51 protein-coding genes and 1 other RNA gene (1 of these 52 only partly in view) are annotated in these 56,010 nt (G+C 62.0%); 20 read left to right on the top strand and 32 right to left on the bottom strand.

Annotated elements, in window-relative coordinates; genetic code table 11:
• Positions 1-667: the 5' portion of a hypothetical protein gene (locus ACB031_RS10935; protein WP_322111602.1), read on the bottom strand. The gene continues 113 nt to the left of window position 1, outside the view; the window shows 667 of its 780 coding nt (coding positions 1-667); it begins with the start codon at positions 665-667; its stop codon lies off the left edge, out of view.
• Between the two features lie 358 nt (positions 668-1,025).
• Positions 1,026-2,912 carry a PTS fructose transporter subunit EIIC gene (locus tag ACB031_RS10930; protein WP_019839592.1) on the bottom strand — a complete coding sequence of 629 codons (1,887 nt, stop codon included), beginning with the start codon at positions 2,910-2,912 and terminating at the stop codon, positions 1,026-1,028.
• Positions 2,913-3,647: 735 nt separating this feature from the next.
• Here ACB031_RS10930 and ACB031_RS10925 point away from each other — a divergent pair.
• Positions 3,648-3,797 carry a hypothetical protein gene (locus ACB031_RS10925; protein ID WP_005298930.1) on the top strand — a complete coding sequence of 50 codons (150 nt, stop codon included), beginning with the start codon at positions 3,648-3,650 and terminating at the stop codon, positions 3,795-3,797.
• A gap of 74 nt (positions 3,798-3,871) precedes the next feature.
• Here the strand turns inward: ACB031_RS10925 and ACB031_RS10920 are convergent, their stop codons facing one another.
• Positions 3,872-4,378, bottom strand: coding sequence for a hypothetical protein (locus ACB031_RS10920; protein WP_017786496.1), 507 nt, complete (start codon positions 4,376-4,378; stop codon positions 3,872-3,874).
• A gap of 235 nt (positions 4,379-4,613) precedes the next feature.
• Positions 4,614-5,813 (bottom strand): mannose-6-phosphate isomerase, class I, encoded by a 1,200-nt coding sequence (gene manA, locus ACB031_RS10915; RefSeq protein ID WP_324038982.1) that lies wholly within the window; start codon positions 5,811-5,813, stop codon positions 4,614-4,616.
• A gap of 129 nt (positions 5,814-5,942) precedes the next feature.
• Between manA and ACB031_RS10910 the strand changes: the two genes are divergently transcribed.
• Positions 5,943-6,818: an AraC family transcriptional regulator gene (locus ACB031_RS10910; protein ID WP_324038983.1), complete on the top strand. Its 876-nt coding sequence runs from the start codon at positions 5,943-5,945 to the stop codon at positions 6,816-6,818.
• Between the two features lie 202 nt (positions 6,819-7,020).
• Entirely contained in the window at positions 7,021-8,274 is a 1,254-nt protein-coding gene (icd, locus tag ACB031_RS10905; RefSeq protein ID WP_005298939.1) for an NADP-dependent isocitrate dehydrogenase, read from the top strand.
• 77 nt (positions 8,275-8,351) lie between these two features.
• On the opposite strand, the gene ACB031_RS10900 is transcribed toward icd, so the two are convergent.
• The 3 genes from ACB031_RS10900 to ACB031_RS10890 form a co-directional block, all read right to left on the bottom strand.
• Entirely contained in the window at positions 8,352-9,806 is a 1,455-nt protein-coding gene (locus ACB031_RS10900; RefSeq protein ID WP_371139541.1) for a SulP family inorganic anion transporter, read from the bottom strand.
• 305 nt (positions 9,807-10,111) lie between these two features.
• Positions 10,112-10,288 carry a hypothetical protein gene (locus tag ACB031_RS10895; RefSeq protein ID WP_005298942.1) on the bottom strand — a complete coding sequence of 59 codons (177 nt, stop codon included), beginning with the start codon at positions 10,286-10,288 and terminating at the stop codon, positions 10,112-10,114.
• 334 nt (positions 10,289-10,622) lie between these two features.
• On the bottom strand, positions 10,623-11,954 hold the full coding sequence (locus ACB031_RS10890) for a D-serine ammonia-lyase (RefSeq protein ID WP_371139682.1): 1,332 nt from the start codon (positions 11,952-11,954) through the stop codon (positions 10,623-10,625).
• A 356-nt stretch (positions 11,955-12,310) separates the two neighbouring features.
• On the opposite strand from ACB031_RS10890, the gene dsdC reads away from it, so the two are divergent.
• A complete protein-coding gene (dsdC, locus tag ACB031_RS10885; protein ID WP_371139540.1) occupies positions 12,311-13,264 on the top strand; it encodes a DNA-binding transcriptional regulator DsdC in 954 nt (317 codons plus the stop codon).
• Positions 13,265-13,285: 21 nt separating this feature from the next.
• Here dsdC and ACB031_RS10880 read toward each other — a convergent pair whose 3' ends face one another.
• Both ACB031_RS10880 and ACB031_RS10875 read right to left on the bottom strand, forming a co-directional pair.
• Positions 13,286-13,762 (bottom strand): hypothetical protein, encoded by a 477-nt coding sequence (locus ACB031_RS10880; RefSeq protein WP_371139539.1) that lies wholly within the window; start codon positions 13,760-13,762, stop codon positions 13,286-13,288.
• Between the two features lie 87 nt (positions 13,763-13,849).
• A complete protein-coding gene (locus tag ACB031_RS10875) occupies positions 13,850-19,054 on the bottom strand; it encodes a RecQ family ATP-dependent DNA helicase (RefSeq protein ID WP_371139538.1) in 5,205 nt (1,734 codons plus the stop codon).
• 219 nt (positions 19,055-19,273) lie between these two features.
• Here ACB031_RS10875 and ACB031_RS10870 point away from each other — a divergent pair, with 219 nt between their 5' ends.
• Positions 19,274-19,939, top strand: coding sequence for a bifunctional 2-polyprenyl-6-hydroxyphenol methylase/3-demethylubiquinol 3-O-methyltransferase UbiG (locus ACB031_RS10870; RefSeq protein WP_043170116.1), 666 nt, complete (start codon positions 19,274-19,276; stop codon positions 19,937-19,939).
• Positions 19,923-20,984 (top strand): HNH endonuclease, encoded by a 1,062-nt coding sequence (locus ACB031_RS10865; protein WP_226014371.1) that lies wholly within the window; start codon positions 19,923-19,925, stop codon positions 20,982-20,984. The genes ACB031_RS10870 and ACB031_RS10865 overlap by 17 nt, the downstream gene beginning before the upstream one ends.
• A 77-nt stretch (positions 20,985-21,061) precedes the next feature.
• Here the strand turns inward: ACB031_RS10865 and ssrA are convergent.
• Positions 21,062-21,421, bottom strand: a transfer-messenger RNA (tmRNA) gene (gene ssrA / locus ACB031_RS10860).
• 179 nt (positions 21,422-21,600) lie between these two features.
• Complete coding sequence (smpB, locus tag ACB031_RS10855) at positions 21,601-22,089, bottom strand: SsrA-binding protein SmpB (RefSeq protein WP_017766150.1); 489 nt, start codon at positions 22,087-22,089, stop codon at positions 21,601-21,603.
• A 169-nt stretch (positions 22,090-22,258) separates the two neighbouring features.
• Here smpB and ACB031_RS10850 point away from each other — a divergent pair, with 169 nt between their 5' ends.
• On the top strand, positions 22,259-22,693 hold the full coding sequence (locus ACB031_RS10850) for an SRPBCC family protein (protein WP_005298951.1): 435 nt from the start codon (positions 22,259-22,261) through the stop codon (positions 22,691-22,693).
• Positions 22,686-23,033, top strand: a complete 348-nt coding sequence (locus ACB031_RS10845) for an RnfH family protein (RefSeq protein ID WP_010634537.1) — start codon at positions 22,686-22,688, stop codon at positions 23,031-23,033. The genes ACB031_RS10850 and ACB031_RS10845 overlap by 8 nt, the downstream gene beginning before the upstream one ends.
• An 83-nt stretch (positions 23,034-23,116) precedes the next feature.
• On the opposite strand, the gene ACB031_RS10840 is transcribed toward ACB031_RS10845, so the two are convergent.
• From ACB031_RS10840 to yiaY, 3 genes are all read right to left on the bottom strand, one after another.
• Complete coding sequence (locus tag ACB031_RS10840) at positions 23,117-23,752, bottom strand: NAD(P)H-binding protein (RefSeq protein ID WP_371139537.1); 636 nt, start codon at positions 23,750-23,752, stop codon at positions 23,117-23,119.
• Between the two features lie 124 nt (positions 23,753-23,876).
• Entirely contained in the window at positions 23,877-24,215 is a 339-nt protein-coding gene (locus ACB031_RS10835; protein ID WP_011705347.1) for an outer membrane protein assembly factor BamE, read from the bottom strand.
• 135 nt (positions 24,216-24,350) lie between these two features.
• Positions 24,351-25,502 carry an L-threonine dehydrogenase gene (gene yiaY / locus ACB031_RS10830; RefSeq protein ID WP_019838594.1) on the bottom strand — a complete coding sequence of 384 codons (1,152 nt, stop codon included), beginning with the start codon at positions 25,500-25,502 and terminating at the stop codon, positions 24,351-24,353.
• Between the two features lie 391 nt (positions 25,503-25,893).
• Here yiaY and udp point away from each other — a divergent pair, with 391 nt between their 5' ends.
• Complete coding sequence (gene udp, locus ACB031_RS10825; RefSeq protein ID WP_005298967.1) at positions 25,894-26,649, top strand: uridine phosphorylase; 756 nt, start codon at positions 25,894-25,896, stop codon at positions 26,647-26,649.
• 124 nt (positions 26,650-26,773) lie between these two features.
• On the opposite strand, the gene ACB031_RS10820 is transcribed toward udp, so the two are convergent.
• Positions 26,774-27,538, bottom strand: coding sequence for an RluA family pseudouridine synthase (locus tag ACB031_RS10820; RefSeq protein WP_371139536.1), 765 nt, complete (start codon positions 27,536-27,538; stop codon positions 26,774-26,776).
• A 164-nt stretch (positions 27,539-27,702) separates the two neighbouring features.
• Here ACB031_RS10820 and rihA point away from each other — a divergent pair, with 164 nt between their 5' ends.
• Positions 27,703-28,638 carry a pyrimidine-specific ribonucleoside hydrolase RihA gene (rihA, locus tag ACB031_RS10815; protein ID WP_371139535.1) on the top strand — a complete coding sequence of 312 codons (936 nt, stop codon included), beginning with the start codon at positions 27,703-27,705 and terminating at the stop codon, positions 28,636-28,638.
• A gap of 34 nt (positions 28,639-28,672) precedes the next feature.
• The gene (locus ACB031_RS10810; protein ID WP_005298971.1) at positions 28,673-29,143 is read left to right on the top strand and encodes a hypothetical protein; all 471 of its coding nucleotides are present in this window, start codon (positions 28,673-28,675) and stop codon (positions 29,141-29,143) included.
• Between the two features lie 101 nt (positions 29,144-29,244).
• Here the strand turns inward: ACB031_RS10810 and ACB031_RS10805 are convergent, their stop codons facing one another.
• From ACB031_RS10805 to ACB031_RS10795, 3 genes are all read right to left on the bottom strand, one after another.
• Positions 29,245-29,541 (bottom strand): helix-turn-helix domain-containing protein, encoded by a 297-nt coding sequence (locus ACB031_RS10805; protein ID WP_005298972.1) that lies wholly within the window; start codon positions 29,539-29,541, stop codon positions 29,245-29,247.
• Positions 29,538-30,068, bottom strand: coding sequence for a DUF1523 family protein (locus ACB031_RS10800; protein ID WP_010634531.1), 531 nt, complete (start codon positions 30,066-30,068; stop codon positions 29,538-29,540). Before ACB031_RS10800 ends, ACB031_RS10805 begins: the two co-directional genes overlap by 4 nt.
• 178 nt (positions 30,069-30,246) lie before the next feature.
• Complete coding sequence (locus tag ACB031_RS10795) at positions 30,247-31,869, bottom strand: methyl-accepting chemotaxis protein (RefSeq protein ID WP_371139534.1); 1,623 nt, start codon at positions 31,867-31,869, stop codon at positions 30,247-30,249.
• Positions 31,870-32,033: 164 nt separating this feature from the next.
• On the opposite strand from ACB031_RS10795, the gene ACB031_RS10790 reads away from it, so the two are divergent.
• Both ACB031_RS10790 and ACB031_RS10785 read left to right on the top strand, forming a co-directional pair.
• The gene (locus ACB031_RS10790) at positions 32,034-32,666 is read left to right on the top strand and encodes a LysE family translocator (RefSeq protein WP_017786084.1); all 633 of its coding nucleotides are present in this window, start codon (positions 32,034-32,036) and stop codon (positions 32,664-32,666) included.
• 208 nt (positions 32,667-32,874) lie between these two features.
• Positions 32,875-33,663, top strand: a complete 789-nt coding sequence (locus ACB031_RS10785; RefSeq protein WP_005298979.1) for a DUF1460 domain-containing protein — start codon at positions 32,875-32,877, stop codon at positions 33,661-33,663.
• Between the two features lie 86 nt (positions 33,664-33,749).
• Here ACB031_RS10785 and ACB031_RS10780 read toward each other — a convergent pair whose 3' ends face one another.
• From ACB031_RS10780 to ACB031_RS10740, 9 genes are all read right to left on the bottom strand, one after another.
• Complete coding sequence (locus tag ACB031_RS10780) at positions 33,750-34,958, bottom strand: sodium:proton antiporter (protein WP_279974100.1); 1,209 nt, start codon at positions 34,956-34,958, stop codon at positions 33,750-33,752.
• Between the two features lie 33 nt (positions 34,959-34,991).
• Positions 34,992-36,095: a beta-N-acetylglucosaminidase domain-containing protein gene (locus ACB031_RS10775; protein ID WP_371139533.1), complete on the bottom strand. Its 1,104-nt coding sequence runs from the start codon at positions 36,093-36,095 to the stop codon at positions 34,992-34,994.
• 39 nt (positions 36,096-36,134) lie between these two features.
• Positions 36,135-37,862: a potassium/proton antiporter gene (locus ACB031_RS10770; RefSeq protein WP_124250193.1), complete on the bottom strand. Its 1,728-nt coding sequence runs from the start codon at positions 37,860-37,862 to the stop codon at positions 36,135-36,137.
• A gap of 271 nt (positions 37,863-38,133) precedes the next feature.
• The gene (locus ACB031_RS10765; RefSeq protein ID WP_005298986.1) at positions 38,134-38,280 is read right to left on the bottom strand and encodes a hypothetical protein; all 147 of its coding nucleotides are present in this window, start codon (positions 38,278-38,280) and stop codon (positions 38,134-38,136) included.
• Positions 38,277-38,966: a M15 family metallopeptidase gene (locus ACB031_RS10760; RefSeq protein WP_010634524.1), complete on the bottom strand. Its 690-nt coding sequence runs from the start codon at positions 38,964-38,966 to the stop codon at positions 38,277-38,279. The genes ACB031_RS10765 and ACB031_RS10760 overlap by 4 nt, the downstream gene beginning before the upstream one ends.
• Complete coding sequence (gene dapE, locus ACB031_RS10755) at positions 38,963-40,090, bottom strand: succinyl-diaminopimelate desuccinylase (RefSeq protein ID WP_319909863.1); 1,128 nt, start codon at positions 40,088-40,090, stop codon at positions 38,963-38,965. The genes ACB031_RS10760 and dapE overlap by 4 nt, the downstream gene beginning before the upstream one ends.
• Positions 40,091-40,099: 9 nt before the next feature.
• Positions 40,100-40,450, bottom strand: coding sequence for an ArsC family reductase (locus tag ACB031_RS10750; RefSeq protein WP_017779579.1), 351 nt, complete (start codon positions 40,448-40,450; stop codon positions 40,100-40,102).
• Between the two features lie 196 nt (positions 40,451-40,646).
• A complete protein-coding gene (locus ACB031_RS10745) occupies positions 40,647-41,558 on the bottom strand; it encodes a LysR family transcriptional regulator (RefSeq protein ID WP_042889121.1) in 912 nt (303 codons plus the stop codon).
• A 316-nt stretch (positions 41,559-41,874) separates the two neighbouring features.
• Complete coding sequence (locus tag ACB031_RS10740) at positions 41,875-42,189, bottom strand: hypothetical protein (RefSeq protein ID WP_005298999.1); 315 nt, start codon at positions 42,187-42,189, stop codon at positions 41,875-41,877.
• A gap of 286 nt (positions 42,190-42,475) precedes the next feature.
• On the opposite strand from ACB031_RS10740, the gene dcuC reads away from it, so the two are divergent.
• Together dcuC and ACB031_RS10730 are read left to right on the top strand one after the other, a co-directional pair.
• Positions 42,476-43,852 (top strand): C4-dicarboxylate transporter DcuC, encoded by a 1,377-nt coding sequence (dcuC, locus tag ACB031_RS10735; RefSeq protein WP_371139532.1) that lies wholly within the window; start codon positions 42,476-42,478, stop codon positions 43,850-43,852.
• 84 nt (positions 43,853-43,936) lie between these two features.
• Positions 43,937-45,076 carry a M20 family metallopeptidase gene (locus ACB031_RS10730; RefSeq protein ID WP_371139531.1) on the top strand — a complete coding sequence of 380 codons (1,140 nt, stop codon included), beginning with the start codon at positions 43,937-43,939 and terminating at the stop codon, positions 45,074-45,076.
• Between the two features lie 85 nt (positions 45,077-45,161).
• On the opposite strand, the gene ACB031_RS10725 is transcribed toward ACB031_RS10730, so the two are convergent.
• The 3 genes from ACB031_RS10725 to asnS all read right to left on the bottom strand — a co-directional run bounded on the left by ACB031_RS10725 (position 45,162) and on the right by asnS (position 49,072).
• The gene (locus tag ACB031_RS10725) at positions 45,162-45,818 is read right to left on the bottom strand and encodes a hypothetical protein (protein WP_371139530.1); all 657 of its coding nucleotides are present in this window, start codon (positions 45,816-45,818) and stop codon (positions 45,162-45,164) included.
• A 133-nt stretch (positions 45,819-45,951) separates the two neighbouring features.
• Positions 45,952-47,295 carry an anaerobic C4-dicarboxylate transporter gene (locus ACB031_RS10720; protein WP_005299013.1) on the bottom strand — a complete coding sequence of 448 codons (1,344 nt, stop codon included), beginning with the start codon at positions 47,293-47,295 and terminating at the stop codon, positions 45,952-45,954.
• Positions 47,296-47,671: 376 nt separating this feature from the next.
• Positions 47,672-49,072 (bottom strand): asparagine--tRNA ligase, encoded by a 1,401-nt coding sequence (gene asnS, locus ACB031_RS10715; RefSeq protein ID WP_005299016.1) that lies wholly within the window; start codon positions 49,070-49,072, stop codon positions 47,672-47,674.
• A 193-nt stretch (positions 49,073-49,265) separates the two neighbouring features.
• On the opposite strand from asnS, the gene ACB031_RS10710 reads away from it, so the two are divergent.
• Positions 49,266-49,616, top strand: a complete 351-nt coding sequence (locus ACB031_RS10710; protein WP_010634517.1) for a hypothetical protein — start codon at positions 49,266-49,268, stop codon at positions 49,614-49,616.
• Here the strand turns inward: ACB031_RS10710 and ACB031_RS10705 are convergent.
• Both ACB031_RS10705 and bioA read right to left on the bottom strand, forming a co-directional pair.
• Positions 49,613-50,455, bottom strand: coding sequence for a HAMP domain-containing protein (locus ACB031_RS10705; protein ID WP_371139529.1), 843 nt, complete (start codon positions 50,453-50,455; stop codon positions 49,613-49,615). The genes ACB031_RS10710 and ACB031_RS10705 overlap by 4 nt on opposite strands.
• A 133-nt stretch (positions 50,456-50,588) precedes the next feature.
• Positions 50,589-51,863 (bottom strand): adenosylmethionine--8-amino-7-oxononanoate transaminase, encoded by a 1,275-nt coding sequence (gene bioA, locus ACB031_RS10700; RefSeq protein ID WP_371139528.1) that lies wholly within the window; start codon positions 51,861-51,863, stop codon positions 50,589-50,591.
• 219 nt (positions 51,864-52,082) lie between these two features.
• Between bioA and bioB the strand changes: the two genes are divergently transcribed.
• From bioB to bioD, 4 genes are all read left to right on the top strand, one after another.
• Complete coding sequence (bioB, locus tag ACB031_RS10695) at positions 52,083-53,171, top strand: biotin synthase BioB (protein ID WP_085735272.1); 1,089 nt, start codon at positions 52,083-52,085, stop codon at positions 53,169-53,171.
• Positions 53,168-54,364 (top strand): 8-amino-7-oxononanoate synthase, encoded by a 1,197-nt coding sequence (gene bioF / locus ACB031_RS10690; protein ID WP_371139527.1) that lies wholly within the window; start codon positions 53,168-53,170, stop codon positions 54,362-54,364. The genes bioB and bioF overlap by 4 nt, the downstream gene beginning before the upstream one ends.
• A complete protein-coding gene (gene bioC / locus ACB031_RS10685) occupies positions 54,354-55,157 on the top strand; it encodes a malonyl-ACP O-methyltransferase BioC (protein ID WP_371139526.1) in 804 nt (267 codons plus the stop codon). The genes bioF and bioC overlap by 11 nt, the downstream gene beginning before the upstream one ends.
• 83 nt (positions 55,158-55,240) lie before the next feature.
• A complete protein-coding gene (bioD, locus tag ACB031_RS10680; RefSeq protein WP_267999697.1) occupies positions 55,241-55,921 on the top strand; it encodes a dethiobiotin synthase in 681 nt (226 codons plus the stop codon).
• Positions 55,922-56,010: the final 89 nt, after the last annotated feature.

Here is a 56,010-nt window from a genome sequence, read left to right as displayed (position 1 = left end):
CGATGCGAATATGAGGCTCATCCCCCAGCAGGGGAGACTGACTATGGGCCTCTGTCTGCGGCCACTTGCCTTGTTCGAGGCGGAAGATCTGTGTTTGTGCCTCTTCGACACCTTTCACAAAGAACCAGAGCGCACCCATGACGGGGATCAATACGGATAACAACAAGAAGGCAAATTTGTCATAGCTATTCCCCATCCAAACAAATGCTCTGAAAAGAGAGGGGGCTGGGTAGCGCCCAATCTTTTTCGCTCTTTTGATCAGCCAACGATAGAACATTGAGCTTTGCCACAGCCATGTGAGATGAATTCGCCAGCGAGCGCAGATGAGTAGGGTGATCGCCACTGAAAAAATCGTGAGCATGCTACCCAATACAGGCCACATCCAGGGCTTGAGCATATTGAGAGTCGTGAGAAGGCTAAGGGCCAGCAGATAATCCGCCGGTGGAGAAAATTCGGCATAGTCGAGGTTAAACGCCAAGGTATAGCCATAGTGATAGGCCATCCCCAGGAGATAGGTTGCTGCTGTCAGGGCAGGAATGGCCGCCACGACTAATCCCGCAAAGCGCCAAGTTGTCCCCTTTTCTTCGGGTTCCAGCTCAGAATTGCGCAATGTTTTTATATGTTGGCGAAGCCAGCGCCAACGGGCAGCGGCTGTTCGATCACTCACTGGGCGTCCCTTCACTCATCTAGTTGATATATGAATCTGTCAGAGAATAGCGCGGCTTCGAAACCGAACCTTGTGCGAACCGCAGGCACAGTAACTGGCGTTTATTCGGGATGGCGGGCGAGGTACTCGGGCAGGGTGAGCCGTACGTCCGTCAGATCCATCTGTGCAAGGCTCCGTCCATGTGTGGTCGCCAGCCCGGCTGGCAGGCGAAGGCACAATATGGCTCCCATCTTATCGAGCCTGAGTGGGAGGGTGCTATCCCCGTTCGGGCGGCTGACGAACAGGGTTTACTGCCTGATGCCGGGATAAAAGAAGGGGCCCTTGGCCCCTTCTGTCGCAGGTACTCTCAAGTCCGTTATCAGGCCACCTGGCGCCCCGGTCGGGTGCGGGCCAGCAGCCCCTCCGGGTTGTGGATGGCCTCCCGGGTCTTGACGTCGATGACCTCGATATTAGCGAAGCGCTCCCTGTTCTTGATGGCCACGTCGTGGGCCAGGATGACGCAGCGGGCGTTGGCCACGTCCTTGGCGCTGATGCGGTTGATGATGCCGTTGGCGCCCTGGGTTTCCACTTTCAGCTTGATGCCGGCCTTGGCGGCCGCCTTTTGCAGGCTCTTGGCGGCCAGGAAGGTGTGGGCCACGCCGGAGGGGCAGGCGGTGATGGCCAGCACCTCGGCTTCCCCTTCCGCCTCGATGATCTGGTACTCCTCCTGGCGCTCGTTGCTCTCTTCGGTGTCGCTGACCGGCTTTTTCAGCAGGTTGACGATAAGGGCCGTGGTGAGGGCGCCGAGCAGGGTACCGAGGATATAGCCCATCTTGCCCTCCACCACCGGCAGCACGATCCAGCCACCCCAGGGGGCGTGGTTGATGCTGTGCATCATGAAGCCGGTGATGTTGCCGACGATGCCGCCTGCGACGATGGCCGGGATGACCCGCACCGGGTCGGCGGCGGCAAACGGAATGGCCCCCTCGCTGATGCCGATCATGCCCATGATGGCGGCCGCCTTGCCCGCTTCACGCTCCTCTTTCTTGTAGCGCTTGGGCGAGAGCAGGGTGGCCAGCGCCATGCCGAGCGGCGGCACGCAGATGGCGATGCCGACCCCGCCCATCAGCCAGGGTTGGGTGTTGACCTGGGTCTGGGCGAACAGGGTGGCCACCTTGTTGATGGGGCCGCCCATGTCAAAGGCGGTCATGCCACCGAGGATGGCCCCCAGCATCACCTTGCCGGAGCCCGCCATGCCGGAGAGCCAGTGGTTCATCCCCTCCATCATGGCGGCGATGGGGGCGCCGATCACCCACATGACGATGCCGCACACCAGGAAGGTGCCGATCAGCGGATAGATGAAGATGGAGCCGAGCGAACTCATGGAATCCGGCAGCTTGATGCGTTTGAGCTGGTTGACGATGAGGCCGGCGATAAAGCCCACCAGGATGGCGCCGAGAAAACCGGTGTGAAACTGCTGCACGGCAATCCAGGAGCCGATCATGCCGGGGGCCAGGCCCGGTTTGTCCGCCATGGAGTAGGCGATGTAGCCGCCCAGCACGGCGGTAAACAGGGTGAGCCCGGCAATCCCCATGTCGGCCATGTCCTTGAGCACGCCCGCCTCGGGCACGGCGCCCTTGCCGCTGATCATCACCGACAGCGACAGCAGCACGCCCCCCGCCACGATGAAGGGGATCATGTGGGAGGTGCCAAACAGCAGGTGTTGCTTGAGGGTATTGAGCTGGGCCTTGATGCCGCGCTCCTGCGGCTCCGCCGGCTGGACTGGTTGCACCCTAGGTGCGGCAGGGGCTGAGGATGGCCCTGGTGCGGCCAGCAAGGCGAGTACCTCGGCGCGGCTGGTGGCCGCCTGCATGCTGGCGATGAAACCGGGTTCCAGCAGCTTGGTGGAGAGCTCGGCCAGCACCTCGATATGATGGTTGGCGCCGCCCGCCGGGGAGGCAATCATGAAGAACAGCTTGGAGGGTTCGCCATCTTCGGCGCCGTAGTCGATGCCCTGGCGGCTGATGCCGACCACGATGGCGGGCTCTCGCACCGCCTCGCTCTTGGCGTGGGGCAGGGCAACCCCCTGTTCGAAGCCGGTGTTGTCGAGCGCCTCTCGCGCCCAGAGGTCGCGGACAAACTGATCCTGACTGGCTATCTTGCCGCTGGCCTTGAGCCTCTCGGCCAGCTCGACAAACAGCGCCTGCTTGTCGCGGGCCGCAAGATCGAGGCAGATCAATCCTTCATCTATCAGGGTGGTGAGCATGGTTCTCTCCTGGCTGGTGCCGTCCGAATGGAACGGGTCCTGTTGAAAACGGTGGTGTAACTGGTTGACCTGCCTATTGTTTCTCCCAAGTGCCTCGGCCGAAATCGGACATATGTGCCCTTTACTGGATTTTTGTGTTGATGGCGCCTGCCTGTGACCCTGCTCGCATTTTGTTCGGTTAGTAAAGACCGCGGGTGATGAACAAAAAAAGCTTTAAAAACAGATGATTATTCTTGGTGTGGGGGCAATTCATCACCAGTCGGCGGTTGGGTGGTCTGCTCTTTGTGGGCTGAAGGATGGAGATTTGTGTGCTCCCGTGGTCAGCAAAACTGTGAGCCGCTCGGCAAAAGCGGCTGCCTGGCTCTGGGCGGCGCTTATGGTGGCGGGGCTGCAAGGGACGAAAACACGGGGCGTGAAAAATTAGTGCATAATCGGCGCCTTGAAAAGGGCGTGTGAACTAGCTACGAGATCACTTTAAGATACTGATATTTAATGGTTTACATCTCATGCACAGGAGCGGGAAGTGAGTCTGTTGAGCGCCTTTAGACGGTTTTACGAGAGGCGTTTAATCATTTTTTAGATTGCTTTGTGCATATCCAATCGTTTATTTAGTTGGACAGTTTTGGCAAACCGGAAGTCAAACTTGATGAACCGACAGGCCAACGCCCTTGATGCGGAGTGTGCCGTCAACCCGTTTTACTTGTCATGTTCACCCAGATGTAAGGAGACATCCTGATGGAAAATTTGGCCCAAAATATCGACACCATGCGCGAAGAGTTCAAGCAACAGGAGCGCAAACAGGCCCACGACAAATGGCAGGCCAGGGTCGAAGAGCTGCAGCAGATCCGTGCTGAAGAGCCTCAGTCGGAGGCGGTAGAGGAGTGACCTCGCCATGGGCCTGGCGCTGATGCGTGTGGCCCGGCTGAATGCAAAACCCCCGCCTGTATGGCGGGGGTTTTTTATTGCAGCTCGATGGCGTTGTGGTTCTGCCACTGGCGCAGGCGCTGTTTGAGGGAGCCATCGCCAGGGGGGATGAAGTCATCCATCAGGTAGCAGCGGTTGTCACCGCTCTTTTGAAAGTGGAGGCTGACGGTCTGCGGCTCTTTCTGGGTGTCGGAGAGGGCGAACAGATAGTGCATCCTGACCGTTACCCCTTGCTCTTGCTCCTTGGCCAGGGTGAAGCTGACGGGCTCGCTCACTTCGCCATCCTGGGCGTTGATCCAGGGATCGGCATCGATGGCACACACCTCGCCATCGGCGTTGCACTCGGCCTCGCTGCTCAGCACGGCGAAAAAGTCGGGGGTGAGCAGCGCCTTGAGCGGCGCCGGATCGGCGTAATAGAAATCCTTGTGCTCGCTCCAGAACGCCTTGGCCAGCCTGAGTGCCACCCCCTTGTCGCAGGCGGCGTGCACCGGGCCGCCCAGCAGCGCCAGCAGTAAAACGGATAGTCCACAGTAGCCTTTCATGATGTTCTTCCTGAACTGGGGCCGGCTGACAGTGCTGCTCCGGCGGGTATCAAGGCGTGTGATAGCCAGACGGGCATGATAGCCAACCCGGCAGAGGGCGACAGCAGGATCTGATGATTTTATGCCGCACATCAAGAAATTAGTCGGCAAAGGCGGAAGTGGACAGTGGCGGTCACTGCCAACAACAAGGACCATCCTGGATGGCCCTTGTGGTCATGGCTCGATTTGAACCGGCTTAGCAGCGGTTGCCGGCGCGGGCGACCCGGCCCTCGGCCAGCAGCTGGTAGCGGCCGGTGGCGGCCGGGATGAAGGCGGACTGACCCTTCTCGAGGCGCAGGGTGTCGTCACCGCGCTTGAGGATGACGGCTTCGTCGATGGCAAACAGGATCTCGGCGCTGGCGGTGGTGAGCTGATGCTCGCCCGCCGGATAGACGCTGAAGGTGAAGTCCGGCACCGGCACCTCGAAGTGCTGCACCGCCCCGTCCAGGCGAGGGGCAAGCAGGATCTGGTCGTCCGGCTTGGGCAGGCAGCGGGTGCAGGCCAGCAGCTCGGCCACGTCTATGTACTTGGGAGTGAGCCCGGCGCGCAGCACGTTGTCGGAGTTGGCCATGATCTCGAGGCCAGTGCCGCGCACATAAGCGTGCGGGGTGCAGGCGTCCAGATACATCGCCTGACCGGGCTGCAGGGTCACCACGTTGAGCAGCAGCGGCGAGAAGAGGCCCACGTCCCCCGGATACTGGGCGGCCAGACTGGTGATCAGCGCAAAGGTCTCTTCATCCTGATGTTTGGCGGCAAAGGCCAGCAGGCCCGCCAGTGCCTCCTCCTTGCGCGCCCCTTCCAGCACCAGCAGCTGGTGGAAGAAGTGCTGCAGACCCGCTTCATTCTGGCTGGCGGCGAGGGCGGCAACCAGCTCGGCAAGGGCAGGCTGCTTGACCCGCTCGAACAGCGCCAGGATGGCCGGGATGGCGCGAAAACCGTTCATCGCCTGATAGGGGGTGAGGGCAAACACCAGCTCGGGCTTGTGGTTGGGATCCTTGTAGTTGCGATTGGCGGCCTTGGGCGAGATGCCGGCGGCCTCTTCCTTGGCAAAGCCGGCTTCGGCCTGCGCCTTGCTCGGGTGCACCTGGATGGAGAGGGCCTTCTCGGCGCACAGCACCTTGAACAGGAACGGCAGGCTGCCGAAGCGGGTCTGGGTGGCTTCACCCAGTACGGCGGCGGGGGCGCGCTCTATCAGGGTCGAGAGCTTTTGCATCTGCCCGGCCAGCACAACCTCGGAGCAGCCGTTGGGGTGGGCACCCATCCACAGCTCGGCCTGGGGTTTGCCCGCCGGATTGGGGATGCCGAACAGGGTGGTGAGGGCGTCATGGCTGCCCCAGTCGTAGCCTTGAATCGGATTTTGCATTGACAAAAAAGAGGGCAGATCGCGACTGCTCATAAGGGATGCCTCATTTGGTGTGCAGAAAATCGGGTGCAGAAAAGGGTGGCATTGCTGCCGTGGACCGGACTATAACATGGGCGGTCGCGGGCACCGCAACCGCTTGCCTCTCTCTTGATCAGGATCAGCATGTCTCTTGTCTTCAGCCAGTTGCTCGATGGCGCCCTCCACGAGCAGGCCCCCTTCGACCAGATCTGGTTTGCCCAGGATCAGGGGGTGCCGCCCGGTTTCAGCTATCAGGTCAACTTTCCCCGCCTCGAGCTGGTGTTCAGCGGCGAGTACCGCAACCAGATCTGGGACAGGGAGCAGGGCTGCCAGGAGATCTGCATCGCCCCGGGGCAGGCGCTCTACATCCCCCCCAACGGCTGGAACAAGCCGCTCTGGACCACCGACTGCTCGGTGCTGAGCCTGCTGTTCGGCAAGCGTCAGCTCGGTTTCAGTCTGGTGAGCAAGCGGCGGGAAGACCCCGATTTCTTTGACGTGCAAAAGCACAGCATCATGGCCCGGGCCGGCCATGTGAACGAACACATACTGGCGGCGCTCAACGTGCTGACCGAGGATCCCGCTAGCTCCCCCACCGACAATCACCTGCTGCAGGCGCTGCTCACCAGCGTGCGCCAGCTGCTGGCCGAGTCCACCTTCGAGCGGCCGCGGGGGGCCGAGCTGTTTCACGGGATCTGCATCTATATCCAGGAGAACTTTCACCGCCCCATCAGCCGGGATTCGATCGCCCATCGCTTCAACGTCTCGGCCAGCCATTTGTCGCACCTGTTTCGCGAGCAGGGGCACATGCGCCTGGCCGATTACATCAGCTGGGTGCGCATCGATCGGGCCAAGTTCATGCTCAAGAAATACCGCTTTCGCCTCGAAGAGGTGGCCAGCCGCTGTGGTTACAGCGATGTGAACTATTTTTGCCGGGTGTTCAAGCAGAAGACCGGGCTGACCCCCTCCCAATACCGGGCGCTGAGCCAGCCACAGGGGCAGGCCGAGGGGCTGGCGGGATAAACAGGGATGCCGCCGGAGCCTGTCCGAGTCAGGCGCCGGCGGGGCTGCTTCGGATCCGGAGCAGGCTGAATGGACGCATTGTGATCCAGTGCGCGACTATGGTCTGACATGCGTGCTCGCCATTTGATTCTGCCAATGGATGGGCTTAAGATGGCCGCGCGCAACTTACAGATTGATAACAAACGGAAGTTAGGAGATGCCGATGGAAAGCAAAGTAGTTATCCCGACCCAGGGCCAGAAAATCACAGTCGATGCCAACGGCAAGCTGCAGGTTCCCAACCATCCGATCATTCCGTTTATCGAAGGGGATGGCATCGGCGTGGACGTGACCCCGGCCATGTTGAATGTGGTGAATGCCGCGGTCGAGAAAGCCTACAAAGGCGAGCGCAAGATCGCCTGGATGGAGATCTACACCGGCGAGAAATCGACTCATGTCTATGGCGAAGGTGCCTGGCTGCCGGCCGAAACCCTGGATTTCATTCGTGAATACTGCGTCGCCATCAAGGGCCCGCTGACCACCCCGGTCGGCGGCGGTATTCGCTCCCTCAACGTCGCCCTGCGTCAGGAGCTGGATCTCTACATCTGCCTGCGCCCGGTCCGTTACTACGAGGGCACCCCGAGCCCGGTCAAGCGCCCGGATCTGACCGACATGGTGATCTTCCGCGAGAACGCCGAAGACATCTACGCCGGCATCGAGTGGAAAGCCGACAGCGACGAAGCCAAGAAGGTGATTTCCTTCCTGCAAAACGAGATGGGCGTGAAGAAAATTCGCTTCCCCGAGACCTGCGGCATCGGCATCAAGCCCATGTCCAAGGCCGGTACCGAGCGTCTGGTGCGTGCCGCCATCGAGTATGCCATCGACAACGATCGCGACTCCGTGACCCTGGTGCACAAGGGCAACATCATGAAGTTCACCGAAGGTGCCTTCAAGGATTGGGGCTACGCCCTGGCCCAGAAAGAGTACGATGCCCAGCTCATCGACGGCGGCCCCTGGTGCTCCTTCAAGAACCCGAAAACCGGCAAGACCATCGTCGTCAAGGACGTCATCGCCGACGCCTTCCTGCAACAGATCCTGCTGCGCCCGGCCGAGTATGACGTCATCGCCTGCATGAACTTGAACGGTGACTACATCTCCGACGCGCTGGCGGCCCAGGTGGGCGGCATCGGCATCGCACCGGGTGCCAACATCGGTGACGGCGTGGCCCTGTTCGAAGCGACCCACGGCACCGCGCCGAAGTACGCCGGTCAGGACAAGGTCAACCCGGGCTCCCTCATCCTCTCCGCCGAGATGATGCTGCGCCACATGGGCTGGGTTGAGGCAGCTGACCTCATCATCAAGGGGATGGAAGCGGCGATCCGCAACAAGACCGTCACCTATGACTTCGAGCGTCTGATGGAAGGGGCCACCCTGCGCTCCTGCTCCCAGTTCGCCCAGGACATGGTCGACCAGATGTAAGTCTGTAGAGATGCAAAAGGCCAGCCCCAGGGGGCTGGCCTTTTTTATGGGCGTTTGGTTCCAGAAGCGGCGTTCGGTCAGGTCGCCGGGGCAAAGCGGCCGAGCAGGGCGGCGCTGGCGTCGCTCACGCCTGTCAGCTGCACTTCGGTGCCGGCGGCCTCGAAGCGGCGGCGCACCGTGGTCAGGGCCTCGGCGGCGCTGAGATCCCAGAAGTGGGCGTCACTTAAGTCGATCACCACCCGCTCGAGGGATTCGCCGGCGTCAAAGCCGGCGCAGAACTGCTCTGTGCTGGCGAAGAAGACCTGGCCGTGCACCCGGTAGGTGCGGGTGGCGCCGTGGCGCTCGCTGTCGCTGTGCACCAGCAGAGTACGCGCCACCTTGTGGGCGAAGAAGAGGCAGGCCAGCAGCACCCCGGTCAGCACCCCGAGGGCCAGGTTGTGGGTCACTACCACCACGGCCACCGTGCTCAGCATTACCAGGTTGGTGGCCAGCGGCGTCTTGTGCATGCGCAGCACTGAGCCCCAGGAGAAGGTGCCGATGGATACCATGATCATCACCGCCACCAGGGCGGCCATGGGGATCTGGCGGATCCACTCGTCTAGGAACACCACCATGACGATGAGCAGGGCCCCCGCCACCAGGGTGGAGAGGCGGCCGCGGCCACCGGATTTCACGTTGATGACCGACTGGCCGATCATGGCGCAGCCCGCCATGCCGCCCATCAGGCCGGCGGCGATGTTGGCCAGCCCCTGGCCCTTGCACTCGCGGTGGCGATCGCTGCGGGTGCCGGTCATCTCGTCGACGATGGCGGCGGTCATCAGGGATTCGAGCAGCCCCACTACGGCCAGGGCGGCGGAGTAGGGGAAGATGATGGCCAGGGTCTCGAGATTGAGGGGCACCTCGGGCCACATGAAGACCGGCAGGGTGTCCGGCAGGGCGCCCATGTCGCCGACCGTGCGCACCTCGAGGCCGAGGCCGACGCTCACCGCGGTGAGCAGCACGATGCACAGTAGCGGCGAGGGGAGCAGGCTGCCGATGCGCGGCAGGCGCGGGAACAGGTAGATGATGCCAAGCCCGGCTGCGGTCATGGCGTAGACCTGCCAGCTGACGTTGGTCAGCTCCGGCAACTGGGCCATGAAGATGAGGATGGCCAGAGCGTTGACAAAGCCGGTCACCACCGAGCGCGAGACGAAGCGCATCAGGGCGCCGAGGCGCAGGTAGCCGGCCAGGATCTGCAGCAGGCCGGTGAGCAGGGTGGCAGCCATCAGGTATTGCAGGCCGTGCTCGTGCACCAGGGTCACCATCAGCAGGGCCATGGCGCCGGTGGCGGCGGAGATCATGGCCGGGCGGCCGCCGGTGAAGGCGATGATGACGGCGATGCAGAAGGAGGCGTAGAGCCCCACCTTGGGATCGACGCCGGCGATGATGGAGAAGGCGATGGCCTCCGGGATCAGGGCCAGGGCCACGACCGTGCCCGACAGCAGATCCCCCCTGACGTTGCCAAACCACTCTTGTCTGATGCGCTCACGCATGGATTGTTCTCGCTCGTTGCTGGCGCTCTGGGCGCGTGTTGTCGTTATGGGCGCGGTGGCCGCGCGGCGCGCGACTCTAACAAAGGGGAGGGGCAGGGGCAAGGCGCGTACGGGTCGATGTGACGCCAAATTGCTCATGGCTGGTGGCCTTGCGCGGTAACCTGTTGAAACGATGCGGGCAACGATATGAAGCAGGCAGGCAGATCTGCGCTGTCATGGCGAGAGCACAAAGGAGGTGAGGGGAGGAAGGGGCTGGATAAAAGAGAGCCTTGCAGTTTGGGGCTGCAAGGCAAGGATTCGGATGATTAGGTGGTTCGTTCCAGATGGTGCTGGTAGATCTGCTGCCATTTGTCCTGCTCGGCCTCGTCCCCCTGGGTTTGCCAGAACTCGCAGATGGAGCTGGCGAGTTCGGATGCCATGGCGTGGTCCCCATCGCGGCGACTCATCAGATATTGTCCCAGCCAGCTTTGATATTGTTTCATTGCCCGATCTCCTTATCTCGTGTGTCTTGCTGAACGCCGCCAGGCTTTGTGCCGGACGGGGCCATCAGGCCACGGTTTTTCTGCATGCCCGTGATGGTTGTGATCGACGGATTGGGTCGCGATCTCGCCCGAACAGGGCGCCAACGTGGGTGCAGATGTCAAAAAACGGTCACTATCGTATCACAAAATAACCAGCTTGGGGGGATTGTCAGCAATTCAGGGTGTCCAGCTGTCTGGCCGTCTACATTCGATACTCCTAAGCATGCACCCCATCTTGCTGATCTCACACGAGAAAAACCCGCCAGTCTGGCGGGTTTTATGGCTGAAAAAAAGATCAGAGGCGGGCACTGGCCAGATACTTTTCCATCTCCTCGGCGGGCACCATGCCGCCGCCGGTGGCCCACACCAGGTGGGTAGCGCTGGCCATCTTGGCGACATCCAGCCCCTGACCGGCCTGCCACTCAAGGTTGGCCGCGACACGCCACGGGCCTGCCATGCCGGCCAGGGCAGAAGGCTCGAGCCTGATCTGCTCTTCGCGGGCCAAGAGTCCCAGCAGGTCGTACATCTCCTGATCGCTCAGGGTGTAGAGACTTGCCAGCAGTCGCTCCATGGCGCGACCGACGAAGCCGGAGGCGCGTCCCACCGCGAGGCCGTCGGCAGCAGTGAGGTTGTCGATGCCAAGGTCCTGCACCGCAATGGCATCGTGCAAGCCGGTGTGCACCCCGAGCAGCATGCAGGGGGAGTGGGTCGGTTCGGCAAACAGGCAGTGAACGTTGTCCCCAAACGCAAGCTTGAGGCCAAAGGCCACCCCGCCGGGGCCGCCACCGACACCGCAAGGCAGGTAGACAAACAGCGGATGGTCGGCGTCCACCACAATCCCCATTTCATCAAACTGCTTTTTCACCCGCTCACCGGCTACCGCGTAGCCGAGGAATAGGGTGCGGGAGTTCTCGTCATCGATGAAGAAACAGTTGGGGTCGCGTTCGGCCTCCTTGCGTCCCTGCTCCACCGCCACCCCGTAATCCTCGGCGTATTCCACCACGATGGCGCCATGTTCGCGCAACTTGCGCTTCTTCCACTCCCGCGCATCGGCGGACATATGGACGGTGACGCGAAAGCCGAGGCGGGCGCTCATGATGCCGATGGACATGCCAAGGTTGCCAGTGGAGCCGACCGCGATGCTGTACTGGCTGAAGAAGTGGCGGAACTCGTCCGTGAACAGCTTGCGATAGTCGTCCTCTTCGCAGAGCAGACCGGCCTTGATGGCCAACTGCTCGGCGTGGGTCAGCACCTCGTAGATGCCGCCACGCGCCTTGATGGAACCCGAGATGGGCAGATGGCTGTCTTTTTTGAGCAGCAGCCGGCCGCTCACCTCGACCCCGTAACGGGCATTCAGCGCGCGCTGCATGGCCGGGATGGCGGCGATCTCGGATTCGAGAATGCCCTTGCTGGCGCGGGTCTCGGGGAAGGCTTCACACAGGTAGGGGGCGAAGCGGGCCAGGCGGGCGGAGGCATCCGCCACATCGCGGCCATCCAGCCCCACGTGGGGCAGACCTTCCTCCAGGGTGGTGGCCTTGGGGTTGAACCAGCTGACCGGTTCCAGCGCGATCAGAGCGTGCAGCAGCGGAAACTGCTGGGTGAGTCGTGATACGTCGATGTTTTTCATGGTGTTCTCGGCTTCGTCATTGAATTCGGGCATGCAGGTGCCAGCAGGGTTGCACCCACCGTGGCAAACCTGGCACAGAGCCATGGGGTCCATGATGGCTGTCGGCCGGGGGCATCGAGCCCTGTTGAGGCGCTCATGGCGCACCCCGGTATGGGAATAAGCTTGGCGTTATTCAATGCCAACGAGGTGGCCGTGACAAATGATGAAATGAGCGTCTTGGGTGAGCTGGATTGATGCAAGGGCGCTACATTCATCACATTGTTGACCTGATGGCGATATTGGGTGGTGTGAGCTGATGCAAGAGGCGCTTTTTCGGTATCATCGGCGCACGTGTTGAAGGGGGCAATGGGGGCGTCATGTATAAGCAGGATCACCAGGTGGCGAGAAGCCGTATCGCGGGCAACAAGCTGCTCAACGGCTATCAGCTGGCCAGACTGCACACCTTCGAGGCGGCAGCCAGACACGGCTCCTTTGCGCTGGCGGCTGACGAGCTGGCGCTCAGCCCGAGTGCGGTGAGCCACCGGATAAGCGCGCTGGAGGAGGATCTCGGCTTCAAGCTGTTTCAGCGTTTTCATCGCAAGGTGGCGCTGACGGCAGACGGGCAACGGGTGTTCTGGGTGCTCAAGTCATCGCTGGAGTTCATCAACCAGGAGATCCTTGAGATCCGCCATCAGGAGCTGTCGGGCCCCCTGACCGTCTTCTCACGCCCCTCCATCGCCCAGTGCTGGCTGGTGCCACGACTGGCGGATTTCGCCCGTCAGCATCCCCAGATCGAGCTCAACGTCATGACCGGCAACGAGAACATCAACCTGCATGGCTACGGCATCGATCTCGCCCTCTGCTTCGATGACAAGACGCCTGCGCGGCTCGCCATTCACCCGCTGATGGACGAGTACATGGTGCCGGTGTGCAGCCCCGAGTATGCCGAGCAGCACGGGCTGCTCGGCAACCCAGCCAACCTAGCGCACTGCCGTCTGCTGCACGATCGGCAAGCCTGGAGCCAGGATTCCAACGATGACGAGTGGTCCGGTTGGGCCGAGCAGTCCGGCGTGTCGCTTTCGGCATGCAGGGCCTGCATGGGGTTTGATCGCTCCGATCTCGCCATCATCGCCGCCATGAACCACGCCGGGATCGCCATGGGACGCCAGAACCTGGTGAGCCAGCGGCTGGCACGGCGCGAGCTGGTGGCCCCCTTCCCGGACATGGCGGTGCGCTGTGCCCAGCGTTACTACATCGCCACCCTGCCTAATTGCCAGAACCCCAAGGCGCAAGCCTTCATTGACTGGGCCTGCCAGCAGGCGGGGGTCTGAGTCAGCCCTTGCGCAAACAGGCTAGCGAGGCTGTGCCAGGGCACGTTCCACATAGAGATAGCCAATTCCCATCACCTGCTGGGCGCGGCTGAGCTGGCCAAAACGGATGTGGGTGGCGTTGACGGCATCGCTGCAGTCGAACGGGTTGGCTCCGGTCTGGTGAATGATGGTCTGCAGCCACTCCTCGCCAAAACCGCAGCTGCGGCCATAGAGCCAGATGCGGTTGATATTGAGGATGTTGAGAAAGTTGTAGAGGCTCAGGCCAATGGCACGGGCTCCTTCGTCCACCATGGCGCGGATCATGAGATCCCCCTGCTGGTAGCGAGCCAGCAGTTGGGCGGTGCCGACGCCCCCCTCCGCCAGCGCTGCGGGATCCGCGCCCTGCTGCCTGAAAAAGACCCGGGCCCGCTTCTTGATGGCCGAGAGGGAGGCGACCGTCTCCAGACAGCCGTAGCGGCCGTAATTTATACCATGCTGGCAGTACCTTGCGATCTGCAAAATGAATACTGATATGGCTCTTGATGGGCCATCTGATGAAAACTGCCGTTGGTCTCCGTTTGGCCGTACTGTGCGCAGATGTTACAGCTACAGCTCCAGCTCCAGCTCTATGATGGGGATCTCCCAGCGCTCGCTGCGCATTCCCGGTTGGAAATCCTCTTTCTCCTGCTCTTTGCGCCGCTCCACCAGCGCGATCACTCGGGCTTCGCGGATGGTATTCAGATCGAACCGCCAGGTCTCTTCTCCTTGCTGTGAGAGGCGGGCAATCTCGTGACTCTGGTGATAGACGTGAAGCTTGTTGTTTTTATCGGGGGCAATGCGCACTGCATCGCCAACCTTTAGCTGACTGAGGAGCCGGTGGATACGGTGGGTCTCGTTGCTGCGCCCTGCATACCCCAATACCAGTTGCGACATGCCCATCATGGCAAAGCGGCGTTGTTTGTTCGGTCTTGTTGCGCTTGGAATCTGCGTGAAGCAGTGGGGGGCGATCAGTGGAATATGGGGGTTACGTTGATCCTGGCGAGCCATAAGAACCAGCCTGTCGATGGCGCGGGTCATCCCCACATAGAAGAGGCGACGCTCCTCTTCTAGGTTACCGGCTGATAGCTCTGCCGCGCGTTGCCAGCCACCGTCGAGTAGCAGCACATGGCGATACTCTTCCCCCTTGACCCCATGCACGGTACTGAGCAGCACTCCCTTGCCGAAGCGGATCTGGCGTCTTTGCTCGCTCAGATATTCGTAGAGGAACATCAGAAAGTGGTGGGCCGAAAGAGCATGCTCCCCCTGGCTGGCTTGCCACTGAGCAATCAGACTGTGCAGTAGCGCTTCCCAGCGGTTGGCTTGGGCAAGCGGGGGGAGGGGGGCTGCAAGTTGGTCTGCCGTCAGCAAGGTATGGCCTTGCTGTTGTAGCCAACTTTGGTAGCGCAAGATCTCACGGCAGCGATGCACGGGGAAACCATTCTCTTTATCCAGGGTGAAGCGGCAGGGTATGTCGGCATCTGCCAGTGCCGAGCGAACCCAGGCCAGCTCATCTTTCTCCAGCCCGTTACGGGCCAACACGACAATAGACTCCAAAGGGCAGGTGGGATCCTTCTCACGGATGAGCGCAATATGTCTCACCACTTCAGCGGCTTGCTGGGCCGCATCCTGACACTGCTGGATGATGACGCGGCCTTGTGCGGTCTCCAGTCCCTCCCAGAGCCCCCCGGCTACCTCAATCTTGCGCCGGTCGTCGATCTCGATGGGGTGCCTGCGCTTCATGCGATCCTGATTGTGCTCAATCAAGCGGTTTGAGGTGTTGATGATGTGGGCGGTGGAGCGGTAGTTCCAGGTCAGAAAGTGAGTTTGGGCGTTGTAGTCTTGCTCAAAGCGGCGAATAAAGCTGACATTTGCCTCACGAAAGGCGTAGATCGATTGGTCATCATCCCCCACGGCCATCAGATGCAGGCGGGCCTCTTCATCTTCCTCACTCTTGCCTACCAGTGCTGCGATAAGTTGGTACTGCTGTTCATCTATGTCCTGATACTCGTCGACGAGCAAAAATTGCAGTCCCCCTAGCAGGCGCTCCCGCTGCTCTTCGATCTCGAGGCCGAGCTGACTCTGCTCTCCCCGCAAGAGCTTGATGGCGTCATCGATGATGGCGGTGAAGTTGATATCGTCCGAGGTGCGGTTCTGCACTGCATTGCCTGTAAGGCTCATGGCCAGGCCATGGAAGGTGAAGACCGAGACCCTGGCACCATCGCGTCCCAGCAGTTCGACCAGGCGGCGGCGCAAGGACATGGCCGCGTTGTGGTTGTAACAAAGCAGCATGATCTTGGCCGGGTCGACCTGTTTGATCCGCAGTAAGTAGGCGCAGCGGTGAATGATCACCTTGCTCTTGCCCGAACCTGGCCCTGCCAGTACCAGCAAGTTTTGCTCGGGCGGGGCTTGAACTATTTGCTCTTGTGGTCGGTTGTGCAGTTCTTCCACGATACGCTTCCAGGAGTGTTCACTGGTCGCCAGCTCTAACACCTTGCCTCTTCCCTTGAAGTAGTGGCCGAGGAACTTGTCAGCTTCCATGGAGAAGTAGTCGGTCACCAGATCCCTGGCTTTCTTGAAGTGCTCAAGACCAATGCGGGCATATTCGTTCATCACATGGATCTGAATAACCTTCTGGCGATAGTGATGTTCGAGGGGTTGATAGTCTGCCTTGTTGTACTGTTGCTGGCGCTCCGCCGTCAGAGTCAATGTCATGGCCGTGCGGAAAACGGCGAGGCCATTTTGTAGCACAATGGCATGCTGCTCGTGCAGATAGAGCAGTGCTCGCTCAGACCCCTTGAGTAGCCACTCCTGTTGGCTGCTTGCCTCCCGCTTGCCCATCAGTTGGGCCACATCCATATCTTCGCGCAGATATTTGATTAACTGTTCTAGGGCGAACGAGATCATGACCTGACGTTGGACACTCTCTTCACTGCTGGCTAACTGGGTGTAGAGAAAGTCGAGCGCTGCCCCGGTAACGGCATGGCGCTGATCGATGGTTTGCTCGATTTGGGACCAGGTGCGGTTGAATGTTATCTGGTAGTGGTCCCGGGAGAGGTATCTCACATCAATTGCACCTTTCTCTCCACCCGAGCGGCCATCTTGGGACCAACTGGTCAACAGGTTACGTAGCAAACCAGGGTTACATTGCTCATGGCCCTGCTCCTTGATGGCCTGGTTGAGGAGTCGCATGTTGAGGGGGTGACCGATGTTGGGCTCGGGGACTGGCAATTGTTCCCGCAGGGTTGCGAGCATCGCCTTTTCAATGCTGTGTACCTGGCCACAAAGTACCCGGGCGTTGTCTTTCCCCTTGGGGCGGATCCAGGCGGTGAGCAGCATGCCTTGCGAGAGCAATCCCACATCCGCCATTTGAGTGAGCACGCGCATCACTTCACTGGCTTGCACTCCGCTTCCCTGATCGACCATGTACTGGCCCGCCTCTTCGGCAATGGTGTCGGCACTGAGTCCATCGTCGTCATCTGCATTGATGAGCGCTTGAATAACGGCTTGCCAGATGGCTTTAGCCTTGGGGGCAAGTTTCAGGGTATCAACCCGTTTCATGGCCTCTTCGGTGGAGGTAAACAGGGGACGGCCCTGAAACACCTGGGTGATATTGTCGCTGCGTTCCAGATATCCGGCTCGCTCGAGCCAGGCGATAGCCGTCTTGACCTTGGTGTCGGCATTGTTGTCGTCGGCGGCGAAGCTGGTCTCTACTTCGGGCTGATTGATGAGTTCGGCGCTGGTCGCAACCAGCGGTGCCGGGTTCTCCTGCCGGTTTCCCTTGTTGGCTCTCACTCGTATCCCGCGCAGTATCTGTTTGATGTCGCGCAGGCTGACTTCACTCATGGCCTCGAGTCGGAACTGCTTCTCTATATCCTGCTCATCAAACAGCAGAACACAGTGCGCCTGATGCGTGTCGCGGCCTGCTCGACCCGCCTCTTGCAGATAGTTTTCGAGGGAGCCGGGAATGTCAGCGTGGATGACCAATCGTACATCGTCTTTGTCGATCCCCATGCCAAAGGCATTGGTTGCACAGATGACCCGGATCTCGCCATTGATGAATTGCTCCAGGGTCTCCTTCTTTTGGGCGTTGTCCATGCGGGCATAAAAACGGGCGACAGTGAGGGACTGTTGCTGGCCAAGAAAGTCGGCTAGCTCATCGACGCTGCGTTTGGTTGCGCAATAGATAACGCAGGAGCCAGGCCTGCCCTCACCGAAGAACTGCTCGAGCAGATTGAGAATATGGCCCTGTTTATTAAGCCCGGGACATTCGATCACCTGGTACTCGAGGTTGGTGCGCTCCACCCCACCTTCGAGTCTGAGTAGTGGTCGGGTCTGCTTATCGAGAAACTGATCGCAGATATCTTGAATCACATCCAGCTTGGCCGTGGCGGTGTAGCAAAAGACGGGGGGAACCTGAACCTGTTGCTCAGTGGCAATGGCGGCGATCGCCTTGGCGCAGTAGAGATAGTCGGGTCGAAAATCATGGCCCCATTTCGACAAGCAGTGCGCCTCGTCAAACACCCAGCCACCGACCTGACGCTGCCGTATGGCCTGTTTTACGGTACGGTTGCGAAGCTGCTCCGGGGAGATGTAGAGAAGCGCAATGTCCCCCATGCGGATCTGCTCTAGGATCGCACCGCGTTCGGGCAGGGTGAGCAGACCGGAGATGGCGGCCACCCCTTCGATGCCGGCCTTGAATTTAAGATTGTCCACCTGATCCTTCATCAGTGCCTGCAGCGGCGAGATGACGATAGTGAGGGCGCCACTACGCTGATTGCGGACCAGGGCAGGGAGTTGGTAGCAGAGCGATTTGCCACCGCTGGTAGGCAGGATCCCAAGCAAGGGCGTGCCTGCCATCGCCTCTTCGACCAGGGTTTTCTGCAGTGGCTCTCCGTTAGGCAGATTACGGAAATCATCGAGTTCAAAGATACGCTGCAGATGACCGCGTGCATCGTGGTTTTCCTGGCAGTAGCTGCAGTCAGCTTGGCCACAATGGTGTTCACGAACTGTGTTGATGATCTCTGCCGTTTGAGGGAAACGGCGCCAAATCCAAGGGGGCAACACTGAGTTACCGCCGGAAACCGGCAACCAGGCGCAGGCATAGGCCAAAGGCAACAGCAGCATGGGTTGGTGCAGGGCATCGCCAATTACCCGGCTAAGTTGATTCGGGCATGCCTTCTCATGAGCAATGCTCTTAATTAGGGTGGGCAGTTCGGAGACCCTGACTAGAGGTCTACCCGTTAACCGGGCAAACACCAGGGAGAGTCCCTGAGTATTGAACTGCGCCGTGACGCCTTGACTAAAAAGATATTGATAGAGCTGCAGCTGGGGTAGAGGCAAGTTCTGCAAGGCTGCCAACTGTTCGGAGAAGATCTGCAACGCGAGCCTTGCATCGGCGACCGGATCGTTAAGGGTATCTCGTACCAGCTTGTAATCCTTCACCAGGCGATGATAGGGATTCTTGGGAAAAGCGAGAGGCGATAGATAGAGGGTATCGATGACAGGCTTATCGAGAAGCAGTTGTGGACGTACAGCCTGTTTGGCCAGCCAAGGGAGATCAAAATCGAGAATGTTGTGGCCAAGGATCAGGTCTGCGTCTTGTGCCAGTGCATTGAGCGCCTTGATGGAGAGCTCTTGCGGCCCTTTGAGATTGAGCTCACGTTCCGCCAGGAGCGCCCCTAAGTGACGCAGTTTTTCATCTCGGGTTAGTTCAAGATCAAAGGAGAGAATCTTGTCATCCCCAAACGGGGTGACGACAACAAGGGGGTTCATCAATAGCCATCTCCATCTGGCGTTGACCTCTCATTGCGATAATAAGTGCCAAGAGATCAGTGAGTTGGATGAATATTACCCGAAATATTGAACGGTGCCATCATTTGGAGCCCCTGGCTGCGGTTCTTTTGGCGGACTCCCGGTTTTGTAAATGCCTCTGTCCCTTAATCGTTCATGTTTGGAAAGTGTTGTACTAGTCATGGCCAACTCACTGATCCTGTGAGATTATTTTTCTTCCTTTCCCGATTGGAACGCATCGTGTCTCTCGCTTACTACCAGTACCATGCCCACGAACTGGCAGCCCGTTATCAGCAGCTCCCGGCCCGTGCCGTTCATGGTGACTGGCTCACATTGCTGGAACCTTGGCTGATGGTGGCCCCACGCAGACTGCTTGACGTAGGGGCGGGCAGTGGACGGGATGCAGCTTTTTTGGGTGGCCTGAACCCTGGCCACCATGTGGTGGCGGTCGAGCCTTGTCACGCCTTCAGTGCGTTGGGTCAACGCTATACTCGCACGCTAGCGGTGACGTGGGTTAATGATTCCATGCCAGCACTCTCTCATGTAATCGGCCCTTTTGATCTGATCCTGCTCAGTGCGGTCTGGATGCATTTGTCTTTGGCGGATCGCCCGCTGGCCTTGGCTCGTCTTGGTGAGCTGCTCTCGCCACAGGGTTATCTGGTGTTGAGTCTTCGCTTCTCCGTATCAGAGCAGGAGATGCGGGAGCGGGCTATGTTCCCGGTGAGCCTCGAGGAAGTTGAATGTCTGGCATGGAAGGAGGGGCTGACGATCCTCCACGCCTCGGCCCTACAACAGGATGTAATGGCTCGTGGTGAGCTAAGTTGGCAGAGCCTGATCCTGGGGGGAACACATGCACGCCTCCCCTGAGCAACAACTTGCCTTTATCGCTTATCTGCAACGCATTTTCACCGAAGGCGATTTTGTGGCTACTTACAAGTGTGCCTTGCTGCACGGGATTGCAGATATCGCCATCGGGCGCAATGCCGATAACCATGAACTGGCAGCGGCCCGTACCATCACGCTGGATGAGCTTGCAGCCAAGTTTGTTGAGCTCTACTGGCAGCACTCTCTACCTTACTCGGCAACGGAAGAAAGTGCTGCCTTGCTCAAGCAGAGCAGCGGGCGTCAGGCAATCATGCTGACGGAGTTGTCTCGGCTGCGTGAAGAGGGTGTGAGTTCGGTGACCGCTTTGCGGGACCATTCTGCCTGGCGGCCTCTCATTGCCCGAGTGCGGCGTATCCTGATTGAAGGCCCGTTATGGCGTTTGCAGATCCTGGGAGGTCAGGAGGTGTGCCACCTCTATCCTCATCGCAAGGGGGCGGATCACATTTGCCTGAACCCCGGTATTCTCTACTGTCTTCATCGCTTTTACGATCTGGTGGTTTCCCTCTCCCGACAACATTGGTTGCAACTTATCTGCGATATAAAGGGCAATCAGGGGCTGATTGGCCCCAGTGTGGGGCTGGAAGATTTTCTCTTTGGTTCACGCCGGCAGGGGCTGGGACGGGTGGGGAAAGTACTGAGAGAGTTGCAGGGGGGAACCTGCTTTTACTGCCGCAAGGCGATACAGGGGGCTGGCGAGGTGGATCACTTCATCCCCTGGCGCCGCTATCCTCTCGATCTGGGTCACAACTTCGTGCTGGCACATTCCAACTGCAATCGTAGCAAGCGAGACTTCCTCGCAGCGCCAGAGCACAGGGATGCCTGGTATGAGCAGAATATTGTGATGTATGGAACACTCCTCACCGACGAGCTCGGGCTTTTGGTGGGGGTTGATGCCGACCGTTCTACCGCTATTGTGACCTGGGCCTATCAGCAGGCCGTTCGCGAGCAGGTTAGGTTGTGGCGGGGCATTGACGAGTTTGTTGACGTTACTGTGCCTGGGTTGGATATTTCCATGCCTTCTTGGTGAGGCGTGAATCTTTTTAAGCGTCAGGATGCCGGATATAAAAAGGGCCACCTCTTGCGAGGTGGCCCTTTCCAAACGTTTGGTGGAGCTGGGGGGATTTGAACCCCCGTCCAAAATTACTACATCCTCGGCACTACATGCTTAGTCACTCTTTACATTCGCCAACCCGCTGCGGAGAGACACGCCACGAATTGACTAGCTCGATTGGTTTTAATGCTTCCGCCCCGAGCAGGACTTCCACACGATCCTGTGAAGGATGACCTTCCGATTCCCTAGGACACAGGCAAGCTAGGGTAGAAGGGCTCAGCGCAGGTTATTAAGCTGCGAGTGCGTAGTTTTCGTCGTTTGCGACTATTTTTTTGCGGTTTATTAACGAGGCCTACCGCACCTCGGCATGCACCTTGGGTTTCGTGAATCTTGTCGAATCCAGAATCAGCCCCAAGTTGTTAAGAGGGATTGTACGCAAAAATCCTGCCATGGCAAGGCGTTGATGGTCATTCCCGCAGGTAGCTGCTCCGTTTGCCGATTTATTGTGCGCACGCCTGGCGGGTACGGGTAAGCGGCGGGCCGGAAAAGAAAAAGTCCGGGCAGGAGCCCGGACCTTGCAGCATCACGCGGATTAGCCGCGGTTCTTGTTCTTCATGATGCGGGCTTTTTCCCGATCCCATTCGCGGGCCTTGGTGTCTTCGCGCTTGTCGTGCTCTTTCTTGCCCTTCACCAGGCCGATTTCGACCTTGACCCAGCACTGTTTCCAGTAGAGGGCGAGCGGCACGATTGTATAGCCCTGACGGGCGATCAGGCTTTCGAGCTTGTCGAGTTCACGACGGCTCAGCAGCAGTTTGCGGGTCCGGGTCGGGTCGCACACCACATGGCTGGAGGCAGCCTGCAGTGGCAGGAAGCTGGAGCCGAACAGGTAGGCCTCGCCATCGCGGAAGATGACATAGGCTTCGCTGATGTTGGCCTTGCCCGCCCGCAGGGATTTGACTTCCCACCCTTGCAGGGACAGACCGGCCTCGATCTTCTCTTCGATGAAGTATTCGTGGCGCGCGGTTCTGTTGAGTGCAATGGTGTTGGACCCGGCTTTGTTTTTACTGTTTTTTTTGCTCATGACGGGCGATTTCCGGCAATGACTGGGAGGAGGGCATTATACGTGGGCAAGGGCGGCTGTAAAACGCGCAGCGGGTCAACTGATGGCTTTATGAGCAGTTTGACCGAGGTTTTACCTCCAAAAGCGCAAACATGGTGATAAAATCGCGGCGATTGGATGAGGAAAAGCCATGCCCCGTATTACTCGCAGTGCCCTGGTGATGTTCAGCGCAGAACAGATGTTCAGGCTGGTCAATGATGTTCACGCCTATCCGGAGTTCCTGCCCGGTTGTGTCGGCAGCCGTGTCCACGAGACCGGCGATGACTATATGACGGCATCGGTCGATGTGGCCAAGGCCGGGATTGCCAAGACCTTTACCACCCGCAACCTGCTCGAGGCCAACCGGCAGATCAAGATGGAGCTGGTGGAGGGGCCCTTCAGCAAGCTGGCGGGCTGGTGGACCTTCACCCCGCTGGATGTGGATGCCTGCAAGGTGGAGTTCGACCTCGATTTCGAATTTACCTCCAAACTCATCGAGCTGGCGTTTGGCCAGATCTTCCGCGACCTGGTGAGCTCCATGGTGCTGGCCTTCTCCAACCGCGCCAAGGTGGTGTACGGTGCCTGATCAACTCAATATCGAAGTGGTCTATGCCCTGCCTCAGCAACAGACAGTGCTGCGGCTGCGGGTGGCGCCGACCACGACGGTGCAGGCCGCCATCGAGCAGTCCGGCATCATGAGCAAGCACCCCGAGATCGATCTGGCGGTCAACAAGTTCGGCATCTACAGCCGGCCGGTCAAAGGTTCCGAGTTGCTGCAAGATGGCGATCGCATCGAGATCTACCGTCCGCTCATCGCCGATCCCAAGGAGATGCGCAAGAAGCGCGCTGAGAAGGCCAAGGAGGAGGGGCGTGCCGACGTGGTGACCGGCGGTCGGCCCAATGCCAATCGCAAACAGTCCGACTGAGAGCCTCTGGCTCGACACCGCATCTAAAAAAGGCGCCTTGGCGCCTTTTTTGATCCCGTCATCCCGCCAAGCGGGGCGCTTCGTTACAGCTGGAGCAGCCGCTCGTTCTCGACCACTTCGCAGCCGGCGGGCTGGCAGGAGAGGGTGATCATGGCGCGGGCCACCTGGCCGGCCTCGATGGCGCGCCAGCGGCGCAACCTGCCTACCAGCAGTGGCTTCAGCAAGGGATAGATGATCTGGAAAAACTGTTCAGAGCGACGCGGCGGCTGGCGATCCCCCAGCAACATGGCGGGGCGCACGATGGCTAGCCGCTGCCAGGGCTGGGCCAGCAGAGCCTGCTCCATCTCCCCCTTGGTACGAGGATAGAGGGCGGGGGAGTGCGGGTTGGCCCCCAGGCTAGAGACCACCACCAGCCTCTGGCAGCCGTGGCGACGGGCCAGCTCGGCAAAGGCCAGCACATAGTCTAGATCGACCCGGCGAAAGGCCTCGGCGGAGCCCGCCTCCTTGCGGGTGGTGCCAAGGCAGCAGAAGGCGAGATCCACCGGCTCGGGCAGATTCACCTCGGCCAGTTCATCGAAATTGACCGGCAGCCAATGATGGGTGGGCTGCGGCTCTCCGGGCTTGCGGCAGAGCAGGGTCAGTTCATGCTCCGCGGGCAGTTGCCGCACCAGCTCGCGGCCGATGAGGCCAGTGGCTCCGGCGATCAGGATCCGGCTCATGCTGCTCTCCCTGTGTGATTGAATCGAGGCCAGTATTGGACGAGGGGGAGCCCTCTGCAAGGGGGGAATGGGTGGCCGGCGGCGTTAAAACAAAACCGGCGCGAGGCCGGTTTTGTGGATGGGATCAGAGCGGGGTATGGAAGGCTGCTGGCAGCGGGAAGTCACCGGTGACCGTGGCCAATCTGTCGTTGGCAAAGGTCAGGGTGAGCTCCTTGCGCTCTTTTTCGCCGCGCCCCGGCTGGAATTCATAGAGGTAGTACCAGGTGTTCGGGTCAAAGCCATCGCGCAGCATGGCGGAGCCCAGCACGAACTCGACCTGCTCGCGGGTCATGCCCTGGCGCAGTTTGTCGACCTGTTTTTGTTCCACATAGTTGCCCTGGGGAATATCGATGCGATAGACCAGGCTGCAACCGGACAGGGTGAGGGCGGTCAGGGCCGCGGCAATCAGGTGTTTCATCCGCATATCGAGTTCAGATCATCCATTCAAGTCTTTTTAAGCTCGGCAAATCATACCGGCTCCCTCTACGGAAGTAAAAAGCCATTGATCCATCAGCCAATAAAAAGGGCCGCCATGCGACCCTTTCTGCCCATTGTGCCCTTACATGGCGGCGCGGAAGATGGCGACGATCTCGTCGTGGCTCGCCTGTTTCGGGTTGGTGAAGCCGCAGGCGTCTTTCAGGGCGTTCTCGGCCAGCACGTTGAAGTCGTCGGCCTTGACGCCAAGCTGCTCCAGCCCGGCCGGGATCTTGACGTCGCGGGCCAGCTGCTGGATGGCGGCAATGGCGGCGGCAGCCCCTTGTTCATCGTTCATGGCGCTCACGTCTACTCCCATGTGACGGGCCACGTCCTTCAGGCGGCCGGCACACACCTGGGCGTTGTAGGCCTGCACGTGGGGCAGCAGCACGGCGTTGCACACCCCGTGCGGCAGGTCGTAGAAACCGCCCAGCTGGTGGGCCATGGCGTGCACGTAACCCAGGCTTGCGTTGTTGAAGGCCATGCCGGCCAGGAACTGGGCGTAGGCCATCTGTTCGCGGGCGTGCAGATCGTCGCCGTGGTTGACCGCGGTGCGCAGATGTTTGGCGATGAGCTGGATGGCCATGATGGCGCTGGCATCGGTCACCGGAGTGGCGATGGTGGAGACATACGCCTCGATGGCGTGGGTCAGCGCATCCATGCCGGTGGCGGCGGTGAGGCCGGCCGGCTTGGCCAGCATCAGCTCGGGGTCGTTGACCGACATCAGCGGGGTGACGTGCTTGTCGACGATGGCCATCTTCACGTGGCGGGCCTCGTCGGTGATGATGCAGAAGCGAGTCATCTCGGAGGCGGTGCCGGCGGTGGTGTTGATGGCGATGAGCGGCAGTTGCGGCTTGGCGGAGCGATCCACCCCTTCGTAATCCTTGATGCTGCCACCGTTGGCGGCCACCAGGGCGATCCCCTTGGCGCAGTCGTGGGGCGAGCCGCCCCCCAGCGAGATGACGCAGTCGCAGCCATTGGCCTTGAGCATGGCCAGGCCCGCTTCCACGTTGGTCATGGTCGGGTTGGGTTTGGTCTCGTCGAAAACTGCGCTTTCAATGCCATGTTCTGCCAGCAGGCCGGCCACCTTGGCCACCACGCCAATCTGGTTGAGGATCTTGTCGGTGACGATCAGCGCCTTGCGATGGCCATAACCCTTGATATCGGCTGCCGCCTCTTGCAGGCAGCCTGCTCCCATCAGGTTGATTGCGGGAATGTAGAACTTGAATGTCGCCATGATGGACTCCGTATGATTAGCCATTAAGTGGTATACGGGCGCCAACATAGCACCGTCAGGGGGGATGAAAAGGGGTCAATGGTATCTGCTTTGCAACTTTATGGACTCGATCACGTACCGGAAACATGGGCCGCGACAGGGATTGACAAGCGCGCTAGCCTGTTCGCGAACAGAAAAACGTTTTTCAATTAATTCATCAAGTTAGCAAACGTTTTGCGCCGAATTTGTGGCTGTCAATGCAAGGAAGTGTGAGATGCTTCAAGGAATTGGAAAGCGCTTTCGACCATAGTTGGCGCCTCCCCGACGAGGGGAGTGAAGGCTTGAAAGTACCATAAAGAATCACCTTAACTTGCCCCTGACCATGCTGGTGGGGAGCAACCAGGAGTCCACTATGTCTGATGTATTTCACTTGGGTTTGAAAAAAGCGGATCTGCAAGGCGCCACCCTGGCGATCGTTCCCGGTGACCCCGAGCGCGTGAAGCGCATCGCAGAGCTGTTGGATAACCCGGTGCACCTGGCCAGCCATCGTGAATTCACTACCTGGCGCGGCGAGATGGACGGCAAGGCCGTGATCATCTGCTCCACCGGTATCGGCGGCCCGTCCACCTCCATCGCGGTGGAAGAGCTGGCTCAGCTGGGCATCCGTACCTTCCTGCGCATCGGCACCACCGGCGCCATCCAGCCGCACCTGAACGTGGGCGACGTGATCGTCACCACCGGCTCCGTGCGCCTCGACGGTGCCAGCCTGCACTTCGCGCCGATGGAGTTCCCGGCCGTGGCCGACTTCGACTGCACCACTGCGCTGGTCAACACCGCCAAGGAGCTGGGTTCCAAGCTGCACGTGGGCGTTACCGCCTCTTCTGACACCTTCTACCCGGGTCAGGAGCGCTACGACACTTTCTCCGGCCGCGTGGTACAACGCTTCCAGGGTTCCATGAAAGAGTGGCAATCCATGGGGGTGCTGAACTTCGAAATGGAGTCCGCGACGCTGCTGACCATGTGCTCCAGCCAGGGCCTGCGTGCCGGTATGGTGGCCGGTGTCATCGTGAACCGTACCCAGCAAGAGATCCCGAACGCCGAGACCATGGCGAAGACCGAATCTGATGCCATCAAGATCGTGCTGGGCGCTGCCCGCAAACTGATCTGATAGCCCTCTTTGTAACAAAGAGTACCGAGTGGGGGGTGGGGGCCGTTGCGAAAGCACGGCCCCTATCTTTATCCGCCGTTTACCGCTTTTCCCCTTCTCTTTTTCCCCTCTATTTCCTTCTGAGTTATCCCTGTTGCCCCGTCATGGTCGCCAGCGCCAGCGCAAAGGGCGCCTCACAGCGGATCTGCATCGGCTCGCGACTGACCGGATGAACAAAATCGAGTTCACTGGCGTGCAGCATCAGCCGCGGCGCCTGTTCGCAGCCGGGCGGCAGCAGGCCGCCATAGAGATCGCAACCAAGGATGGGATGGCCCAGCTGCTGGCTGTGGATGCGCAGCTGATGGGTGCGGCCGGTCTCCGGCACCAGTCTGACCCAGGTCAGCGGCACGGTTTGTCCCTGAATCTGCTGCTCCAGCCGCTCAATCACTTGATAGCGGGAGCGGGCGGGCTTGCCGCTGACGGCGCAGATGCTCATCAGCGGAAACAGCGCCGGATCCTTGGCGATGGGGGCGTCGATCACCCCTTCGTCTTCGGCCAGGTGGCCGCACAGCAGGGCGCTGTAAGCCTTGCTCACGGTGCGCTGGCTGAACTGGTGGCAGAGCAGGGCGTTGATGGCCTTGTTCCTGGCCACCAGCATGATCCCCGAGGTGCCAAAATCGAGGCGATGGACCAGGGCGCAACCGGGATAATCCTGCACCAGCCGGTGGTGCACCGAGTCGAGGTTCTGCGGGTTCTTGCCCGACAGGCTCAGTAGGCCGCTCGGCTTGTTGATGAGCAGCAGGTGCTCATCCTCAAACAGGAGCTCGATGGCGGCCGCACAGGGCGGGGCGATGAAGGTATCGACGATGACGGACATGGGGCGCACGGTCTGGAAAGGGAGGGGGATCATACCCGAACCGGCGGGGCACGGCGAATAACTGCAGGGGCGGCCCTCGTCTTGTGACTAACTGCTTGATAACGCAGGGAAGGGGCCATTTTGTGACCCCTTCCAGAGTTAATGCAGCCGCGGCTTGCTAAGGTATGGCTCCTTGTCATGTTGTAAGGAGCCTGTCCATGGCGTTGCCCGTTATTCTCGATTGCGATCCCGGCCACGATGATGCCATCGCCCTCATCCTGGCGCTGGCCAGCCCCGAGCTCAAGGTGCTGGCGGTCACCACCAGCGCCGGCAACCAGACGCCGGACAAGACCCTCAACAACGCCCTGCGCATCCTGACCCTGCTGGGGCGTGACGACATTTCGGTGGCGGCGGGGGCTCCCAAGCCGCTGGCCCGCGAGCTTATCATCGCCGACAACGTCCATGGCGAATCGGGGCTCGATGGCCCCAAGTTGCCGGATCCCGCCTTTGCCCCCGTGTCCATGACCGCCCTCGAGCTGATGGCCAAGTGCCTGCGCGAGAGCCCTGAGCCCGTGACCCTGGTGCCGACCGGCCCGCTCACCAACATCGCCCTGCTGCTGGCGGCCCACCCCGAGCTCAAATCCAAGATCGCCCGCATCGTGCTGATGGGGGGCGCCGCAGGGGCCGGCAACTGGACCCCGGCGGCGGAGTTCAACATTTATGTGGACCCGGAAGCGGCCGATATGGTGTTCAAGTCGGGGCTCCCCATCACCATGTGCGGGCTGGACGTGACCCACCAGGCGCAGGTGATGGACGAGGATATCGAACGGGTGCGCGCCATCACCAATCCGGTGGCCCAGTGCGTGGCCGGGCTGCTCGACTTTTTCATGATCTACCACAGGGATCCCAAGTGGGGATTTGCTGGCGCGCCGCTGCACGACCCCTGTACCATTGCCTGGTTGCTGGCTCCCGCGCTGTTCCACGGGGTCGAGTGCCGGGTCGATATCGAGACCGGCGGTACCCATACTAGCGGCATGACGGTGGTGGATCGCTACGGTCTGACCGGCAAGCCGGCCAATGCGCTGGTGCTGCTGGGGCTGGATCGGGCCGGTTTTATCGATCTGCTGGTCACGCGGCTGCGGGCCTTTGACTGAACGCAGTTCCACTCTTGCAAGAAGGGGCGAAGCGATGTGGAAGACAGGGCTGGCACTGTTGGCCGGGTTGCAACTGACGGGGTGTGCCACGCCGTTCGAGTCGATGTGGCAGGGGCTGGCGACCTGCGAGCTGGACGATCTCTATCTTGACAGCGAGACGGGCAAGCCGGCGCACCCGCAGCTCAACCACTACACCCCCTACAAGGTGGCGGACGGCTTCGCCTGGTACAAGACCCGCCAGGAGCTGCACGGCCTGCCCATCAGTGGTTTTCTCATTCCGGCCTCCACCTTCGAGGTGCACGCCCTGTTCGTGGATACCCCCATCGCCAACGCGCGCCGGCTTACCCACAATGCCTACGGCAGCGAGTTTTCCGACGAACAGAAGCACGACGAGGGGTTGGCCCCTTTGCTGCTGCGCGATCCCAACAACCCCAAACGCTCCATCATCGACTGCACCCGGGGCGAGAGCCAGGAGTCGCTGCCGGAGGAGCCTTTCCCCGAGTAGAAAGAAGGCCTAGGCCTTGGCAGAGATAGAAAGAGGGCCAGCCTTGTCGGCTGGCCCTCTTTCTATTTGGTGGATTGGCTCGGATTGCCCCCCAGTCACTTTTAGGGGTAACCCAGCGTCTCTTTGATGACCGGCAGCTGGGCTTTTATCCAGGCCGGGTTGATGGGTCCCCAGTCACTGATGCGATAGTGCCCCTGCAGATGGCGAGCCCCCTCGGTCTGCTCGAAGCCGCAGCTGATGTCCAGCTCGGCCAGGGCGCTGAGCGTATCCTGTGCGGTGCGGCGCGGCATGCCGGTCGCCTCCATGATGGCCGGTACCGTATCCGTGCCCTGGCTGATCAGCCAGGCCACGTAGAGCCGGCGATAGAAGCTGGTGCGCGTCTTGCTCGGCTCACTCATATCTCGTCCTCGAGACGATCGAAGTAGCGCCAGGTGGCGATGGCAGCCTTGCCCATCACCAGGGCCCAGATGCCGAACCAGAACCAGCGGAAGAAGCTCCAGGTAGAGGCGTCGGGCTCGGTGCTCTCAATCTTGGTGACGTTGGGGAACATGGAGAACATGTTGATGCGCCAGCCGTAGGAGGTGATGATGGCCAGCCGTTTTTCGAACTCCATCGACTTGGCCTTGGCCTGCACGTCGGCGGCGTTGAACTTGAAGTAGAAGGGCCAGCCCCACTCGGTATCCTCGTTGCGGAACACGCGGATCTTCTCGCCGGGACGCTCGGTATAGATGTAGTAGACGTCGGTGGTGGGGCCGTCGGCCGGGTTCTTCTGGCTGATGGGGCCATCCTTGTCGGTGCGCTTCACCTCCACCCCTGTGATGGTGGCGATGGTGTGTTCCGGCAGGTAGTAGTCGAGCCAGATGGCGGTGACGAGGGCGATGAGCCCGAGGCCGATGAAGGCCGGTTTCTTGAAGGACAGCTTCATGATGATCTCGCATGAGGGGGAGTGACGTGCCTCTACCATACCCACATTTGGTGAGGTAGCCCAGCCCCCAATGAAGCCTAATCATAAAAAATAGCGTTTAAAACAATAACAAGTCATCAGCGTCATTAACAGAGAGGCCCCGCTTGCGGGGCCTCTCTGTCTGGTCAGCGGGTCGGCGTCACAGCTGGAACTGGGACAGCTGCTTGCGCTGCTGCTCGGCGAGCTGTGACAGTTCGTGACTGGCGGCAGCACTCTGGCTGATGCCGGCCGCGTTCTGGTTCACGATCTCGTGGATGTTGGTGATGTTGCGGTTGATGTCGGCGGTGACGCAGGATTGCTCCTCGGCGGCGGTGGCCACCTGGGCGTTGGCGCCGTTGATCTGGTTGACCGCCTCCGTGATGCCGCCCAGCAGATCCTGTACCTGGCCGGAGAGCTGCTGGTTGTGGGCCAGGATGGCCAGGGTATCCTGCACGCCGCTGTTGGCGGAGAGGGATTGGCTCTGCAACTGCTCGATGATGGCCTGGATCTCCTTGGTGGAGTCCTGAGTGCGGGCCGCCAGCATGCGCACCTCGTCGGCCACCACCGCAAAGCCGCGACCGGTTTCACCGGCGCGGGCGGCCTCGATGGCGGCGTTGAGGGCCAGCAGGTTGGTCTGCTCGGAAATCCCCTGGATGACCTCGATCACCTTGCCGATCTGCTCGGACTGGGACTTGAGGCTGGCCACCACGGAGGCGGCGCTCTCCAGACTGTTGGCCATGCGGCTGTTGGCCTGAATGCTCTCGGCAAACAGCGCCAGCCCCTCTTCGACCCGCTGGTTGGCATCGCGCGCCAGCTCGTCGGCCAGGGCGGCATTGTGGTTGACGTTGTCGGCGGTGCTGGCCAGCTCGGTGACGGCGGAGGCCACCTGTTCGGTCTCACCGCGCTGCTGCTGGGCATTGACCTCTGCCTGGGTCATCACGGCGGCGAGCTCGGTGGCGGCGGAGGCCACGTTGCCGCTGATGCCGGTGAGGGTATTGATGGTGCTGCCAAGCTGGGTCAGGGTCTGGTTGATGTCGGCGGCCAGCTGGCTCAGCTCGTTGTTGCCGTTGGCGGCGGCGCGCACGTTGAAGCGGCCCTGGGCCACCGCGCGCATCACCTGCTGCAGCTGACCGATGGGGCGCACGATGCGGCCGGAGAGCCACCAGCCGCCAAACAGGGCGGCGGCCAGACTGGCTGCCATCAGCAGCAGGGTGCGCAGCAGGGTGGCGTGGTAGTGAGCCTGCTCCTCGGCAATTTCAGCCAGGATCAGCTGGTTGACGTGGGCGGACATGGCATCGATCTGCTTGATGAGATCTTCCCCCAGATCGCGAAAGCGCAGGCGGGCCTGCTCATAGGCGGCAGGATCGCCGCCGCCCTGGTGCTTGGCGGCCAGCAGCGGCAGCATGTTGCTGCGGGTGTGGCTGAGGTAGGCCTGCAGGGCAGCCGCGACCCGGCTGTTGTCCTGCTCGGCACCGGCGATGGCCAGTCTGGCCAGGATGGCACCTATCTCCTGCTCGGCGGCGGAGAGTTCGTTGGGCAGCTGGGCAAAGCGGGCGGGGTCATAGAGGCCGTAGATGGCGTTGGTGCGCAGCCGGTAGGTGGCGTGGATCAGGGTGGCGATGTCGTCCTTGTGACGGGTCACGCTGGCGGTGGTCTCGTTCATGTCGCCGATGGCGCGGTCGATGTCCTGTTTGCCGATCCCGATCATCAGGACCATCAACAGGCTGGCGAGCAGGAGAGGGATGAGTACTTGCAGACGGATAGAGAGATTATTCAATGACATGAAAGATCCTGACCCAAAAGAGAAACAAGGCGGCATCTTACACAGGCGCGACAAAGCTTGTCACAGGTTTTTAAGGTGCAAAACCGGCTATTTGAAAAGGTTTTTTCTTGTGTTAAATGAGTGTGATAGGCAAGATCATCGGTCTGTTACCATGGAGGTGTTGTGTGTCCGACTGGATCGATCCTGCCATTTTGGCGCTGTTTATTCCCACGTTCTTTTTTGTCTCCGTGACCCCCGGCATGTGCATGACCCTGGCGATGACCCTCGGCATGAGTCTGGGGGTGCGCCGCACCCTGCACATGATGTGGGGCGAGCTCATCGGGGTCGGCCTGGTCTCTGTGCTGTCGGTGATCGGGGTGGCGGCCGTGATGCTCAACTACCCGGCGCTGTTTGCCGCCTTCAAATATGTGGGCGGCGCCTATCTTATCTGGCTCGGCATCCAGATGTGGCAGGCCAAGGGCAAGCTGGCGATCCCGGCGGATCTGTCGGCCGCCCAGGAGACGCGGCCGCTGGCGCTGGCCATGCAGGGCTTCGTCACCGCCATCGCCAACCCCAAGGGGTGGGCCTTCATGGTCTCCCTGCTGCCTCCCTTCATCAATGCGGCCAAGCCGATGGCACCCCAGATCAGCGCCCTGGTGGCCCTGATCCTGCTCATCGAGTTCTCCTGCCTGCTGCTCTACGCGAGCGGCGGTCGCACCCTGCGCCACTTCCTCGCCAAGAGCGGCAACGTCACCCTGATGAACCGGATCGCCGGCTCTCTCATGCTGTTTGTCGGGGTCTGGCTGGCGCTGGGTTGATACCGCACTTGCCAGCTGGTCTGTTACTGCCGAGAAGCCCCGCCATGCGGGGCTTTTTCGTATGCTGGCGGGCGGTTGGCCACATTTGCTTACATTTATCCGGTTTGCAAACGGCCGGGATGCCGTCAGTCTCGAATGGCATTCTCTTGCCCCTGCGAGAGGGTGCACAGGGTCCGTTTATTAACATTCCGAGCAAGGAGATTTAAGGATGATGAGGCTGACCAGTATCGCATTGCTCCTGTTTGCCGGCGCGGCGGCTGCCGGCAAAGAGAGAAACCTCGATTTTTACAACATCAAGGAGCCGCAACTTATCGAGCTGTTTGCCCGCCAGCAGGGGGCGCCGGGTCAGACGATCAAGACCTTCTCCAGCCTGTTTCTGGGCAACCCCTATGTGGCCAACCGGCTGGTGGGGTCGAACGAGGTGCAGGAGAAGCTGGTGGTAGATTTTGGCGGGCTCGACTGCTTCACCTATCTGGACTACGTCGAGTCGCTGCGTCGCGCAACGAGTGTGCATCACTTCATCGAGAACCTGATGCACACTCGTTACGTGAACGGTGAGGTCAACTATCTGACCAGAAAGCACTTCTTCTCAGACTGGGTGCATGGTGACAACAAGGTGAGCGACGTGACCCATCTGGTGGGCGGCGCCGCGGTGACCACCGCCAAGCTGCTCAACCAGAAGGCGGACGGCGGCCACTACATTCCGGGGCTGGGGGTGACGGCGCGGGACATCACTTACATTCCGTCCGCCAGCATCGACGAGAACACCCTGAGTCTGCTGGAAGAGGGGGACTACATCGGCATCTACACCGATCTGGCCGGGCTCGACGTTACTCACACCGGCATCTTCATCCGTGGCGAGAACGGCCCCGTGCTGCGCAATGCCTCCTCCCTCTCGAGCAAGATGCAGGTGGTGGACTCTCCCTTCTTGGAGTATGTGCAGAACAAGCCGGGGATCCTGGTCTATCGGCCGCAGGCCGAGGACGCGAGCTCCTAGGGAGGGGCACTGGCCGAGATGGACGCCTTGCGTCTGACAAAAGAAAGCCCCGGGCAGTGCCCGGGGCTTTTTGTTGGCGGCGCCCCTCAACGGGGTTTGAAGCGGGCGACCCAGGGATTGGCGGTGAGACCGTGCAGGATGACGCTCAGTATGATGGTGCAGAGCACGGTGGCGATGATGGGGCGCTGGCCGAGGAGGGCCGGCTCATTTTGCAGCACCATCACCGCAAAGACGATGCTGGCCAGCCCCCGCGGCCCGAACCAGCCGATGAAGAGCTTGAGTTCAAGCTTGAGGCCGGTGCCGAGCAGGCTCAGCCAGACCGGCAGCATGCGCAGCAGGGTGAGGCTGGCGGCGGCATAGAGCCAGTATTGCCAGTGCAGCAGCTCTGCCAGCATGGGCATCAGGGTGGCGCCGAACACCATCCAGATCACCACAGAGAGCAGATCCCCGTATCCCTCGCAGCTGTCCAGGTAGGCGTGCTTGTGCTCCCCCAGTTTGCGGCCCATCAGCAGGCCGCCGACGAAGGCGGCGATGAAGCCGCTGCCCCCCAGGGTCTGGGCCAGCGCGAAGCAGAGCAGGGCCAGCCCCGGCATGGTGAGCTGGCGCCAGAGCGGCAGCTGCCAGCCGTTGAGGTAGGAGGTCTTGAGCAGGCGCAGGGTGAAGGTGGTGAGCCCCCAGGCCACCAGCAGGCCGATGCCGATCTCCTCCAGCAGCAGGGTGATGGCCAGCAGGCCGGTGCCACTGTGCTGTTCGGTAGGGGCGATGAGGGCGAGCAGCAGGAGCAGCACGGGCACGCAGATGCCGTCGTTGAGGCCGCTCTCCTGGTTGAGCCCCTCGCGGATGGGGGCGGGCACCGCCGGGTTGCTCACCACCGCCTTGCCGAGCGCCGCATCGGTGGGGGCGAGTATGGTGGAGAGGATGGCCAGCTCCAGCAGCGGCAGGTCCGGGTAGACCCAGCGGCCGAACAGGGTGCCTGCCAGCAGGGTGAGCGGCAGGCCGATCAGCAGCAGCCGGATGGGCAGGCTGCGGTTGGCCAGCAGCACCTGCCAGTTGGTGTTGGCCGCATCGCTGAACAGCACTATGACCAGGGTCAGCTCCGCCAGCAGTTTGATGCCGTCGCTGTCGATGGAGAGGGAGAGCAGCTCGATGCCGCCCGGCCCCAGCAGCCAGCCCATCAGCAAGAACAGCAAGGGGCCGTTGATGAGGCGGGATTCAAAGCGCCCGGCGATCAGGCTGTAGATGAGCAGGAAGGCGGCGATCACCGCCAGGTTCTGGTAAATCAGGGACGCGTCCATGCTGCCTCCTGTGGCAATGTGCCTGGGTGGGGATCAGTCGGTGAGACAGTCCGGGTCGAACACGTACTCGCCATCGAGCCAGCGCAGGATCTCGTCTACGCAGGATTGGTCGCGAAACGGCAGATAACGGGCCTTGAGGTGAGTCACCTGCTCAGGAGTCAGCTGGGCCAGCCCTATGTCCTGAAACAGCGGCAGATCGGCCTGGATCATGGCGGAGATCTGCGGGCCGCAGGTGGCGTTGAGGGAGGCGTGCAGCGCCTTGTCCGGGTCGTACTGCTTGCCGAGCCGGTAGCTCATCGGCAGGGTGGCCAGCGGCAGGGCCGACAGCGCCGCCTGCTTCATGGGGTTGACCGCATGGCCGCTCACGAGATCCGCCAACTCCGCCGGGCGGTTTTCGAAGGCGCGCAGGTGCAGGAAGCTGCTGGCCTTGCTGCCGTCGTTGACCGGGTAGTTGTCCCACAGGAACGGCTTGCGGTGCAGCCACTCGGCCGTCTGCCGCAAGTGGGCCGCCGGGTACTCGCTGGAGCAGACCTTGGGGCCGGTCCAGAAGATGTCGATGCGCCGATCCAGCCCCTGCCCCAGATCCTGCAGATAGTGGGGGGGCATGGCGCCGAACACCTTCTCCAGTACAGGATCCGTGCTGTAGTAGCTGGGGCAGAACAGCAGCCGGCCGGCACCGGTATGGGCCGCGATGTCGTGGGCGATGGTGAGCTGCCAGTGGGCGAGATCCGGGGTATCCCCCTTCATGTCGTCAAACAGGATCGCCAGGATGTCAGGCTTGAGCTCCTCCTCGATGAGCCGCACCTTCTCCAGCAGGGCCGGTCGCTGGCGGGCATAGTCGTGGTGAGCGCCCATGGGGCTCAGCCCCACCCCGAAGGCGAGACCGTTGTCGCGGCACTGGCGGGCGAGCTGGCGCAGCGCCTCGAGCTGGGCGGCAGGCCAGGGCTTGGCCCAGTGCTTGCGCAGATAGCCATCCTCTTTCGGGGCATAGAGATAGAAGCCGTAACCGTGGCGGGGCAGCCACTGGGCGTAGCGGGCGCGGGCTTCCCAGCTCCAGCCCTTGCCAAAGAAGCCCTCGATCACCCCCAGGTTGGGCGAAGGGGGTTGCAGGCCGGACAACAGGGTTTGGTAAGGCATAGATAACTCCCTTCTCGCAGAGGACGAGGCAGACGGCGATCAGACCGGATCTTCTTCCAGAAAACGTACCCCTATCTTGCGGGGTTCACCCTCTTCCATTTCGGCCACGGTCCAGATCAGCCCCTGCCATTCGACGTGGTCGCCGACTACCAGATTATCGCCCAACTGCTGTGCAATAAAATGGCCAAGGGTCTGATCCGCCACCTCGCTCACATCCAGCCCATACAGCGGTGCCAGATCCACCAGCTTGGCGGCCGCCTCCAGCAGGAAGTCGCCGAAGAAGCGGGGGCCCAGATCCTGCTCCGGCGCCTGGCTGAACAGCTGGCCGAGGGCAGGCAGGTCGCGTTCGTGGCCGATGACGCAGAGGATGTCGTCCGATTGCAGACAGGTACTGCCCGAGGGGTGCAGCAGCTCCTGCTCGCGGAACAGGGCGCAGATGCGGGTGCCCTTGGGCATGCGCAGATCCCGCAGCGGCGAGCCGATGCACCACTTCTCGTCGCTCAGGCGATAGACGAAGGTCTCCCACTGGCTATCGAGATCGATCTCAAGCCCAGAGCGGTTGATGGGCGAGGGGGGCGCCGGCACTTCGACCCGGGCGAGGCGGGAGGCCAGCGGCAGCGAGCTGCCCTGCAGGATCAGCGAAACCAGCACCACGAAGAAGGCGACATTGAAGTAGAGCTGGGCGTTGGGCAGCCCCGCCATCATGGGGAACACCGCCAGAATGATCGGCACCGCGCCGCGCAGGCCGACCCAGGAGATGAACCAGCGCTCGCGGGGGGCGAAGTTCTTGAACGGCAGCAGGCCGATCCAGACCGAGATGGGGCGGGCGAACAGGATCATCCACATGGCCAGCGCCAGCGCCGGCAGGGCGATGGGCAGCAACTTGTGGGGGGAGGCGAGCAGCCCCAGCACTAGGAACATGCCGATTTGGCTGAGCCAGGTGAGGCCGTCCAGCACCGACAGGGTGGTGCTGCGACTGCGCAGGGAGAGGTTGCCGAGCAACAGGCCGGTGAGGTAGATGGCCAGGATGCCGCTGCCGCCTACCGCCGTGGTGAGGGCGAAGATGAGCAGGCCGCCGCTGACGGTCAGCAGCGGGTAGAGGCCGGGGGCCAGCCGGGCGCTGTTGATGAGCTTCCACAGCAGCCAGCCGGCGCCAAGGCCGATGCCGGCCCCCAGTCCGAACTGCTTGAGCAGTTGCAGCAGCAGAAAGCCGCCATCCAGCCCCTGCTGGGCGGTGGCCAGCACCTCGATCAGGGTGACGGTGAGAAACACCGCCATGGGATCGTTGCTGCCTGACTCTATCTCCAGGGTGGCGCTGACCCGCTCGTTGAGGCTGCGCCCGCCGAGCAGGGAGAAGACCGCCGCCGCATCGGTGGAGCCGACGATGGCGCCGATCAGCATCCCCTGCAGCAGGTTGAGGTTAAACAGCCAGGCGGCGGCGAGACCCGTCAGGCCGGTGGTGATGGCCACCCCGACCGTGGCGAGCGACAGGGCGGGCCAGAGCGCGACCCGGAACGAGGAGACCCGGGTGCGCATGCCGCCGTCCAGCAATATGATGGCGAGCGCCAGGTTGCCCACCAGGTAGGCGATGGAGTAGTCGGCGAAGTGGATGCCACCGGGGCCGTCCTCACCGGCCAGCATGCCGACGGCGAGGAAGATCACCAGGATAGGGATACCGAGACGGGAGGAGAGCGCGCTCAACAGGACACTGGCACCCACCAACAAGGCCGCGACGAGGAAGAAACTGTTGATGGTGACGGCATCCAATGGCGAACTCCTTCTGTCAAAATGCAAATCAGGCACATTATATGCAGTTTGACCGGCTCCGTGTGGCTTAATTGTGCATTTATTTGCAGTTTTTTACATTTTCAGTGCGATTGCTGCGAAGGGTTCTGGCCATCAAAAGGGGGTCATCGGGGGGATCAGAGAGGTCGGCAACGTGATGATGTTCACAAAACGGACACTTGAGGGAGAGGCGGGCGCCGCAGAGGGCAGCAAACGGCAGGGGCCCACGCCGGGCCCCTGCTGACCGAGGTTGTCAGTCGTCCTCGTCGTCCTTCACTTCCCGGATCTTGTCCTTGTAGCGGGGCAGCTCTTTCTCCAGTCGCTTCATGTCCTTGATGGCGTTGAGAAACAGGCCGAGCAGGAAGAGCAGGGGCAAGCCTATCCAGAGCCAGAGGTTCATGTGCTACTCCTTTCGTCGGTGGCCAGGGTGACATAGCGGGCCAGGATCTCGTCGAGGTTGGCCAGTATGGTCGCCTTGCCTTCAATATCCGCCTGTTGCAGGCAAAGTGCCAGCGCGGCCGGGTCGAGCCGCTGCTCGCGGGACTCAGGCGCAAAGCTGAGGTGCCAGGGCTCGTAGGCGACGCCGCTGCCGGCACCGGCCGGCTTGGCATAGGGCAGGAAGAAGCCGAAGTCGTTCATGCGATCCTCCAGCCACTCGCTCAAGTCGGCAAACCAGCCCCCCTCTTCATACTCCCAGGGCTCCAGCGCCAGTTTGGTGCCGGCGGGCAGGCAGTCCGGGTCGTAGATGTCGAGATCGGTGCCCCAGTGGTGGCGACTGGTGCCAGGCAGGGCGCTCCAGTGCAGGATGGCGTGCAGCCGCTCCTCGTCGCTCAGTTGCAGGGCGTCGATGGGCTGGCTATGGGCATCGAGCAGCGGCCGCTCGCCGCGCCACTTGCCGTTCCAGATGGCGAGCTGGCGATCGAAGCCCCGCCAGCTGGAGGCGGGCTGCAGGTTGAAGCCGGCGTGGGCGGCGGCCACCTGCATGTCGTTGAAGGCCGCCGCGGTGGCGGCCGTCAGCCGGTGCGGGCCTTGCCCCACCAGGATGAGGTGACCCTCATCCTGGCCCAGTAGCTGATCCTGGGTCATGCCAGCAACCTCTCGAGCACCCCTTGGTACATGTCTGCCAGCAGATCCAGGTCGTCCGCCTTCACGCACTCGTTTACCTTGTGGATGGTGGCGTTGACCGGGCCCAGCTCGATCACTTCCGCCCCGGTGGGGGCGATGAAGCGCCCATCGGACGTTCCCCCCGTGGTGAGCAGGGCCGGTCGCTGACCGTTCACCGCCTCGATGGCAGAAACCGCCGCCGCCAGCAGCTTGCCGGTGTCGGTGAGGAAGGGCTGGCCGGAGAGGGTCCACTTGATCTGGTAATCCAGACCGTGCCGCTCGAGCAGGGCTTCGACCCGCTCGCGGATCGCGGCATCGGTGAGCTCGGTGCTGAAGCGGAAGTTGAACTGGACGTGCAGTTCGCCGGGAATGACGTTGGAGGCACCGGTGCCCGCCTGGATGTTGGCGATCTGGAAGCTGGTGGGGGGGAAGTAGGCGTTGCCCTGATCCCATTCGATGGCGGCGAGCTCGGCCAGCGCCGGGGCCGCCTTGTGGATCGGGTTGTCCGCCAGATGGGGGTAGGCGACGTGGCCCTGCACCCCGCGCACCAGCAGATCGCCGGTGATGGAGCCGCGCCGGCCGTTCTTCACCACGTCCCCCACCACTGCGGTGGAGGAGGGCTCGCCGACGATGCACCAGCGGATCTTCTCGTTACGGGCCTCCAGGGTGTCGATCACCCGGGTGGTACCGTTGATGAAGGGCCCCTCCTCGTCGGAGGTGATGAGGAAGGCAATCGACCCGGCGTGATCCGGATGCTCGGCCACGAAGCGCTCGACCGCCACCACCATGGCGGCCAGCGAGCCCTTCATGTCGGCGGCGCCGCGCCCGTAGAGCACGCCATCCTGGATGGTCGGCTCGAACGGCGGGGTATGCCATTTGTCCAGCGGGCCGGCGGGCACCACGTCGGTGTGGCCGGCGAAGCAGAACAGTGGCCCTTCGCTGCCGCGGCGGGCCCAGAGGTTGGTGGTGTCTTCGAACACCATGGGCTCGATGACGAAGCCGAGCTTGGCGAGGCGCTCCGCCATCAGGGTCTGGCACCCTTCATCCAGCGGGGTAACGGAGGGGCGGCGGATCAGATTCTTGGCCAGTGCGATGACATCCGACATCGTTTTTCCTTAACGAGAGAAGAGGGATTGGTAGTGATCGGCCTTGAAGCCCAGAGTCAGCTCGCCGTCTTGGTCCAGCAGCGGGCGCTTGATCATGGCCGGGTGCTCCAGCAAGAGGGCACGGGCCTTGGCGGTGTCGAGCCCCTGTTTGGCTTCGTCCGGCAGGGCGCGAAAGGTGGTGCCGCGGCTGTTGAGCAGCGCCTCCCAGCCGAGCTGGTTCAGCCAGCGGTCGAGGTCGGCCGGGTTCAGGCCGTCGGCCCTGTGGTCGTGAAAGCGGTAGTCGATGCCGGCCTGCTCCAGCCACTTGCGGGCTTTCTTGATGGTGTCGCAGTTCTTGATGCCATAGAGGGTGGTGGCCATGGGGAGTCCTTTGTCTGCGGGCATGGGCCCGGAAAGCCGAAACTTGAGTCCTGAAACGGGAAATCAAGAGGAGGCCCGATTCTGGCATTGTGGCGATCCCAAGGCAACGCCGATGCGCATGGGGGCGGTGAGGCGAGGCGCTGGTCGGGCCTGGGAGGAGGGGAAAAGTACCCGGCGCAGGACGCGCCGGCGGGTATCAGAGTTCGCTCTGGGTGCGACACCAGAGGTGCAGTTCGGATTCGAACCAGTTGAGCATGGCGTTGTTGTCGTCGCGACGATGGCGAATGAGGCTCACCTCGAAGGTGGGCAGGGTAAAGCGGGTTTCGTACTCCACCAGATCCAGCAGCGGCATCAGCGGACGCAGCACCCGGGCAGGGGAGGTTAGCAGCAGAGGCGCGTAGGGCAGGATGAAGGGGGCCGCCAGAAAACTTTGTACTATCAAGGGGGTGTGTCGGGTCATGCCGTGGGCAGCCAGCAGATCATCGACGATGCCCCCTTCGCTGCCGCGGGGGGCGACCAGCAGGTGCTGGGCCTGGGCGAAGGATTCGATGCACAGCACCTGACCCTGCAGCGGATGGCTGCGGTGGGCGGCGCAGATCAGCTTGTCCTCGAACAGCGGGATGCGGCGAAAACGGCCGGGCACCTCGTCCTGTTTGCTGATCACCATGCTGATGACCCCTTCGTCGAGCTGGCTCTCGTAGTCCGCATTGAGCGGCACCATGTGGATGCGCAGGTTGGGCGCCTGCTGCTGCAGCCGGGCCAGCAGGCTCGGCATCATCACGTATTCCACATAGGTGTGGGCCCCGATGCGCAGCACCCCCTCGAACTGGGCGGGGTCGAGCTGTTCTGGCGGGCTGAAGGTCTGCTCGATGTCGCGCAGGATCTCTCGCAGCGGCAACAGCAAGGCCTCTGCCCGGGCGGTGGGTTCCATGCCCTGGGGGGTGCGGATCAGCAGGGGATCGTCATAGAGCAGACGCAAACGGGCCAGTGCCCGGCTGACGGCCGGCTGGCTCATGGCGAGCCGTTCGGCGGCCTTGGTGGTGTTGCGCTCCTCCAGCAGTGCCTTGAGCACCACCAGCAGGTTGAGGTCGACGCCTCGTAAATTCATTCTGTGCATAATGGAATACTAATAAATCATTTCCTTAAGCAGGGCCTTCACTTTAGTCTCATTTCCCGTCGATGGTCAGCATGAAGCTTGGGTAAATCAGCGATTTATGCAAACCCATGTTGTCCTGTTACCTCTTTCGCGTGGTGCCGGAGGTGGCAAGATTCGACAGCCTGAACTCTTTACTCTGGTCATCCAGAGCGTTGCTTGCTTAGTACCCGCCGTCTCGGCGGGTTTTTTTTGCCTGCGGTTCAGGAAAAAGGGGCCCGAAGAAGTACAAAACGCGCCGGTGGGCGCGTTATGGTGAGGGACTGAGCACTCAGGGCGCAACCGGCCACTGGTAGTCAAACACCTTGGCCCGCTCCCAGGGGGCGTCCGGCAAACTGGAGGAGAGGCCGGTATATTTGCCCACATCGTCCACCACGATGGCGGAGAGGATCGGCAACTGATGCTCGGTGCAGTACATGCGGATGCGTTGCAGCAGCGTGCGCAGCTCATCCTGGCAATTCTCCAGCCCGGCCTGCCTGGCCAGCTTGGAGTAACGAATGGTGGTGCGTTCCTTTGCAGACTCGACGAGGATGTCCCATAGCTTGTAGTCGCAGGTCGTCATGCCTGCGGTGGCTCGGTCTGTCATAACTCTCTCCGGCGCGAAACGGTCTCTGTGTGTCGTTGCGCATCTTGGCCAGTTCACTGGCCCCTGACGTTGATCCAAAGCAAAAAAGCCTGAGGTTATTCGCCAGAACGCGTGGCAAAGGGATTCTAAAGGTTTGCCTTTAGTTTAAAAGACCGTTTTTTGTTAAGTGTGTAGCATTTTATTTTATCGAAGTGCGGTCAAGCCATCTTTCTTGACAGGGATCAATGGGAAAGCGCGGTCGGACCACTAGATTTCGCTCCTCGATAACTTTATCAGGAGTGAATATTTGGAACTCGTCTTCGTCTTGCTCGTACTGCTGGCCGTGGTCTACGGCATCATCAAGGATTACAACCCGCAGGCGGTGCTGGCACTGGCCGGCATGACCATCTTCACCGTCGCCTACTGGCTGGGATTGCACCCCATTCTGCCCGCCGACAAGAGCACCGGCTTCGCCCTGTTCGACCTGTTTGAGGTGTTCAAGGGGATCTTCTCCTACCGGGCGGCGGGGCTCGGCCTCACCATCATGGCGGTGGCCGGCTTTGCCACCTACATGTCCCATATCGGCGCCTCCCAGGCGCTGGTGCGGGTGGCGGTCAAACCGGTGGCGGGCATCCAGTCCAGCTACCTGATGCTGGCCATCTGCTACCTGGTGGCGGTCTTCGTCTCCCTGTTCGTCACCTCCGCCACCGGCCTCGGCCTCTTGTTGATGGTCACCATGTATCCGGTGATGCGCAACCTCGGCATCAGCCCGGCCTCCGCCTGCGGTGTCATCGCCACCTCCCAGGCGTTCGAAATCGGCCCGACCCAGACCAATGCTATCTTCTCCGCCGGCCAATCCGGCATGGATCCCACCAGCTATTTCGTCGACTACCAGATCTGGCTGGTGGCCCCCATGTTGCTGGTGACCATGGTGCTGCACTTCTTCTGGCAGCGGCACTGTGACCGCCAGGATGGCTGGGATCCGGCCCAGCATCGGGGCGAGCACGCTGAGCTGGACGAGAAAGGGGCAGACGAGGTGCCCGTACCGACCTGGTACGGCCTGCTGCCCATCATCCCCTTCGTGCTGATGATGACCTTCTCCAAGCTGCTGGTGAGCGACATCAAGATGAGCGTGGAGGTGGCCATGCTGCTGTCGGTCTTTATCGGCATGCTGTGCGAGCTGCTGCGTACCCGCTCGGTGCGCAGCGCCTTCGCAGGGCTCTCCAGCTTCCTCGACGGCATGGGCAAGGTATTCGGCCCCGTGGTGGCGTTGATCGTCTGTGCCGAGCTGTTTGCCGAATCCCTCAAGGCCATCGGTGCCATCGACACTCTGCTGCTCTCGGCCAGCAATGCCGGCATCGGCAGCGGCCTGATGACCTTGGTGATGGTGGGACTCATCATGGTGGCGGCGGTCATCATGGGCTCGGGCAACGCGGCTTTCCTGAGCTTCTCGACCCTGGCCCCCGCGGTGGCGGCCAAGTTTGGGGTGCCGGCGGTGACCATGCTGCTGCCGATGCAGCTCGCCTCCAGCATAGGCCGCACCGTCTCCCCCATCGCGGCGGTGCTGATCGCCTGCGCGGGCATCGCCAAGGTCTCCCCCTTCGTGGTGGTCAAGCGCACCTGTGTGCCCATGGCTGGCGCCGTGGTGACGGCGCTCACCCTCAACTATCTGCTGTTTATGTAAGCGGGTGGCGGACGGCATGGGTCGTTCGCCCCTTTCACTCGGCTATCGGACGGGAGGCGTGCCCTCCCGTCCCAGGAGATGACAATGACAGACTCTCGCAACGCTTTTTCTCTGGACGCCTACCTGGCTGATCTGGCCCCCCTCATCAACCTCGATTGCGGTACCCGCACCCCGGCCGGGGTGGCGACGGTGGCCGACATCATGACCGAGAAATATGAGGCCATCGGCTGGCAGGTGACTCGCCACCAGTTCGCCGCCGAGTGCGGCCCCTGCCTCGAGGCAACCAATGCTCCCGGCGCCAGCCATTACGACGTGATGCTGGTGGGCCACATGGACACCGTCTTCCCCGTGGGCACGGCGGCCAAGCGCCCGCTGAAAGTGGAAGACAATCAGGCCTTTGGCCCCGGCGTGTCGGACATGAAGAGCGGCCTGCTCTCCATTTGGTATGCCCTCAAGGGGATGGACCCGGCCGTGCTGGCCAAACTGAAGGTGCTGGTCTGCTGCAACTGTGACGAGGAGATAGGCTCCCCCTGGTCCAAGGAGTGGCTGGTGGAGAAGGCCAGACAGAGCGGCTGCGTGCTGGTGGCCGAGGCGGCCCGCCCGAACGGGGATCTCATCAGCGCCCGCAAGGGCAATGCCAAGTACCGCATCACCTTCCACGGCAAGGCTTCCCACGCCGGCTCGGCGCTGAGCGAGGGGATCTCCGCCATCACCGAGCTGGCCCATTGGGTGCTCGCCATCAACCAGCAGGTCAACCTCGACACCGGCACCACCATGAACGTGGGGGTGGTGCAGGGAGGAACCGGCGTCAACGTGGTGCCGGACTTTGCCGAGGCGATCGTCGACCTGCGCTTCTGGAACAATGACGAAGCGGCCACCGTGCACGAGCGGCTCACCTTCATGGCCAACAACCCCTTCCTCGCCGGTTGCCGGGTCGAGGTGGATCGCCAGAGCTTCAAGCCGGCGATGCGCCCGAGCGGTGACACCGAGGCGTTGATGGCGCTGGTGGAGGCGGCGGCGAAAGAGGAGGGGGTCCCCTTCAACTGGCTGGAGGCCGGTGGCGGCTCGGATGCCAACTTCACCGCCGCGGCGGGCGTGCCGTCGCTGGATGGCTTCGGCCCCATGGGGGGCGGCTTCCACTCGGAGGCTGAGTTCCTGCTGCTGGAGAGCATCGAGCCGCGCATCCGCCTGTTGCAGCGGGTGTTGGGCAAGCTGGCAAGATAGGCAGCATGAAGAGCAAAACGGGAGGCCATCGCCTCCCGTTTTTTATCTGTTGTGCCGGTGCAGACCGGTCGAACGGAACTGCGTGCTACTCCTCACCCTCCAGCAGATAGGCGAGCTGCTCCTGACGGGCGACCTGCCAGCGGCCGAGCACCAGCGGAGCTGTAAAACCCGGGCCGTCGGTCACCATGGTGTGGTACTCCCCCTGCTCGCCGCAGGCATCGAAGCCTTGGGTTGCTGCCAGCTGCTGCAACTCGGCTAGGGTGGCCGCATCCAGCGTGCGTCCCACCCACTCGGAAGCCAACACTTTGGTATCGACGCAGGAGAGGTGGGCGACGATGCCGCGGGCCAGCAGATCCGCCAGCAGCGCCTCGCGGGATAGCTGCCAGAGCGGCGTATGCACGGTGAGACCAAGCGGGCGACAGCGCTCGCGGATCCAGTTAGGCGCGCCGCCCACGCTGTCGATATCGCCGGTGACCACCCCATCCAGTTGCCACTCCTCCTTAAGCTTGGCCAGCGCCCGCTCATAGCCGAGATCGAACGGCGCCTCTATGGTGACCAGCCGATGGGGCAGCCCGAGGGCCGCCGCCTGTCGACGCACTTGTGACAGAGGATGGGCGAGGAAGCGGGGCGAAGGGGGGGCAAAGGTGGCCAGTGCCACCACCTGATGACCCGCTTCACGGGCATGGCAGAGCGCCTGCATGGCATCCTTGCCGCCGCTCCAGAGCACGATGACACGAGACATGGGGGGAGATTCCGCAAAGAAAAAGAGGGGTCATGCTACCCAGAGTGCAGGCGGTTGGCAAAGCGGGAAGGTGAGCGAAAAGCACAGGCCCCCGAGCGGGGGCCTGTGGAACGGATTGCGCGGTGCGACTCCGTCAGAGCAGGATGCTGGTCAGGATAAAGCCCAGCGAGCAGGAGGTCACCACCCCGATCAGCCCCGGGATGATGAAGCTGTGGTTGATGATGAACTTGCCGATGCGGGTGGTGCCGGAGCGGTCGAAACCGATACAGGCCAGATCGCTTGGGTAGGTCGGCAGCACGAAGTAGCCGTAGCTCGCCGGCAGGAAGGCGATCAGCAGCTTGGGTTCGACCCCCAGCGCCAGCCCCATGGGGGCGATGGCGGTCAGCGCCGCGGCCTGGCTGTTTACCAGCTTGGAGATGAGGAACAGCACCAGGGCGTAGGTCCAGGGCTGGGCCTGTACCACGTGGGCCAGGGTCTCCTTGAGCAGCGGCATGTGGGCCTGGAAGAAGGTTTCGCTCATCCAGGCAACCCCGAACACGGAGAAGATGGCGACCATGCCTGCCTTGAAGACGGCGCCGTTGGCGATCTCGCCCGGCTTGACCTTGCAGCGCATCAGTATGATGGCGCCGGCGATCAGCATCATCATCTGGATCACCAGGTTCATGGAGAGCGGGCCGGTTTTGTCCTTGATGGTGAAGACCGGACGCAGACCTTCGTTGGCCCCCAGCAGTACCACGGCAGCGATGGCGGCGAAGAAGATCCAGGTAGACCAGTAGGCCTCTTTCGGGAACTTGGTGTTGAGCAGGGTTTCACCGCCGCCGTAGATAAAGGCGCGCTGCTCCGGATCCTGGATCTTGGCCTGGAACTCTTCGTCCTTGTCCAGATCCTTGCCACGGCGCAGGCTCCAGAGGGCCGCCACGATGACGCCGGTCAGGGAGGAGGGGATGGCGATCATCAGGATGTCGAGCAGACCGTAGGCCTGACCGATGCCGTGACCGGCCGCCAGGATGGAGACCATGGAGACCACGGCCACCGAAACCGGCGAGGCGCAGATGGCCATCTGGGAGGCGACGGAGGCCACCGCCATCGGGCGCTCGGGACGGATGTTCTTTTGCAGCGCGATGTCGGCGATGATGGGGAACATGGTGTAGACCACGTGGCCGGTACCGCACAGGAAGGTGAGGGTCCAGGTGGTGAGCGGGGCCAGTATGGTGATGTATTGGGGGTGACGGCGCAGCAGACGCTCTGCCACCTGCATCATCAGGTTGAGACCGCCAGCGGTCTGCAGGGTGGCGGCACAACCGATCACCGCCAGTATGGTCAGCATCACCTGCACCGGCGGTTCGCCCGGCACCAGACCGAACACGAAGGTCAGCAGGAACAGACCGATGCCGCTGATGAGACCCAGCCCCATACCGCCAAACCGGGTACCCAGCAGCAAGCAGCCGAGTACCACCAAAAATTCCATCAAGATCATTCCATTACCTCGCGTTATTTAATCCATGTAAGTGCTGTGTTGGGCGCATGGACCGGGATTGTCTGTTTTTTATTTAGCCCTAAAGGGTTAGTGGTTATTTTGCCTGCCACAAGGGGGCAAAAATTTGAGGTACTTCAATAACTCATCGCTTTTTGATTTAACGCCATAAAAACCACGTATTAACCATTTTGTTATTTTAGGGGTAACGGGTGGCATCGTATGGAGCTTGAAGGCGGGCAGGGTAGCAGGATAAAAAGGCGAGGGGAGCGGTTTGTTGCAAAAAAAGTGATTAATTGTGGCCAAGACAAGCCGGTGGCAGGGGAGCGGGCAACAAAAAGCCGACCCTGAGGTCGGCTTTGTCGGCAAAGTCCCGTAATCAGAACTCGGCGGTGCGTGGGGTACGCGGGAAGGGGATCACGTCGCGCACGTTGCCCATGCCGGTCACGTAGACCACCAGACGCTCGAAGCCCAGACCGAAACCGGAGTGCGGCACAGTGCCGTAGCGGCGCAGGTCGCGGTACCACCAGTAGTCTTCCTTGTTCAGGCCCATCTCGGCCAGACGGGCATCCAGCACCTCGAGACGCTCTTCACGCTGGGAGCCGCCGATGATCTCGCCGATGCCCGGGGCCAGTACGTCCATGGCGGCAACGGTCTTGCCGTCGTCGTTGAGGCGCATGTAGAAGGCCTTGATGTCTTTCGGGTAGTTCTTCACTACTACCGGTGACTTGAAGTGCTCTTCGGCCAGGTAGCGCTCGTGCTCGGAAGAGAGATCGATACCCCAGGAGACCGGGAACTCGAAGCTCTTGCCGCAGTTCTTCAGCACTTCGATGGCGTCAGTGTAGTCAATCTGGGCGAAGTCGGAGGCGACGAAGCGCTCCAGACGGCCGATGGCGTCCTTGTCCACGTGCTGAGCGAAGAACTCCAGATCGTCGCGGCGCTCGCTCAGCACGGCGTTGAAGACGTACTTCAGCATGGCTTCGGCCAGCGCGGCGTTGTCTTCCAGATCGGCGAAGGCCACTTCCGGCTCCACCATCCAGAACTCGGCCAGATGGCGGCTGGTGTTGGAGTTTTCGGCGCGGAAGGTCGGCCCGAAGGTGTAGACCTTGGACAGGGCGCAGGCGTAGGTCTCGACGTTCAGCTGGCCGGATACGGTCAGGAAGGTCTCCTTGCCGAAGAAGTCCTTGTCGTAGTCCACCTTGCCTTGTGGGGTGCGCGGCAGGTTTTCCAGATCCAGGGTGGAGACGCGGAACATCTCGCCGGCGCCTTCGGTGTCGGAGGCGGTGATGAGCGGAGCCGCGATCCAGAGGTAGCCCTGTTCGTGGAAGAAGCGGTGAATGGCCTGGGAGAGGCAGTTGCGCACCCGGGTCACGGCGCCGACGATGTTGGTGCGGGCACGCAGGTGGCCCTGCTCGCGCAGGTACTCGATGCTGTGGCGCTTGGCGGACATGGGGTAGGTGTCCGGATCTTCGACCCAGCCCACCACCTTGACCTCGGTGGCCTGCAGTTCGAACGCCTGGCCGCTGCCCTGGGACTCGACCACGGTGCCGGTCACTTCGACGGAGCAAGCTGTGGTCAGACGCTGCACTTCATTCTCGTAATTGGCCAGGGTATTGGGGACGACGGCCTGTACCGGATGGAAACAGGAGCCATCGGAAACGGCCAAAAATGAGATCCCCGCCTTGGAATCACGGCGGGTCCGGATCCACCCTTTCACTGTCAGGGTGGTGCCGACCGAATACTTACCGGCCAGCACATCTACTACGGATGCGTGCGTCATCGAAATATTGTCTCCAGCTTGTTCTTGCAGCGCTATTTGCAACACTAGGGGTCTGGCCCGGGCACAGATGGCCCACCATGGCAGACTAAGCCGTTCATCTTACCCGCGCAGGTTTGATAAACAAGCAAAAATGTCGGACTCTGGGGGGGATTTCGGCGCCAATCACTTCATTGGCGGGCCAGCGGAACGGGGGATGGACGTGAAAGAGCGGCGACGGGGGCCGGACGGGCTGACACGGGTGTTGCGGGGGCTGGTGATCCTCTGCTGGGGCGGCTTTATCGTGCTGCTCTCCCTCTACCACTTCGCCCGGCCAGAGGTGGCCTACGGTTTTCTGGTCTATGGCGGGATCAAGGTGCGCCAGAGCTGGGATCCCCAGCTCACCCCCTGGCTGCTGCACGGGCTCTGGGGATGCTGCCTGCTGACCCTGGCGGTGCTGCTGGCAGAGCGTTGGCGCTGCCGGCGGCGGGAGGACACGGGGCGGGTGCACCTGGCTATCTTGCTGCTGATCCTCGTCGCCAGCCTGCTGTTCTACTACCTGGGCTAGTCTGCCGGCTCGGAGGGGTCGCGGCTGGAGGGCGCTTGCCCCGCCCGCGGCTGCTCGCCAGCGGGGCGCTTGCCGAGCTGGCGCTCCACGCTGTCGAGCATCTGATTGTAGGCGAGCGCCACCCGACCAATCTCGTCCCCCTCATCCCCTTCCAGCCGGTGGCCGAAGTCGTGCAGGTCGGTGGCCTCCTCCATGGAGCGGGTCAGCTGGTTGAGAGGGCGGACGATCCAGGTACGGATGACCCAGAGGGTGAGCAGCAGCCCCAGCCCGAAGATGACGGTGAGGCTCAGGGCCGAGGTGAGAATGTTCTGCTCGACCCGGGTAAACAGGGTGTCGAGGGAGTAATCAAAGCGCACCGCCCCCAGCACGGTGTTCTCCGGCACCTGGTGGCAGCTGGTGCAATCGGTGCCGCGAAAATCCTTCTTGGCCAGCAGCGGACGGGTTACCACCAGCTTGCTGTGCATGCCGTCGTGTACCACCTCCAGGCTCCCTTTACCCGCCAGTGCCAGCTCGTCGAACCTGTCTTTGGACTGCTCGTGCTCGCGGCCGGCCCCGTACTGCTTGCTCACCGCCTCGCTGCGCACGATGCGGGCATCCTCCACGTGAGCGTGCTCGAGGAACTTGTCGCGCAGGGTATCGCGGGCTTCCATCTTGCCGGTCAGCATCAGCATGTTGAGGCCATCGAAATAGGCTTCGGTCTGCTCGCGGCTCTGCTCCTTGATGAGGGTCAGGATGAGATCGCGCTCGCGCACCGCCTGATAGGCCGCGGAAAACACCAGCACCATGGAGAAGATGAACAGCAGGAAGAAGTTGATTTTGGCAGCAATGGAGAGGCGCATGGGAACGGTACATCTGTTGGGTAAAACCCGCGCAGTCTACGCGTCTTGGCGGCCCGGGTCTGGTGTCTTGCTCACATTCTGATGAAAAAGATTCAAAAGACCCTGCCTGAGCGGCAGGGTCTGCGCTGTTGGCTCAGAACTCGCCGCTGTGGATGGTGGCGGCGATGGCGCCGGTCAGCACGGTCAACTGTGCCGGGCTGATGACGAAGGGCGGCATCAGGTAGATGAGCTTGCCAAAGGGGCGGATCCAGGCGCCCAGCTCCACGAACTTGCGCTGGATGCGCGCCACGTCCACCCGCTCCTTCATCTCCACCACCCCGATGGCGCCGAGCACCCGCACGTCGGCCACCGCCGGATGCAGGGTCAGTTCCACCAGCTCGGTGCGCAGCTGATGCTCGATGGCGCGCACCCGCTCCTGCCACGGCGAGGCCTGCAGCAGATCGATGGAGGCGTTGGCCACGGCGCAGGCCAGCGGATTGCCCATAAAGGTCGGCCCATGCATGAAGACGCCAGCCTTCCCATCACACACGGTGCGAGCCACATGTTCGGTAGTGAGCGTGGCCGACAGGGTGAGGTAGCCGCCGGTGAGCGCCTTGCCCAGACACATGATGTCGGGGCTGATGCCGGCCCAGTCGCAGGCAAACAGCTGGCCGGTGCGGCCAAAGCCGGTGGCTATCTCGTCGGCAATCAAGAGCACGCCGAACTCGTCGCACAGGGCGCGCACCCACTGCAGGTAGCGGGGGTGGTAGAAGCGCATACCGCCGGCGCCCTGCACTATGGGTTCGAGCACGATGGCGGCGATCTCCTCGTGATGGTCCGCCATCAGGGTGGCCAGCTCCACCACGCAACGCTCGTCCCACTCGGCGTGGAAACGGCAGCTGGGGGCTTCCACGAAATGGTGCTCGGGCAGGAACCCCTTATAGAGCTCGTGCATGCCGCCATCCGGGTCGCACACGCTCATGGCGCCGAAGGTGTCGCCGTGATAGCCACCGCGCAGGGCGACAAACTTGGCGCGAGGCGTCCCTTTGGCGTGCCAGTACTGCTGGGCCATCTTGAGCGCCACCTCCACCGCCACCGAGCCTGAATCCGCCAGAAACACCCGATCCAGCCCCTTTGGAGTGATCTCCACCAGCTTGCGACAGAGCTCCACCGCCGGGGCATGGGTCAGGCCGCCAAACATCACGTGGGACATCTTGCCGAGCTGGGCGGTGGCGGCCGCGTCCAGTTCCGGCACCTGATAGCCGTGCACACAGGCCCACCAGGAGCTCATGCCATCCACCAGCTCGCGGCCGTCGCTGAGGGTGAGGGTCACCCCCTTGGCGCTGGCCACTTCATAGCAGGGCAGGGGGTGGGTGAGGGAGGTATAGGGGTGCCACACATGGTGCAAATCGAATTCTTGGTTGGTCATTTGTTGTTCTGTTGTCAATTGAATTGATCTGGTCGGTGTTGACAGTCTACGCGCGCTCTCTACACTAGCCAACAATTTCAGCCACTTGGCCCTGCGCGCATCCCTGTTTGCCCGGGCCAGGCGGCGGGTTTTGCGCTTCTCTCTTGCAAGGAGCTCTTACAAAGACGTCTTGCAAGCAAGGCGGCGCAGGATCCCACCAATAACAACCGGAAGCCATGTATGAATGCTGTCACCGCGGGCGCTCACGCCCTTCGTCACGACTGGACCCTCGCCGAGGTTCAGGCCCTGTTTGCCCTGCCATTCAACGATCTGCTGTTCCAGGCCCAGACTGTGCACCGTACCCATTTCGATCCGAACGAGGTGCAGGTGAGCACCCTGCTCTCCATCAAGACCGGTGCCTGCCCGGAGGATTGCAAGTACTGCCCCCAGAGCGCCCGTTATCACACCGGCCTTGAGGCCGAGCGGCTGATGGAGGTGGAGAAGGTGCTGGAGCGGGCCCGCGAAGCCAAGGCCAACGGCTCGTCCCGCTTCTGCATGGGAGCCGCCTGGCGCAACCCCAAAGAGAAGGACATGCCCTATATCCTGCGGATGATCGAGGAGGTGCGCGGACTCGGCATGGAGACCTGCATGACGCTAGGCATGCTCACCGCCGATCAGGCGGCGCGCCTCGGCGCCGCCGGTCTTGACTACTACAACCACAACCTCGACACCTCGCCGGAGTTTTATGGCGACATCATCACCACCCGCACCTATCAGGACCGGCTCGATACCCTGGAGCATGTGCGCGGCGCCGGCATGAAGGTCTGCTCCGGCGGCATCGTCGGCATGGGCGAGCAGGCGAAGGATCGGGCGGGCCTCTTGATGGCGCTGGCCAACCTGCCGCGCCACCCGGAGAGCGTGCCCATCAACATGCTGGTCAAGGTGAAAGGAACGCCGCTGGAGAACCAGGAGAACCTGGACCCGTTCGAATTTATCCGCACCATCGCCGTGGCACGCATCATGATGCCGGCCTCCCACGTGCGCCTCTCCGCCGGGCGGGAGAAGATGAACGAGCAGATGCAGGCCATGTGCTTTATGGCGGGGGCCAACTCCATCTTCTACGGCTGCAAGCTGCTGACCACCCCCAATCCGGACGAGAACAGCGACATGCAGCTGTTCAAGCGCCTCGGCATTCGCCCCGCCCAGCGGGCCCAGAAGCCGGATCAGGTTCAAGAAGAGGAGTTGTTGGCCGAGGTGAGCCGCCAGAGCGAGCCCACCGAGATGTTTTATGACGCCACCCGCCCCCGTGCCGGGGCCGCGCGGTCATGACGGGCCCCGCAGTCACGGGCCCCTTCGGGTTGAGCGCAGCGCTCTCCGAGCGCGAGCAGGCGGGCCTGCTGCGCAGTCGCGTCGCCACCGACGGCGCGAGTGGCGGGCGCCTCAAGGTTGGGGGGGACGATTACCTTAACTTTTCCGCCAACGACTATCTGGGGCTGGCCGATCACCCCGCCATCAAAAGCGCCTTCCAGGAGGGGATTGACCGCTATGGTGCGGGCGCCGGCGCCTCGCCGCTGGTGACCGGTTACAGCCGGGCCCACCAACAGCTGGAAGAGACGCTGGCCGAGTGGCTCGGGCTGGAGGCGGTGCTGCTGTTCAACTGCGGCTTCTCGGCCAATCAGGCGGTGCTGAAAGCCTTGCTCGGCAAGGAACATCTACTGTGGCAGGACAGGCTCAACCACGCCTCCCTGCAGGAGATGGGCAGTCAGCTGCCCTGCAAGATGAAGCGCTTCGGCCACAACGACATGGCGGCCCTTGAGCGGCAGCTTGAGCCAAACCGGGGGCTCATCGTCTCGGAGGGGGTGTTCAGCATGGACGGGGATCAGGGCCCCTGGCGCGAGCTCGCAGCCCTGGCCGCACAGAGCGGCAATTGGTTGATGATCGACGATGCCCACGGCCTCGGCGTGCTGGGGCCGCAAGGGCGCGGCACCCTGGCGGCGCAGGGGGTGAACCCGGCCGGCGTGCACATCCAGATGGGCACCTTTGGCAAGGCGCTCGGGGTGGCTGGCGCCTTTGTGGGCGGCAGTCGCGAGCTGGTGGCGTATCTGGTGAACTTCGCCCGCCACTATGTCTACAGCACCCATATGCCGGCTGCCCAAGCCTGCGCGGTGAGCCAGAGCATCGAGCTGGTGCGCGCCGCCGACGAGGCCCGCGCCCAGCTTGGTGAACTCATCACCCGTTTCCGACAAGGGGCACAGGCGCTGGGCTGGCGGCTGGGTGACAGCAATACCCCCATCCAGCCGCTGCTGGTGGGGGAGAGCAGTGCCGCCCTGCGACTGGCCGAGCGGCTGCGGGAGCGCGGCGTCTGGGTGAGTGCTATCCGCCCGCCCACGGTACCGGTCGGCACGGCGCGCCTTCGCATCACCCTCTGCGCGGCTCACCGCGCTGAGGACGTGGATCGGCTGCTCGATGCCCTCGGTCCCTGCCAGGCCACCGACGAGAGAGGAGGCGCCCATGCTCCATGAGCGTTTTCAGGCGGTCGACAAGGCCCAGCTTGCCCGCCGTTTCGGCGCGGCCGCCCGCCACTACGACGCCCACGCCCGTTTCCAGCAGGAGGTGGGGCAGGCGCTGCTGGTGCGGATGAGCGCGGCGGGTGTGCATGAGGGGCTGGAAGGTCGCGGGCTCGATCTGGGCTGTGGTACCGGCTTCTTTCTGCCGGCTCTGGCCGGGCGTTGCAGCGAGCTGACCGGGCTGGATCTCGCCCCCGGCATGCTGGCCCAGGCGGCCCTTCGCGGCAGCGGCGCCCGCCTGCTGTGCGGCGATGCCGAGCAATTGCCCTTTGCCGACGAGACGTTTGACTGGGTCTTCTCCAGCCTGGCCTTGCAGTGGTGCGAGCGACCGGCCCAGGCCTTTGCCGAGCTGCACCGGGTGCTCAAGCCCGGTGGTCGGCTGCTGTTCTCGACTCTCTTGGCCGAGTCGCTCTGGCAACTGCGTGAGGCCTGGCGCACGGTTGACGAGTGTGATCATGTCAATCGCTTCCTCAGCCTGCCACAATTGCAGCATGCCATCGCCGCCGGTGGTTTTGTCGCCCCCGCGCTGGAGAGCCTGACCTGGTCGCTCGGTTATCCCGAGCTCAACGGTTTGCTGCGCGATCTCAAGGGGATCGGCGCCAGCCAGGTCAATGACGAGCGTCATACCGGCCTTGGCAGCCGTCAGCGCTTGTTGCGTCTGAGTGAGGCCTATGAGGCCCATCGTCAGCCTGACGGTCTGCTGGCCGCCAGTTATCAGGTTTGCCTCGGCCAGCTGATCCGCCGTTAACCGGCAGCCTTGGCCGAGAGAATTGAGCTGCGGGTGCCCCGCCATATCGAGCCTGGGCACCTGCGCCCTATTGAGGAGTCATCATGGTCAAATCCTTCTTCGTCACCGGCACCGATACCGATGTGGGCAAGACGCTGGTCGCCCGCACCCTGCTGCTGGAGTTCGCCGCGCACGGCATCCGCTGCGCCGGTTACAAGCCCGTCTCCGCTGGCTGTGCCCGCACTCCTGAAGGACTGCGCAATCTGGATGCGGTGCTGTTGCAGGAGGCGGCGAGCCTGCCGCTGCCCTACGATCTGGTCAACCCCTACGCCTACGAGCCACCCATCGCGCCCCATATCGCCGCCAGCGAAGCGCGCAATGCCATTACCCTGAAGGGGTTGTCGGACGGGCTGCGCCAGATTGAACAGGCGGGGGCCGAGCTGGTGGTGGTGGAGGGGGCGGGGGGCTGGTTCCTGCCACTCGATCGCAAGCACCTGCTGTCGGACTGGGTCAAGCAGGAGAACATGCCGGTCATCATGGTGGTGGGGGCCAAACTGGGCTGTCTCAACCATGCCCTGCTCACCTTCGCCGCCATTCGCAACAACAACCTGCCGGTGGCGGGCTGGGTCATCAACCGGCTGCACGGCTCCATGAGCCACTATCAGGAGAATCTGGACACCTTGCGGGGCTTGCTGCCGGCCCCGTTTTTGGGTGAAATACCCTTTGTAAACAATCCGCTCGAGGCTGATCTGCGCGGGCGACTCGACATTTCGCCCCTGCTCTGAATCCGACATTCAGCGAACATTCATAGAAACTGTCTATTATGCGTGACAGGTGTGGCCCGACCGGCAGCGAACTGGTGACGGGCCACGCA

Origin of the sequence: Aeromonas sp. S8(2024), assembly GCF_041403085.1 — a bacterium.
Lineage (GTDB): Bacteria > Pseudomonadota > Gammaproteobacteria > Enterobacterales > Aeromonadaceae > Aeromonas > Aeromonas dhakensis.
This window is presented reverse-complemented; position numbering and strand designations above follow the sequence as displayed.

What these genes read in the sequence shown, in the direction of transcription:
- ACB031_RS10930 (WP_019839592.1), bottom strand. Translation starts at nt 2,912, where the DNA reads ATGCTCACCACCCTGATAGATGAAGGATTGATCTGCCTCGATCTTGCG.
- ACB031_RS10925 (WP_005298930.1), top strand. Translation starts at nt 3,648, where the DNA reads ATGGAAAATTTGGCCCAAAATATCGACACCATGCGCGAAGAGTTCAAG.
- ACB031_RS10920 (WP_017786496.1), bottom strand. Translation starts at nt 4,378, where the DNA reads ATGAAAGGCTACTGTGGACTATCCGTTTTACTGCTGGCGCTGCTGGGC.
- manA (WP_324038982.1), bottom strand. Translation starts at nt 5,813, where the DNA reads ATGAGCAGTCGCGATCTGCCCTCTTTTTTGTCAATGCAAAATCCGATT.
- ACB031_RS10910 (WP_324038983.1), top strand. Translation starts at nt 5,943, where the DNA reads ATGTCTCTTGTCTTCAGCCAGTTGCTCGATGGCGCCCTCCACGAGCAG.
- icd (WP_005298939.1), top strand. Translation starts at nt 7,021, where the DNA reads ATGGAAAGCAAAGTAGTTATCCCGACCCAGGGCCAGAAAATCACAGTC.
- ACB031_RS10900 (WP_371139541.1), bottom strand. Translation starts at nt 9,806, where the DNA reads ATGCGTGAGCGCATCAGACAAGAGTGGTTTGGCAACGTCAGGGGGGAT.
- ACB031_RS10895 (WP_005298942.1), bottom strand. Translation starts at nt 10,288, where the DNA reads ATGAAACAATATCAAAGCTGGCTGGGACAATATCTGATGAGTCGCCGC.
- ACB031_RS10890 (WP_371139682.1), bottom strand. Translation starts at nt 11,954, where the DNA reads ATGAAAAACATCGACGTATCACGACTCACCCAGCAGTTTCCGCTGCTG.
- dsdC (WP_371139540.1), top strand. Translation starts at nt 12,311, where the DNA reads ATGTATAAGCAGGATCACCAGGTGGCGAGAAGCCGTATCGCGGGCAAC.
- ACB031_RS10875 (WP_371139538.1), bottom strand. Translation starts at nt 19,054, where the DNA reads ATGAACCCCCTTGTTGTCGTCACCCCGTTTGGGGATGACAAGATTCTC.
- ACB031_RS10865 (WP_226014371.1), top strand. Translation starts at nt 19,923, where the DNA reads ATGCACGCCTCCCCTGAGCAACAACTTGCCTTTATCGCTTATCTGCAA.
- smpB (WP_017766150.1), bottom strand. Translation starts at nt 22,089, where the DNA reads ATGAGCAAAAAAAACAGTAAAAACAAAGCCGGGTCCAACACCATTGCA.
- ACB031_RS10850 (WP_005298951.1), top strand. Translation starts at nt 22,259, where the DNA reads ATGCCCCGTATTACTCGCAGTGCCCTGGTGATGTTCAGCGCAGAACAG.
- ACB031_RS10840 (WP_371139537.1), bottom strand. Translation starts at nt 23,752, where the DNA reads ATGAGCCGGATCCTGATCGCCGGAGCCACTGGCCTCATCGGCCGCGAG.
- ACB031_RS10835 (WP_011705347.1), bottom strand. Translation starts at nt 24,215, where the DNA reads ATGCGGATGAAACACCTGATTGCCGCGGCCCTGACCGCCCTCACCCTG.
- yiaY (WP_019838594.1), bottom strand. Translation starts at nt 25,502, where the DNA reads ATGGCGACATTCAAGTTCTACATTCCCGCAATCAACCTGATGGGAGCA.
- udp (WP_005298967.1), top strand. Translation starts at nt 25,894, where the DNA reads ATGTCTGATGTATTTCACTTGGGTTTGAAAAAAGCGGATCTGCAAGGC.
- ACB031_RS10820 (WP_371139536.1), bottom strand. Translation starts at nt 27,538, where the DNA reads ATGATCCCCCTCCCTTTCCAGACCGTGCGCCCCATGTCCGTCATCGTC.
- rihA (WP_371139535.1), top strand. Translation starts at nt 27,703, where the DNA reads ATGGCGTTGCCCGTTATTCTCGATTGCGATCCCGGCCACGATGATGCC.
- ACB031_RS10810 (WP_005298971.1), top strand. Translation starts at nt 28,673, where the DNA reads ATGTGGAAGACAGGGCTGGCACTGTTGGCCGGGTTGCAACTGACGGGG.
- ACB031_RS10805 (WP_005298972.1), bottom strand. Translation starts at nt 29,541, where the DNA reads ATGAGTGAGCCGAGCAAGACGCGCACCAGCTTCTATCGCCGGCTCTAC.
- ACB031_RS10800 (WP_010634531.1), bottom strand. Translation starts at nt 30,068, where the DNA reads ATGAAGCTGTCCTTCAAGAAACCGGCCTTCATCGGCCTCGGGCTCATC.
- ACB031_RS10795 (WP_371139534.1), bottom strand. Translation starts at nt 31,869, where the DNA reads ATGTCATTGAATAATCTCTCTATCCGTCTGCAAGTACTCATCCCTCTC.
- ACB031_RS10785 (WP_005298979.1), top strand. Translation starts at nt 32,875, where the DNA reads ATGATGAGGCTGACCAGTATCGCATTGCTCCTGTTTGCCGGCGCGGCG.
- ACB031_RS10780 (WP_279974100.1), bottom strand. Translation starts at nt 34,958, where the DNA reads ATGGACGCGTCCCTGATTTACCAGAACCTGGCGGTGATCGCCGCCTTC.
- ACB031_RS10775 (WP_371139533.1), bottom strand. Translation starts at nt 36,095, where the DNA reads ATGCCTTACCAAACCCTGTTGTCCGGCCTGCAACCCCCTTCGCCCAAC.
- ACB031_RS10765 (WP_005298986.1), bottom strand. Translation starts at nt 38,280, where the DNA reads ATGAACCTCTGGCTCTGGATAGGCTTGCCCCTGCTCTTCCTGCTCGGC.
- ACB031_RS10760 (WP_010634524.1), bottom strand. Translation starts at nt 38,966, where the DNA reads ATGACCCAGGATCAGCTACTGGGCCAGGATGAGGGTCACCTCATCCTG.
- dapE (WP_319909863.1), bottom strand. Translation starts at nt 40,090, where the DNA reads ATGTCGGATGTCATCGCACTGGCCAAGAATCTGATCCGCCGCCCCTCC.
- ACB031_RS10750 (WP_017779579.1), bottom strand. Translation starts at nt 40,450, where the DNA reads ATGGCCACCACCCTCTATGGCATCAAGAACTGCGACACCATCAAGAAA.
- ACB031_RS10745 (WP_042889121.1), bottom strand. Translation starts at nt 41,558, where the DNA reads ATGAATTTACGAGGCGTCGACCTCAACCTGCTGGTGGTGCTCAAGGCA.
- ACB031_RS10740 (WP_005298999.1), bottom strand. Translation starts at nt 42,189, where the DNA reads ATGACAGACCGAGCCACCGCAGGCATGACGACCTGCGACTACAAGCTA.
- ACB031_RS10730 (WP_371139531.1), top strand. Translation starts at nt 43,937, where the DNA reads ATGACAGACTCTCGCAACGCTTTTTCTCTGGACGCCTACCTGGCTGAT.
- ACB031_RS10725 (WP_371139530.1), bottom strand. Translation starts at nt 45,818, where the DNA reads ATGTCTCGTGTCATCGTGCTCTGGAGCGGCGGCAAGGATGCCATGCAG.
- ACB031_RS10720 (WP_005299013.1), bottom strand. Translation starts at nt 47,295, where the DNA reads ATGATCTTGATGGAATTTTTGGTGGTACTCGGCTGCTTGCTGCTGGGT.
- asnS (WP_005299016.1), bottom strand. Translation starts at nt 49,072, where the DNA reads ATGACGCACGCATCCGTAGTAGATGTGCTGGCCGGTAAGTATTCGGTC.
- ACB031_RS10710 (WP_010634517.1), top strand. Translation starts at nt 49,266, where the DNA reads ATGGACGTGAAAGAGCGGCGACGGGGGCCGGACGGGCTGACACGGGTG.
- ACB031_RS10705 (WP_371139529.1), bottom strand. Translation starts at nt 50,455, where the DNA reads ATGCGCCTCTCCATTGCTGCCAAAATCAACTTCTTCCTGCTGTTCATC.
- bioA (WP_371139528.1), bottom strand. Translation starts at nt 51,863, where the DNA reads ATGACCAACCAAGAATTCGATTTGCACCATGTGTGGCACCCCTATACC.
- bioB (WP_085735272.1), top strand. Translation starts at nt 52,083, where the DNA reads ATGAATGCTGTCACCGCGGGCGCTCACGCCCTTCGTCACGACTGGACC.
- bioF (WP_371139527.1), top strand. Translation starts at nt 53,168, where the DNA reads ATGACGGGCCCCGCAGTCACGGGCCCCTTCGGGTTGAGCGCAGCGCTC.
- bioC (WP_371139526.1), top strand. Translation starts at nt 54,354, where the DNA reads ATGCTCCATGAGCGTTTTCAGGCGGTCGACAAGGCCCAGCTTGCCCGC.
- bioD (WP_267999697.1), top strand. Translation starts at nt 55,241, where the DNA reads ATGGTCAAATCCTTCTTCGTCACCGGCACCGATACCGATGTGGGCAAG.